54 protein-coding genes, 20 tRNA genes, 1 rRNA gene, 1 pseudogene and 1 riboswitch are annotated in these 52,941 nt (G+C 40.3%); of the genes and pseudogenes, 16 read left to right on the top strand and 60 right to left on the bottom strand.

Features of this window, described 5'->3' with window-relative positions:
• Window positions 1-249: 249 nt before the first annotated feature.
• The 7 genes from QMF37_RS15115 to QMF37_RS15145 form a co-directional block, all read right to left on the bottom strand.
• Window positions 250-753 carry a redoxin domain-containing protein gene (locus tag QMF37_RS15115; RefSeq protein ID WP_078080273.1) on the bottom strand — a complete coding sequence of 168 codons (504 nt, stop codon included), beginning with the start codon at window positions 751-753 and terminating at the stop codon, window positions 250-252.
• A 42-nt stretch (window positions 754-795) separates the two neighbouring features.
• The gene (locus QMF37_RS15120) at window positions 796-1,461 is read right to left on the bottom strand and encodes a haloacid dehalogenase type II (protein WP_143039562.1); all 666 of its coding nucleotides are present in this window, start codon (window positions 1,459-1,461) and stop codon (window positions 796-798) included.
• A 213-nt stretch (window positions 1,462-1,674) separates the two neighbouring features.
• The gene (locus tag QMF37_RS15125; RefSeq protein ID WP_078080272.1) at window positions 1,675-3,093 is read right to left on the bottom strand and encodes a murein hydrolase activator EnvC family protein; all 1,419 of its coding nucleotides are present in this window, start codon (window positions 3,091-3,093) and stop codon (window positions 1,675-1,677) included.
• A 354-nt stretch (window positions 3,094-3,447) separates the two neighbouring features.
• The gene (locus QMF37_RS15130) at window positions 3,448-3,918 is read right to left on the bottom strand and encodes a peptide-methionine (S)-S-oxide reductase (RefSeq protein WP_071154616.1); all 471 of its coding nucleotides are present in this window, start codon (window positions 3,916-3,918) and stop codon (window positions 3,448-3,450) included.
• Window positions 3,919-4,026: 108 nt separating this feature from the next.
• Window positions 4,027-4,590, bottom strand: a complete 564-nt coding sequence (locus QMF37_RS15135; RefSeq protein ID WP_071154617.1) for a GNAT family N-acetyltransferase — start codon at window positions 4,588-4,590, stop codon at window positions 4,027-4,029.
• Between the two features lie 107 nt (window positions 4,591-4,697).
• Window positions 4,698-4,967 carry a hypothetical protein gene (locus QMF37_RS15140; RefSeq protein ID WP_071154618.1) on the bottom strand — a complete coding sequence of 90 codons (270 nt, stop codon included), beginning with the start codon at window positions 4,965-4,967 and terminating at the stop codon, window positions 4,698-4,700.
• Between the two features lie 84 nt (window positions 4,968-5,051).
• A complete protein-coding gene (locus QMF37_RS15145) occupies window positions 5,052-5,813 on the bottom strand; it encodes a kanamycin nucleotidyltransferase C-terminal domain-containing protein (RefSeq protein WP_283478778.1) in 762 nt (253 codons plus the stop codon).
• 297 nt (window positions 5,814-6,110) lie between these two features.
• Here QMF37_RS15145 and QMF37_RS15150 point away from each other — a divergent pair, with 297 nt between their 5' ends.
• Entirely contained in the window at window positions 6,111-7,310 is a 1,200-nt protein-coding gene (locus tag QMF37_RS15150; RefSeq protein WP_071154620.1) for an MFS transporter, read from the top strand.
• 157 nt (window positions 7,311-7,467) lie between these two features.
• Window positions 7,468-7,752, top strand: coding sequence for an addiction module toxin RelE (locus QMF37_RS15155; protein WP_078080271.1), 285 nt, complete (start codon window positions 7,468-7,470; stop codon window positions 7,750-7,752).
• Window positions 7,753-7,988: 236 nt separating this feature from the next.
• Here the strand turns inward: QMF37_RS15155 and QMF37_RS15160 are convergent, their stop codons facing one another.
• Both QMF37_RS15160 and QMF37_RS15165 read right to left on the bottom strand, forming a co-directional pair.
• Window positions 7,989-8,759, bottom strand: a complete 771-nt coding sequence (locus tag QMF37_RS15160) for an ABC transporter permease (RefSeq protein WP_071154622.1) — start codon at window positions 8,757-8,759, stop codon at window positions 7,989-7,991.
• A gap of 12 nt (window positions 8,760-8,771) precedes the next feature.
• The gene (locus tag QMF37_RS15165; RefSeq protein WP_058385804.1) at window positions 8,772-9,686 is read right to left on the bottom strand and encodes an ABC transporter ATP-binding protein; all 915 of its coding nucleotides are present in this window, start codon (window positions 9,684-9,686) and stop codon (window positions 8,772-8,774) included.
• A 213-nt stretch (window positions 9,687-9,899) separates the two neighbouring features.
• Here QMF37_RS15165 and QMF37_RS15170 point away from each other — a divergent pair.
• Window positions 9,900-10,785, top strand: a pseudogene (locus tag QMF37_RS15170) (IS30 family transposase).
• Between the two features lie 705 nt (window positions 10,786-11,490).
• Here QMF37_RS15170 and QMF37_RS15175 read toward each other — a convergent pair.
• Entirely contained in the window at window positions 11,491-11,985 is a 495-nt protein-coding gene (locus QMF37_RS15175) for an immunoglobulin-like domain-containing protein (protein ID WP_071154623.1), read from the bottom strand.
• A gap of 447 nt (window positions 11,986-12,432) precedes the next feature.
• Between QMF37_RS15175 and QMF37_RS15180 the strand changes: the two genes are divergently transcribed.
• Entirely contained in the window at window positions 12,433-12,750 is a 318-nt protein-coding gene (locus QMF37_RS15180) for an AbrB/MazE/SpoVT family DNA-binding domain-containing protein (RefSeq protein ID WP_071154624.1), read from the top strand.
• A 13-nt stretch (window positions 12,751-12,763) separates the two neighbouring features.
• Entirely contained in the window at window positions 12,764-13,039 is a 276-nt protein-coding gene (locus QMF37_RS15185) for a type II toxin-antitoxin system RelE/ParE family toxin (RefSeq protein WP_071154625.1), read from the top strand.
• 81 nt (window positions 13,040-13,120) lie between these two features.
• Here the strand turns inward: QMF37_RS15185 and QMF37_RS15190 are convergent, their stop codons facing one another.
• The 4 genes from QMF37_RS15190 to QMF37_RS15205 all read right to left on the bottom strand — a co-directional run bounded on the left by QMF37_RS15190 (window position 13,121) and on the right by QMF37_RS15205 (window position 17,182).
• Window positions 13,121-13,585, bottom strand: coding sequence for a hypothetical protein (locus tag QMF37_RS15190; protein ID WP_071154626.1), 465 nt, complete (start codon window positions 13,583-13,585; stop codon window positions 13,121-13,123).
• 108 nt (window positions 13,586-13,693) lie between these two features.
• A complete protein-coding gene (locus QMF37_RS15195; protein ID WP_071154627.1) occupies window positions 13,694-14,188 on the bottom strand; it encodes a WapI family immunity protein in 495 nt (164 codons plus the stop codon).
• A 277-nt stretch (window positions 14,189-14,465) separates the two neighbouring features.
• Window positions 14,466-15,017: a hypothetical protein gene (locus QMF37_RS15200; RefSeq protein ID WP_078080270.1), complete on the bottom strand. Its 552-nt coding sequence runs from the start codon at window positions 15,015-15,017 to the stop codon at window positions 14,466-14,468.
• Between the two features lie 893 nt (window positions 15,018-15,910).
• Window positions 15,911-17,182, bottom strand: coding sequence for a S1 family peptidase (locus QMF37_RS15205; protein ID WP_071154628.1), 1,272 nt, complete (start codon window positions 17,180-17,182; stop codon window positions 15,911-15,913).
• A 163-nt stretch (window positions 17,183-17,345) separates the two neighbouring features.
• Between QMF37_RS15205 and QMF37_RS15210 the strand changes: the two genes are divergently transcribed.
• The 3 genes from QMF37_RS15210 to QMF37_RS15220 all read left to right on the top strand — a co-directional run bounded on the left by QMF37_RS15210 (window position 17,346) and on the right by QMF37_RS15220 (window position 19,006).
• Window positions 17,346-17,819 carry a hypothetical protein gene (locus QMF37_RS15210; RefSeq protein ID WP_071154629.1) on the top strand — a complete coding sequence of 158 codons (474 nt, stop codon included), beginning with the start codon at window positions 17,346-17,348 and terminating at the stop codon, window positions 17,817-17,819.
• Between the two features lie 572 nt (window positions 17,820-18,391).
• Window positions 18,392-18,712, top strand: a complete 321-nt coding sequence (locus QMF37_RS15215; protein ID WP_078080269.1) for a hypothetical protein — start codon at window positions 18,392-18,394, stop codon at window positions 18,710-18,712.
• A gap of 3 nt (window positions 18,713-18,715) precedes the next feature.
• On the top strand, window positions 18,716-19,006 hold the full coding sequence (locus QMF37_RS15220; RefSeq protein ID WP_078080268.1) for a type II toxin-antitoxin system RelE family toxin: 291 nt from the start codon (window positions 18,716-18,718) through the stop codon (window positions 19,004-19,006).
• 165 nt (window positions 19,007-19,171) lie between these two features.
• Here the strand turns inward: QMF37_RS15220 and QMF37_RS15225 are convergent, their stop codons facing one another.
• The 4 genes from QMF37_RS15225 to QMF37_RS15240 all read right to left on the bottom strand — a co-directional run bounded on the left by QMF37_RS15225 (window position 19,172) and on the right by QMF37_RS15240 (window position 23,153).
• Entirely contained in the window at window positions 19,172-19,639 is a 468-nt protein-coding gene (locus QMF37_RS15225) for a GNAT family N-acetyltransferase (protein WP_283478780.1), read from the bottom strand.
• Window positions 19,640-19,951: 312 nt separating this feature from the next.
• The gene (locus QMF37_RS15230) at window positions 19,952-21,511 is read right to left on the bottom strand and encodes an AMP-binding protein (protein WP_283478782.1); all 1,560 of its coding nucleotides are present in this window, start codon (window positions 21,509-21,511) and stop codon (window positions 19,952-19,954) included.
• Complete coding sequence (locus tag QMF37_RS15235; protein WP_283478783.1) at window positions 21,492-22,352, bottom strand: SDR family NAD(P)-dependent oxidoreductase; 861 nt, start codon at window positions 22,350-22,352, stop codon at window positions 21,492-21,494. The genes QMF37_RS15230 and QMF37_RS15235 overlap by 20 nt, the downstream gene beginning before the upstream one ends.
• 267 nt (window positions 22,353-22,619) lie before the next feature.
• Window positions 22,620-23,153, bottom strand: a complete 534-nt coding sequence (locus tag QMF37_RS15240) for a shikimate kinase (protein WP_283478784.1) — start codon at window positions 23,151-23,153, stop codon at window positions 22,620-22,622.
• A gap of 326 nt (window positions 23,154-23,479) precedes the next feature.
• Between QMF37_RS15240 and QMF37_RS15245 the strand changes: the two genes are divergently transcribed.
• The gene (locus tag QMF37_RS15245; RefSeq protein WP_283478785.1) at window positions 23,480-24,340 is read left to right on the top strand and encodes an Hsp33 family molecular chaperone HslO; all 861 of its coding nucleotides are present in this window, start codon (window positions 23,480-23,482) and stop codon (window positions 24,338-24,340) included.
• Window positions 24,341-24,399: 59 nt separating this feature from the next.
• Window positions 24,400-25,128, top strand: a complete 729-nt coding sequence (locus QMF37_RS15250; protein WP_283478787.1) for a MerR family transcriptional regulator — start codon at window positions 24,400-24,402, stop codon at window positions 25,126-25,128.
• Between the two features lie 161 nt (window positions 25,129-25,289).
• On the opposite strand, the gene QMF37_RS15255 is transcribed toward QMF37_RS15250, so the two are convergent.
• The 9 genes from QMF37_RS15255 to QMF37_RS15295 all read right to left on the bottom strand — a co-directional run bounded on the left by QMF37_RS15255 (window position 25,290) and on the right by QMF37_RS15295 (window position 32,602).
• The gene (locus QMF37_RS15255) at window positions 25,290-25,883 is read right to left on the bottom strand and encodes a GNAT family N-acetyltransferase (protein WP_283478788.1); all 594 of its coding nucleotides are present in this window, start codon (window positions 25,881-25,883) and stop codon (window positions 25,290-25,292) included.
• 458 nt (window positions 25,884-26,341) lie between these two features.
• Window positions 26,342-26,794 (bottom strand): hypothetical protein, encoded by a 453-nt coding sequence (locus QMF37_RS15260; protein WP_283478790.1) that lies wholly within the window; start codon window positions 26,792-26,794, stop codon window positions 26,342-26,344.
• A gap of 107 nt (window positions 26,795-26,901) precedes the next feature.
• Window positions 26,902-27,297 carry an NUDIX hydrolase gene (locus QMF37_RS15265; RefSeq protein ID WP_283478791.1) on the bottom strand — a complete coding sequence of 132 codons (396 nt, stop codon included), beginning with the start codon at window positions 27,295-27,297 and terminating at the stop codon, window positions 26,902-26,904.
• 126 nt (window positions 27,298-27,423) lie between these two features.
• The gene (locus QMF37_RS15270) at window positions 27,424-27,639 is read right to left on the bottom strand and encodes a DUF6366 family protein (RefSeq protein WP_283478792.1); all 216 of its coding nucleotides are present in this window, start codon (window positions 27,637-27,639) and stop codon (window positions 27,424-27,426) included.
• A gap of 335 nt (window positions 27,640-27,974) precedes the next feature.
• On the bottom strand, window positions 27,975-29,057 hold the full coding sequence (locus QMF37_RS15275; protein ID WP_283478793.1) for a M14 family zinc carboxypeptidase: 1,083 nt from the start codon (window positions 29,055-29,057) through the stop codon (window positions 27,975-27,977).
• A gap of 379 nt (window positions 29,058-29,436) precedes the next feature.
• Window positions 29,437-30,330 (bottom strand): IS3 family transposase, encoded by an 894-nt coding sequence (locus QMF37_RS15280; RefSeq protein WP_143039505.1) that lies wholly within the window; start codon window positions 30,328-30,330, stop codon window positions 29,437-29,439.
• Window positions 30,330-30,629: a transposase gene (locus QMF37_RS15285; protein ID WP_071153373.1), complete on the bottom strand. Its 300-nt coding sequence runs from the start codon at window positions 30,627-30,629 to the stop codon at window positions 30,330-30,332. Before QMF37_RS15285 ends, QMF37_RS15280 begins: the two co-directional genes overlap by 1 nt.
• Before the next feature lie 99 nt (window positions 30,630-30,728).
• On the bottom strand, window positions 30,729-31,766 hold the full coding sequence (locus tag QMF37_RS15290) for an LLM class flavin-dependent oxidoreductase (protein ID WP_071153372.1): 1,038 nt from the start codon (window positions 31,764-31,766) through the stop codon (window positions 30,729-30,731).
• A 29-nt stretch (window positions 31,767-31,795) separates the two neighbouring features.
• A complete protein-coding gene (locus QMF37_RS15295) occupies window positions 31,796-32,602 on the bottom strand; it encodes an alpha/beta hydrolase (RefSeq protein ID WP_071153371.1) in 807 nt (268 codons plus the stop codon).
• A 112-nt stretch (window positions 32,603-32,714) separates the two neighbouring features.
• On the opposite strand from QMF37_RS15295, the gene QMF37_RS15300 reads away from it, so the two are divergent.
• The gene (locus tag QMF37_RS15300) at window positions 32,715-33,230 is read left to right on the top strand and encodes a gamma carbonic anhydrase (protein WP_071153370.1); all 516 of its coding nucleotides are present in this window, start codon (window positions 32,715-32,717) and stop codon (window positions 33,228-33,230) included.
• Window positions 33,231-33,287: 57 nt separating this feature from the next.
• Here the strand turns inward: QMF37_RS15300 and metK are convergent, their stop codons facing one another.
• Complete coding sequence (gene metK / locus QMF37_RS15305; protein ID WP_071153369.1) at window positions 33,288-34,484, bottom strand: methionine adenosyltransferase; 1,197 nt, start codon at window positions 34,482-34,484, stop codon at window positions 33,288-33,290.
• Between the two features lie 201 nt (window positions 34,485-34,685).
• Window positions 34,686-34,798, bottom strand: a riboswitch (SAM riboswitch).
• Window positions 34,799-35,182: 384 nt separating this feature from the next.
• Between metK and pckA the strand changes: the two genes are divergently transcribed.
• A complete protein-coding gene (pckA, locus tag QMF37_RS15310; protein WP_071153368.1) occupies window positions 35,183-36,772 on the top strand; it encodes a phosphoenolpyruvate carboxykinase (ATP) in 1,590 nt (529 codons plus the stop codon).
• Between the two features lie 42 nt (window positions 36,773-36,814).
• Here pckA and QMF37_RS15315 read toward each other — a convergent pair whose 3' ends face one another.
• From QMF37_RS15315 to QMF37_RS15325, 3 genes are all read right to left on the bottom strand, one after another.
• Window positions 36,815-37,594: an alpha/beta hydrolase family protein gene (locus QMF37_RS15315; protein ID WP_071153367.1), complete on the bottom strand. Its 780-nt coding sequence runs from the start codon at window positions 37,592-37,594 to the stop codon at window positions 36,815-36,817.
• Window positions 37,575-38,033, bottom strand: coding sequence for an RNA deprotection pyrophosphohydrolase (gene ytkD / locus QMF37_RS15320; RefSeq protein WP_071153366.1), 459 nt, complete (start codon window positions 38,031-38,033; stop codon window positions 37,575-37,577). Before ytkD ends, QMF37_RS15315 begins: the two co-directional genes overlap by 20 nt.
• A 66-nt stretch (window positions 38,034-38,099) precedes the next feature.
• Window positions 38,100-38,546 (bottom strand): Dps family protein, encoded by a 447-nt coding sequence (locus tag QMF37_RS15325; RefSeq protein WP_058385823.1) that lies wholly within the window; start codon window positions 38,544-38,546, stop codon window positions 38,100-38,102.
• Between the two features lie 106 nt (window positions 38,547-38,652).
• On the opposite strand from QMF37_RS15325, the gene yidD reads away from it, so the two are divergent.
• Together yidD and QMF37_RS15335 are read left to right on the top strand one after the other, a co-directional pair.
• Window positions 38,653-38,883, top strand: a complete 231-nt coding sequence (yidD, locus tag QMF37_RS15330; RefSeq protein WP_058385824.1) for a membrane protein insertion efficiency factor YidD — start codon at window positions 38,653-38,655, stop codon at window positions 38,881-38,883.
• 86 nt (window positions 38,884-38,969) lie between these two features.
• On the top strand, window positions 38,970-39,956 hold the full coding sequence (locus QMF37_RS15335; protein WP_071153365.1) for a metal ABC transporter solute-binding protein, Zn/Mn family: 987 nt from the start codon (window positions 38,970-38,972) through the stop codon (window positions 39,954-39,956).
• A 50-nt stretch (window positions 39,957-40,006) separates the two neighbouring features.
• Here the strand turns inward: QMF37_RS15335 and QMF37_RS15340 are convergent, their stop codons facing one another.
• From QMF37_RS15340 to QMF37_RS15375, 8 genes are all read right to left on the bottom strand, one after another.
• Window positions 40,007-40,675 (bottom strand): MOSC domain-containing protein, encoded by a 669-nt coding sequence (locus tag QMF37_RS15340; RefSeq protein WP_078080258.1) that lies wholly within the window; start codon window positions 40,673-40,675, stop codon window positions 40,007-40,009.
• 69 nt (window positions 40,676-40,744) lie between these two features.
• Window positions 40,745-41,464 (bottom strand): AAA family ATPase, encoded by a 720-nt coding sequence (locus QMF37_RS15345; RefSeq protein WP_283478794.1) that lies wholly within the window; start codon window positions 41,462-41,464, stop codon window positions 40,745-40,747.
• Complete coding sequence (gene menC, locus QMF37_RS15350; RefSeq protein WP_283478796.1) at window positions 41,455-42,558, bottom strand: o-succinylbenzoate synthase; 1,104 nt, start codon at window positions 42,556-42,558, stop codon at window positions 41,455-41,457. Before menC ends, QMF37_RS15345 begins: the two co-directional genes overlap by 10 nt.
• Complete coding sequence (locus tag QMF37_RS15355; RefSeq protein WP_078080255.1) at window positions 42,549-43,973, bottom strand: o-succinylbenzoate--CoA ligase; 1,425 nt, start codon at window positions 43,971-43,973, stop codon at window positions 42,549-42,551. Before QMF37_RS15355 ends, menC begins: the two co-directional genes overlap by 10 nt.
• Window positions 43,974-44,036: 63 nt before the next feature.
• Complete coding sequence (gene menB, locus QMF37_RS15360) at window positions 44,037-44,855, bottom strand: 1,4-dihydroxy-2-naphthoyl-CoA synthase (RefSeq protein WP_071153364.1); 819 nt, start codon at window positions 44,853-44,855, stop codon at window positions 44,037-44,039.
• On the bottom strand, window positions 44,852-45,679 hold the full coding sequence (gene menH / locus QMF37_RS15365; RefSeq protein ID WP_071153363.1) for a 2-succinyl-6-hydroxy-2,4-cyclohexadiene-1-carboxylate synthase: 828 nt from the start codon (window positions 45,677-45,679) through the stop codon (window positions 44,852-44,854). The genes menB and menH overlap by 4 nt, the downstream gene beginning before the upstream one ends.
• Window positions 45,676-47,376, bottom strand: coding sequence for a 2-succinyl-5-enolpyruvyl-6-hydroxy-3-cyclohexene-1-carboxylic-acid synthase (gene menD / locus QMF37_RS15370; protein ID WP_078080254.1), 1,701 nt, complete (start codon window positions 47,374-47,376; stop codon window positions 45,676-45,678). Before menD ends, menH begins: the two co-directional genes overlap by 4 nt.
• Complete coding sequence (locus QMF37_RS15375; RefSeq protein ID WP_078080253.1) at window positions 47,363-48,754, bottom strand: isochorismate synthase; 1,392 nt, start codon at window positions 48,752-48,754, stop codon at window positions 47,363-47,365. The genes menD and QMF37_RS15375 overlap by 14 nt, the downstream gene beginning before the upstream one ends.
• Before the next feature lie 170 nt (window positions 48,755-48,924).
• Here QMF37_RS15375 and QMF37_RS15380 point away from each other — a divergent pair, with 170 nt between their 5' ends.
• Together QMF37_RS15380 and QMF37_RS15385 are read left to right on the top strand one after the other, a co-directional pair.
• Complete coding sequence (locus QMF37_RS15380; RefSeq protein WP_283478799.1) at window positions 48,925-49,836, top strand: 1,4-dihydroxy-2-naphthoate polyprenyltransferase; 912 nt, start codon at window positions 48,925-48,927, stop codon at window positions 49,834-49,836.
• 130 nt (window positions 49,837-49,966) lie between these two features.
• Complete coding sequence (locus QMF37_RS15385) at window positions 49,967-50,932, top strand: DMT family transporter (RefSeq protein ID WP_078080251.1); 966 nt, start codon at window positions 49,967-49,969, stop codon at window positions 50,930-50,932.
• A gap of 13 nt (window positions 50,933-50,945) precedes the next feature.
• Here the strand turns inward: QMF37_RS15385 and QMF37_RS15390 are convergent.
• The 21 genes from QMF37_RS15390 to rrf form a co-directional block, all read right to left on the bottom strand.
• A tRNA-Glu gene (locus QMF37_RS15390) sits at window positions 50,946-51,017 on the bottom strand.
• 6 nt (window positions 51,018-51,023) lie between these two features.
• Window positions 51,024-51,114: transfer RNA gene (locus QMF37_RS15395), tRNA-Ser, on the bottom strand.
• Window positions 51,115-51,118: 4 nt separating this feature from the next.
• Window positions 51,119-51,193 (bottom strand) — tRNA-Asn (locus QMF37_RS15400).
• A 1-nt stretch (window position 51,194) separates the two neighbouring features.
• Window positions 51,195-51,271, bottom strand: a tRNA-Ile gene (locus QMF37_RS15405).
• 13 nt (window positions 51,272-51,284) lie between these two features.
• Window positions 51,285-51,358 (bottom strand) — tRNA-Gly (locus tag QMF37_RS15410).
• Window positions 51,359-51,364: 6 nt separating this feature from the next.
• A tRNA-Phe gene (locus tag QMF37_RS15415) sits at window positions 51,365-51,440 on the bottom strand.
• 17 nt (window positions 51,441-51,457) lie between these two features.
• Window positions 51,458-51,533: transfer RNA gene (locus QMF37_RS15420), tRNA-Asp, on the bottom strand.
• 3 nt (window positions 51,534-51,536) lie between these two features.
• A tRNA-Met gene (locus tag QMF37_RS15425) sits at window positions 51,537-51,613 on the bottom strand.
• 46 nt (window positions 51,614-51,659) lie between these two features.
• Window positions 51,660-51,752 (bottom strand) — tRNA-Ser (locus QMF37_RS15430).
• Window positions 51,753-51,767: 15 nt separating this feature from the next.
• Window positions 51,768-51,844: transfer RNA gene (locus tag QMF37_RS15435), tRNA-Ile, on the bottom strand.
• Window positions 51,845-51,852: 8 nt separating this feature from the next.
• A tRNA-Met gene (locus QMF37_RS15440) sits at window positions 51,853-51,926 on the bottom strand.
• Window positions 51,927-51,947: 21 nt separating this feature from the next.
• A tRNA-Ala gene (locus tag QMF37_RS15445) sits at window positions 51,948-52,023 on the bottom strand.
• A 6-nt stretch (window positions 52,024-52,029) separates the two neighbouring features.
• A tRNA-Pro gene (locus tag QMF37_RS15450) sits at window positions 52,030-52,106 on the bottom strand.
• Window positions 52,107-52,132: 26 nt separating this feature from the next.
• Window positions 52,133-52,209, bottom strand: a tRNA-Arg gene (locus QMF37_RS15455).
• A gap of 31 nt (window positions 52,210-52,240) precedes the next feature.
• Window positions 52,241-52,329, bottom strand: a tRNA-Leu gene (locus QMF37_RS15460).
• 29 nt (window positions 52,330-52,358) lie between these two features.
• Window positions 52,359-52,433: transfer RNA gene (locus QMF37_RS15465), tRNA-Gly, on the bottom strand.
• Window positions 52,434-52,438: 5 nt separating this feature from the next.
• Window positions 52,439-52,523 (bottom strand) — tRNA-Leu (locus QMF37_RS15470).
• A gap of 20 nt (window positions 52,524-52,543) precedes the next feature.
• Window positions 52,544-52,619 (bottom strand) — tRNA-Lys (locus tag QMF37_RS15475).
• Between the two features lie 7 nt (window positions 52,620-52,626).
• Window positions 52,627-52,702, bottom strand: a tRNA-Thr gene (locus QMF37_RS15480).
• A 12-nt stretch (window positions 52,703-52,714) separates the two neighbouring features.
• Window positions 52,715-52,790 (bottom strand) — tRNA-Val (locus QMF37_RS15485).
• 10 nt (window positions 52,791-52,800) lie between these two features.
• Window positions 52,801-52,916: ribosomal RNA gene (gene rrf / locus QMF37_RS15490) — 5S ribosomal RNA — on the bottom strand.
• Between the last annotated feature and the right edge of the window lie 25 nt (window positions 52,917-52,941).

A 52,941-nucleotide genomic window follows, 5' to 3' on the forward strand; every position in this document is an offset into this window, starting at 1 on the left:
CGGGAACATGGTATTCTGTTTCATAAGGGACACCTCTTCCTGTAGTTGTTGGTTCGCACTTACAGTCTACAAGAAAGGTGTCTCTTTTTGTATTCATTTGGATGATTCTGGCTAATCAACACGCGTGTTCTATTATTTTACAATTAACACTGGGCAATTTGCACGTTTTACCACTTTATGGCTAACACACAAAAGAGACCTTGCCCCATTAACAGGCAAGGTCTTTTTAAGTGATTTAAAGCTAAACTATTATTTTAAATTCTTTTTAATATACTGCACAACTTTGCGAAGTTCTGTTGCGCTCGGACGTCCATAAGGGCTTGTTTGCTGCTGTTGATAAAGAATATTCCCTTTTTCATCAAGCAAATAATGAGCAGCTTCCCCGTGAATTCCATGATCTTCATATGGTGCATCTTCTCCGTGGTAATAAGCTCCGTACTGCTCTAATAAATCTGTTGTAAGGTCAGACAGGAGTGGAAAACTTAAGCTATGCTCATTTTTCATCCCTAACGAATTTTCTTGGCTATCTGTTGATAGAGCCGTAAAATAAACGCCTTTTCCTTCAAAATAAGAAAGGCTTTCTTCAATTTCTTTTAAATCTTGGTTACATACTGGGCACCACGATCCTCTGAAAAAGACCAAAAATCTCCAACCTGGACGATCCGTCAAATCTTGTTCCAAAGAATAAGTACCGCCTTCTGCTAATGGTAATTCAAATTGTGGTGCTTTATCACCGAGGTGTAATGTTGTCATAGGTAGTTTCCTCCTTATTTTTAAAACGCAATCAAGTGAACGTTATTTCCACTTTAACAATCCAGTTAAATCATCAAATACATAATCCGGCTCTAGATCGAGTTCTTCAACTGGCATCCCTTTTCGGTTGATCCAAGCTGTTTGGAATCCAAAACTTTTCGCACCTGATACATCCCAGCCATTAGACGACATGAAAAGAACTTCATGACTTTCGATTCCAAGTTGTTCTAATGCATATTGATAAGATGCCGGTGTTGGTTTAAATTCTTTCACGTCATCAATACTCAATACTTGATCAAACAACTCTTCTAAACCTGCATTTTTAACTAATGGATCCAGCATATCGTGAGAGCCATTTGAAAAAACCACTAAGTTTTTATCTTTTAACTGCGTAAGAACTTCTTTCGATTCTGAGTAAAGCGGTAAATGCAGATATGAAGCTAATAATTTTTGCTCGTTTTCTTTACTTGGCTGCAAGTCATTTTCGTTCAGTGCATATTTTAATGCATCATGTGTAATGGCATAGAGCGTGGCATAATTGCCCATCAGCTGGCGCAACATAAAATATTCCACTTGCTTGGATCTCCATGTTTGACTGATTTTCTCGCCGTAACCTGGATATAATTCCTCGCATTCTCTTTTTATTGCCGTAACATCGAACAAGGTTCCGTATACATCGAACACGAAGGCTTTGATTGAACTGTTCACTCTACATCCTCCTTTTGATGATTCTGCAAACATCGACTATACATGTATGTACAATTGGCTGACCTACAATACTGTCTCTTCTCTTTATACCCAAAGCCAGTCGGATTAATCGGAAATCAGCAAGTTAATCTAAATGTAAAATAAAAAACCCGATCGTTGGCACTTTTAAAAGTGCCAACGATCGGGTTTAATCTCTCATTTATTAAAATTAGTTTAGAAATAATTCATCGGATCCACTGCATTTGAGCGAGCCCCATTCCAAGAGCCAATATGGACTTCAAAATGAAGGTGAGGTCCGGTAGAACGTCCTGTGCTACCGACTAATCCTACATTTTGGCCTTGTGAGACTGCTTGACCAGCTGAAACGTTAATAGCGCTCATATGACCGTATACAGTTGCATACGATTGACCATTGATTGAATGGGTCAAAATTACAACGTTACCGTAGCCGCCCATATTACCTGCAAAGGAAACATAACCAGATGCCGCGGCAGAAATTGGTGTACCCGTTACATTGGCTATGTCTTGTCCGAGATGCGATTCAGCACCGTCGCCAATATCCCGTCCACCAAAGCCAGACGAGTATCGTCCAGAAACGGGTCTAATAAATATCGCGCTAGATGAAGGTGCAGGTGCAGTTTCCACTTTTTCAGGCGCGCTCACAACCGGGCTTGATGTTTCGGGCTTACTCGCTGTTTCAGCTTTGGCGCTAGTTTTAGCTTGTGCTTCACGCGCTGCTTGTGCACGGGCTTCTTCTTTTGCAGTAGCATCTGCTTGTGCTTGTGCTCTTGCTTCTGCTGCAGCTTTCTCAGCAGCTATTTTTCGTTGACGTTCTTCTTCTGCTTTTCTGGCAATTTCAGCTAAACGTGCTTGTTCGTTCATGATTTGCTTTTCTAAATCAGCGCTAATTTCGATAGCTTCTGTGCGTTTATTTTCTAAACCGCCTTTTTCTGTTGCTAATCGTTGCTGTTCAGTTTCTAAGTTCCGAACAAAACCTGCTTGCTCTGTTTTTTTACTACCTAAAGATGCTTTTAACCCAACTAATTCCGAACGGCGTAATTCTTGTTCAGCTAGCTTGGATTCTACTTGTTCTTTTTGTTCCGCTAGCAGTTCTTTATCTGCTGCTTGTTCGCGCATGATTTCTCGGTCTGCTTCGATCAATGTATTGACTGCAGAAAATCGATCAATAAAATCTACGAAACTGTTTGCGCCAAGTAGAACGTCAATGTAATCTACAGAGCCGCCACTCAATTGAATTGCACGCGCTCGTTCTTTCAATAACTGTGTGCGTTCCTCAATTTTTCGTTCCAGCTCTACAATTGATTTTTTTAGCTCATCAATTTCTATTTTCGTTTGATCAATTTCTGCTTGGACATTGTTAATGTTTGCTTCTGTATCATTGATTTGCGTATTCAAATCTGCAATTTTTGATGCAAGCTGCTCTAGCTTTGATACATTTTGAGTGATTTGCCCTACTTTTTCATTAATACCTGCATTCAATTCACTTTGCTGTTGTTGTGTTTCTTGCTGTTTTTGCTCTAATTCACTTAGTGTATCCGCGTTAGCTGTTGGTATCAATATTGATAAGGCTAATACAGAGGATAAACTAGTTACCATCCATTTTGAAATCACGTGTTTAATCCCCTCTCGAATCTTTCTAATGTTTTAATCTCTGTATGTCTTATGTATATAAGTGTAAATCGTATAGGTTTCTTCGAAAATTGCGACTCGCTCAGTATACCAGCTAGGAACCTCTATACTGTTACAGCAATATTTCTTTTTCTTCTAATAATGAAATATTTTTGTAATATATTAGAAATTATAATAATCAGAATTTTACACCTACTTAAAACTACTTATTGTTTTACATTAGTTGTTCGAGAAAAAAAGAATTTTAAAATTTCTTTACCTTATTATCAACATGAACTAATAAGAAAAGAAGCTCTCATTAGAGCTCCTTTTTGTTCCGTAATAAGCGATAGTTTTTTACTTATATTTGCTTAAAAGTTCTTCAGGAATATGACAGTAATCATCTGGGCATCTAGTCAACCGATCTTGATGTTCTTCTGCACTTTTTACGTAATTTGTAAGCGCCCGTACCTCAACTACGATAAGGTCGTAATCGCTTCTCTCGCGAAGAAATGCCTCTGCTTCTTCTAAGTGCTGAGGCTTTTCACTGTATACACCCGTTCTGTATTTCTCACCAATGTCCTGCCCTTGTTTGTTTAAACTGTATGGATCGATAATTTCAAATAAATAGCTCATTAATTCTTGGCATGTCACAATGGCTGGATCAAATGCTGTCTTCACACATTCGGCGTAGCCATCGTAATCTCCTTCACGTATAGGACTTGTTCCGTTAGCCCTTCCCGCTTCTGTAAATATGACACCAGGCAAAGTTTTAATAAAAGCTTCTACTCCCCATAAACATCCACCCGCAATATATAACACTTCCATGTTGTACCTCCTAGTAGTTTTTAATATAACTTCGATTGTTCCAATAACATAAGCGAAAAAAATGATTCTGTTAATGGATCATATGTAAACTCAATGAAACAGGTTAAATTATATAATAGCGCTTAGTTTCTCCCATTCTTCTCTCAATATACCCATTTTGATGGCCTCAAAATACTGTCCTTCTACTGTTCGGGCATTTCTAATACGCGCTTCTATAATCATCCCCATTCGTTCGGCCACTATTATCATTCGTTCGTTTCGGGACCAGGTTGACATTCCCAATCTATGTAATTCTGTTGATTCAAAAAGAAAATCAATCCAGAGTTTGTAAGCTTCCGAACCATATCCACCATTCCAATAGTCTTTATCGTAAATCACAATTCCGGTCTCGAGCCAGTTTGTATTCTTATCTATCCAGTAGGCACCCACATAGCCAATCACTTTTCCCTCAGCTCTTATCACAAGAGAAGCTGGAACTCCTGTTGCAATCTCTTTTTCATTTAGCCAGTGTTTGCGATGTTCTTCCTTTGTTATTCGCTTTTCGGGTATGTAAGGTCCATTCCATTTTTTCGCTTCTTGTTCCTTTTCTTCAAATCTCCAAAAATACAAATCATCCAAGTTTGCTTCCCTATTTCCTAGTAATTCAACTTTTCTTCCAATTATCTTTATCATAGTTATGGTTCAGCCTCTCTTCCTGTAATCATATGTTCATTTTGTTAGCCCTTTCAAATAGAATTGAACTGTTTACTTTCTATCTAAGAAGTTATATTTAACTCCCTTTATTGCATTAATTTCAGACAAATACTCATAAGCAAGAAGAAGCAATAATGGCTTTTTGGTTTTAGAATCTCTACTATTCTTCCTTCGTCCTCGATTCTAGACATTAGTCTATCTGACTTGGGGAACTTAAAGACGATTTCTTCATTTACTATTAAAATATCATTATCCCAACCAGTGCTATTCGTTTGCACTTTATTTAGTGGTAAATCCGGAAACCTATTTTCTACAAAACTAACATGTCTTCCTTGGTCATAAGTGTCTTCCTCCATATTTAATCCCCTTCTGATAATCCACAATTTGTAAACCACTTAACCGACTTCTGCTGTCATTTCCGGCTTCTTATTGCTGAAAAATCAAATAGGAAGCTCCTTTAACCGATAGTCCAGTCCCATATTGATATACCACTCATTTAGGCCGGTCCATAGATCTTCACAAAGGAAATAAAATTTTTCTTTGTCTTGCAGCTGCCCTTCCGTGATGAAATTCAAGAGTTTTTTGTATCCTGAAGGAATGGATGCCAGTTCCACAGATTCTTTAAATGTTCTGGCTCTTGCAGTGTAAAATGTCTTATTTGCAAGCCCAATCAGTTTCGCACTTTGCCAGAGCAAATCTCTTGCACCTATATCTAGATAATTTAAGTTGCCACTGCTGTAATTATTTCTTATTTTCGCAATGGTTTCATAAGGCTCCCAGACCATGAACTCTTTCATAATATCTCGCCTATTAGCATCCAATGCTTCAAAAGGAAGGTCTTTAACTTGCTCGAATAAATGGGTGGGATCATGAATCGGAAGGATATGAATAAACACACCAGCCTTAATCGCCCATGAATCGTCCACTTCTTTTGCTTGTTTGATAAATGTACGATGGTCTTTTGTACTGAGTTCGATTTTGAATTTGTCGTAGATAAATTCAAAGCTCTCTAACTGATTGGCAACTTTTGTAATGACATGCAATTCGATGTCTGAAAACGGTCCATCCGTTTTTAAAGCGATAGATCCATAAGCACCGATGGCCAATATGGCATCCCCGTGTGCAACGAGCAGCCTCTCTTTTATCGTGTGTATCATTTCTAACTTTTCTTTTCTCGTCGTTGAAACCGGATAGGCTAGCATGTTGTTGCCTCCATTCTAAATTCTTTCATACACCTTACCCGCAACGAAAAGAACATGCTAAGTCCTCTCGAAAAAAATGGCGTAGTTTCTATAATACTATATCCAAAATTTTCTTTTAACGCTATTTATTTTCCATTAATTTCACGTATAATAAGAATAATCAAATTTCTCGATAAATCGAAGTCCCCCAAGATTTATCTTCCATCGGAAAGGAACTGCTGACATGATAACTAGTCCAATTTGATCACCCCTTCAATAGAAATCATTTAAGAAATGAACTCTTGGGGGAACTTATTTATGAAACTGAATCGAAATTTTAACTTATTGCTGACCGGGCAATCGCTTGCCAACATCGGCGATGTCTTGTACATTGTCAGCATCATTTACATGATTTTCGAATTGACCGGATCAGCCACTGCGGCTGCTTTCGTACCGTTTACCATCACCAGTTCGATGTTCATCTCGAACACCTTAACACCTTTGTTGATGCAACGCTTCAACCTGAAATGGCTGTTGGCAGGTTCGCAGATGGGCAAAACGGTGTTGCTAATCGGACTGGCATTCTTTCTGCCACAACTCTCGCTGGCCAATTTTTACGGACTGTTTCTGGTTATCAGCTTAGTCGCCTTACTGGACGGCTGTGCTAATCCCGTAACCCAATCGCTCATTCCAAATTATGTGAAAAGCGAACAGTTGCTAAAAACAAATGGCCTTACGGAAACTGTTACCCAACTGATCCAGACTGCCATGTGGTTTGTTGGTAGTTCCTTGCTGATTTGGCTCTCTGCAAATGAATTGGTCTGGTTAACAGCCGGCTTGTTTTTGGTCTCGAGTCTGCTATTGAGCTTTTTGGAGAGGGTCGACTTTACGCCATCGAAGGCGCAAGGAAAGTGGAAACAAATTACAGAAGGCTGGCAAACGGTCTCCACTTCGCCTGTACTCAAGCGAATTGTCTGGATAGATGTTCTGGAGACGATAGCTGGGACGGTGTGGATTGCGGCGATTCTCTATGTTTTTGTCAGTGATGCCTTATTGGCAGATGAAAAATGGTGGGGGTTCATCAACGGTGCCTTTTTCTTGGGATTGATCGCTGGCAGCTTGTTCTGTCTGCGGTTTTCAGATTGGATCGAACAAAAGATCAGCCAGTTTATTTTCCTTGGTGCAATCTCCAGCAGCTTGGTCACCATCTTCTTTGGCTTGACGAACCTTCCGATGCTTGCGCTACTTTTTTCCTTTTTGGTTGGAGTTTTTGGTCAGATTAAAAATATTCCGCAACAGACGGTAGTTCAGACAAGTGTTCCCAAAGCACAATTGCCAACCGTATTTACTACACTCGGCGCAATTGGTACCGGAACCTTTGGCATTGCTTCCCTTTTGATGGGTGTTCTGGCAGACGCATTTGGCATTCGCGGGGTATTCATTTTGTCTGGAATTTTATTGAGCATTGTCAGCTTGATTGCTTATAAAGGCAGAGTCTTACTATGGCGAACAGTGTAAGCTTTTAATAGAAGAACTTTACGATCAGCTGGCTGATTTAATGGCTGAAAAACGGCCGCTGACGGAAAATGTCTCTACTTTTTCAGTCGTGGAAGTTCGCGGTGCGAGTGCTACTGAATCCCCTGTTATTGATGAAGAAGACAGGTGGGAATAACCGTTGTATCAGCTTGAATGGACACAGTATTCAATGGAAGATTATGAACAGCTTGATGGCAGCCAAAAATTTTTCGTCCATAAAGCGCTGGACCGAATCAAATTGAGAGGCGTGGAAGCGGGCCAATCCCTTCACGGCAACTTGGCGCAATGCAACAAGCTGAAAAACAAGAAGATGGGCCTGCGGATTATTTTCAGAGAAGCCGAGGCGACCATCCAAATAATTCAGATTGTAGCTATTGGAAAACGCGATAAAGAAAAAATTATAAAATGGCTGAAGAGTGATTAAGCTAATTGAAATGAAGAACAGGTTTTCCCGACTAAAAAGAGTCCGACAAAGCGAACACTTTAGAAGTGCTCGCTTTGCCGGACTCTTATTTTGTTGAACCAGATTATTTTCTATTTTGATGGCTACAACTTCTGATAATCTGATGATACGTAAACTAGACTATCTTTATAAAGTTGGTTTTCTTCTTGTAAAACTGATTCTGATCTACATACATATATGAACCAAGCCTATAGATATTAACTTCTCAGCCCACGGCCTTTTTCGATCAGATACCAATTGAGTCCATAAAGTAAAACCACAAAAATAATCGAAATGAGAACAGAGAATAGGATCGGTACATCGATTACACCAAGGATCCCGAATCGAAATCCAGAAATCATATAAACAATCGGGTTAAACTGTGATACAATCTGCCAAAATGGAGGCAACATCGAGATGGCAAAAAATACACCACCTAAGTAAGTTAATGGCTGAAGAATAAAAGTAGGAACAATAGACACATCGTCAAACGATTTTGCAAAAATGCCGTTTAACAGACCAGCCAAAGAGAACAAAATAGACGTCATTAAAAACGTTAATATGACAATACTCCAAGAATGGACTTGCAACGGAACAAAAAGTAGCGAGATAATCGTGACCAGTACCCCTACCAGAGTACTTCTTCCTAGTCCTCCCATCACAAATCCCCAAATAATAATATGGGTCGGGACGGGAGCGACCAATAGTTCTTCAATATTCTTTTGAAACTTTTGTGAGAAAAATGATGACGATACATTCGAGTAGGAACTGGTAATGACTGACATCATAATCAATCCAGGAACAATAAACTCCATGTACGAAAATCCTTCCATTTCGCCAATCCTTTTGCCAATCAAATTCCCAAAGATGATAAAGTATAAGGAAGTCGTAATAACAGGCGGAACCAATGTTTGGATCCAAATTCTAAGATAACGGTTCGTTTCTTTGACCGCCAAACCTTTTAATGCTACTAAATATAGTTTTAACATGTGAATCCTCCACTACGCAGTTTCTTTTGTAAGTTTTAAAAATAACTCTTCTAATCGATTAGACTTATTACGCATCGACAACACTTTAATCCCTTGTTCGGTCAATTGGTTAAACAGTTCGTTGATTCCTTGATCACGTCCTACTTCCACAGAAAGGGATCCTTCATCCATAAGTTCACTCTTATAGCCTTTAATTACCGGAATTTGTCCTGAAGATTCAATATCTAAAATAATTGTTTCAAACTGAAGCTTAGCAAGCAATGATTTCATACTCGTATCTTCAATCAGCTGCCCCTTTTGAATGATACCAATATTGCGGCATAACATCTCCGCTTCTTCCAAATAATGTGTTGTCAAAATTATCGTCGTACCATTATCATTCAACTCTTTCAGAAACGTCCACATTTCTCGTCTCAATTCAATGTCCACACCCGCCGTCGGCTCATCAAGAATAAGTAGACGCGGTTCATGCATCAAGGCACGTGAGATCATCAGTCGACGTTTCATCCCTCCGGAAAGCATCCGTGCCTGAACATTTTTTTTCTCCCATAAATCAGACTGCTTCAAGTATTTTTCGCTGCGCTCTAATGCTTCCTTCCTTGATACGCCGTAATAACCTGCCTGGTTCACGACAATCTGTTGGACCGTTTCAAAAGGACTGAAGTTAAACTCCTGGGGGACCAGACCAATCTGCAGCTTCGCCTGCATTAACTGTGTGTCCATATCATAGCCGAAGACTTTGACATTTCCTGATGTCTTATTGACAAGGGATGTCACAATCCCGATGGTCGTAGATTTCCCTGCACCGTTAGGACCTAAAAGAGCGTAGAAGTCTCCTTCTTCTACTTTCAAATCGATGCCACGCAAAGCCTCAACGCCGCCAGTATAGACCTTTTTCAAGTCGTTTATTTCTAATGCATATGTCATTCACTTTATCTCCTAACTATCTTTTTATTAGTTGTATTTAACTACCTAATTGCCAGTATGCCACTCCCTCATATTCGTAAAGCTTTGTGTATACATTTTTTAAATGCGCCGGTTGTGAAATTAAGCTAGACAACCGAAAAAGTCATTCGTGGTACCTCACTATGTGTTTTCCGATCAAAGAAAAACTTCAGAGTGATCACGAATGAACCGGTGATGATAGAATCCTACTACCAAATATGCACGTTTCAATCATTGCTGAGTGCCTGAATCGTTCCAGACAGCCAATTTATAATATCATAAAATTCCTGGAATCGGGGCATAAAGCCCTCGACTTTCACAAGTAGTACGAAAGAAACAAGAAACCTTGCGTTTGCTGAAAAATGGTCTTACCGAAGAAAAAATCGCTTATATTCAAGACAAGATGACGCAAGTCTAGACAACAGATTTCATTATCGGTCGTGAAAAAAGCAATCGACTGGTTCATGCGCACGCTCTATCACATGTTCAAAAATCGGATTTTTAATGTAGCGACTCTGCCGATAAAAGGAAAACGGAAATCCCATGGCCACCAGGAACGCCGCGGAAAGCAGGCGTTCAAAAGGAACATTTTCGAAAAAGAATTCGGGCACATTGAAGCGATACCATTGTGTGCGCTCGCTACAAAAGTGCGGTAATCACGCTCGTTGAAAAGCTAAAAAAAGTCATCATCGCCGTGAAACCTGCAGGATAAGGCGTGCCATAGTGAGACCACATTACATCAGTTGTTTCAAGGGATTCCCAGAAATCTGTTCAAGTCCATCACGTTTGATTATAAAAGGAATTCTTCAACTGAAAACCGCTGTGGAACCAACATGACGTCTCAATTTATTTTGCGGATCCCGGCACGCCTTCTAAGCGCGCCTTGAATGAACATTCCAACGGGCTGCTTCGAAAAGACGGCTTGCTAAAGGAAATGGACTTCAACCAGGTGGATCAACTGTTCATTTCATCAATGGCTGACAAGCGGAATCACATCCCACGGAAGTCGCTGAATTACCGCACACCTTTGGAGGCATTTTTGAGTCACTTGAATGGAGTGGACTTGTCTAGCTTATATTGACAAACGGAAAATCAATAAAAATAGTATGAAACTGCATGATTTTAGAAGAAAAATGAAACTTTAATGACAATAAATCAGTATAGTACTTGATCAAAAATTTTGCTGAGGAGGAAATAAAAGGTTAAGTAATAGAGCTTCAGATGCCTCCTACGTTACTCCTTGGGGCGAAGTTGCGAATAAATATGGTTTGCAATTGTACAGATCTAGCACACCAACTCCAATGAATTAATATAAATTATATGAATTTAAACACTCTATTTTGACTAATTTGTGCCCCATTTAATAGACAGTTCATAAAAAAGCAACCTGCAGCTAGGCTGCTATCAGATGATCTCGGTATTGTGCCGAAGTCATCTTTTTTAAATTCCATTGCTTGCGAGTCTGGTTATACTACTCCACGTCATCATCCACGAGCCCTTTTCATTCGGAAAAGCTGGGTGCTTGTTGAAAGTCTACACTATCTTTAGAGTGATCAAAAATTGTTCCATGGGGCCATTGTTGATACAACTGCATTGGCTGGTCATTGATTAGGTCAACCGCATTGCCTCTACCCCAAGATTCGTTTTTGGTGTTCATTGAAAATGATTATACTCATCTAATGTTCTCTCCTATCTAAACTCGCTAAATTTAGTATATGAGGTTTGAAAACAGAAAAAAACCCAAATGAGTCACTTTTTTAAAAGTGTCTACAATTTGGGATTCAGTTCAACATGAGCTATTTTTTTTGTAATCTATTATTGTAAATGGGGCACCTAATCCATTGAGAGTGGCTCGATATTCTCCAGGAGTCAGGTCATAACTTAAATCTTCAATATTAAATACCATTTCAGTTGTATCGCCAGGAGCGTGAGATGTTGCTAGTTCCGTAAAGAATTCTTCTTTCATAGGAACACGAAACCATTTGTCTTCCACTTCTTTTTCAAGAAATACATCAAGACCCGTGGAGTATTCTTCCGTACCTTCATTTGTAAGTACAATCGTTATATTTTCAACTGTCGTTGGGTATTCGCTTTTTTCTGTTTTAATCATTACATCTTTCTCCGATACTGGACGTTCTAAAGGCGCTTCCTCGGTAAGAAGTGATTGATCTTCGGTGACAGAAGACTCTTCAGAAGCCGTTTGCAATTCAGCTTGCTGACAACCTGCTAGAAATAAAAGGAGCATTAGAATACCTAAAGAACCATGTACATACTTTTTCATGATTTTCCTCCTTAAATACTTAAGATTCTGAGTGAAGTATCCTTATTGGAGCAGACGGTTAGAATAAAAAAGTTTCATTTTCTCTATTCTTAAAAACACGCTTATGCGAATAAATAGAAGTGAAAAGCTTATTAGCTCCTTCTCTTCCGATACTTTGCAATATGTAAACTCTTTTTCACTTAAAAACATGACCTTAAAGCTTTAGAATATAGCCTTTTAAATGTATCATTTTTTCTAACAAATTCACATTCCCTTGTAGTATTGCTAACTTCTTTAAAATAGCGTTTCTGAATGTAACTTACTTACTATTATGTTACATTCAAGATGGATATAATCCCTTTCTATTTCAGCTATTTTAATTGATTTAAGAGGAAAGAAAGTATATATTTAAGAAAGTAGGAAAGTTAGATTTTATTAAACTATACGAGATTGGAAGAGGTGTATCGAATGCCAAAACTTCAAGAACGTCCACAAGACAACGGCGTGGCCAAGCATGTCCGTTTGCGGAACAAAGGGCAGATTACGATTCCCAACGAAATACTGGAACAGCTGGAGTTAACCGCGAATACCAATTTGAAAGTGACCGTGGTAGACGGACGGATCGTCCTCATTCCCATGATTGAAATCGCCAAAGACCAGGCTTGGTATTGGACCGAAACGTGGCAGCAAGATGAAAAAGAAGCCCAACAGGAGATCGACAAAGGGCAAACCAGTGGACCATTGGCCGTAGAAGATGCGCTTGCCTGGTTGGACGAAGAGGAATGAAGGTGACCGTTGCTTGTTTGAACTAGAGATCACGAATAAATTCAAGAAATCCTATAAAAAGTTTCACAAGAATGAGCAAAAGGCCGTCAGTGAGGCTCTTAAGCTCTTGGCAGCTGCACCACCCTTTCAATCTTCTTTGAGAACCAAGCGCATTGAAGGGACGAAATCCATTTTTGAAGCCAGTGCCAATATGGATATTCGGATTTCGTGGGAATACGGCCAGGCAGATGAACAAACGCTGATTTTGCGGAACTGCGGTCACCACAACGACTTACTAAGAAACCCTTAAAAGTAATAACTTATGAAGAAAGCCCTCCAGCAATGGAGGGCTTTTGAACGTAACTTAATTGCTAATAAGTTACATTCGTTTTCATATTCCCAGATGGTAAAGATAGAGGTTCTCTTCTTCCAATCTTTCAATCATTGACAGCAGCCTTTTCAATAATTCCAGCACATCATTTCTACAAAATACTAGACGTTCACGCCCGCCTAACACTTTTTTGTTGGAAGAATGGACGAATTCCCCAGTCAGTTCCAGCTTTTCAAGTGAATTCGTAAATAAAGAGAGCCATGCCGTAAAGATACTTTTCATAGTTGCTGCTGACGTTTGATCAAAAAGGGTCACCCCATAATAATTTATTCCTATGTTTTCTTTCGTCATCGATATTGCTGGATTTTTACATGGAATCCAGTTCAAAGAATCGGCTATGTATTGAATCAAATCGTCTGGTATATCTATAGAGTCAATAATGTCTATATTTTGTTCATTGCACTTCATCAATTCTGGATAGGCCACTGTATTGGGCACTAAGAAAAATTCATGTTCTAGGCTCATCTTTAGTCCCTCCTTAAGCTTTCAGTTTCTGGGGTTTTGAATGTAACTTAATTCACAATAAGTTACATTCAAAATCAAGTAATCTTAGTGTTCTTTGTAGAATGTGCTTTACTTGTTTTCCGAACTGCGCATTTTTCTATAAAAACTAGTTATAGAACCCTTTATGTCATTGTGGTGTTCTAGCACTGGGAATTCTTTCAAGACTTCGTCCAGTTCCTTAACTAGTTGATTTAAATAGCTCTGATCTGAATCAAACTCAAAAGTGAGAACGGCACCAGTACCGATTGGATAACAAGTGCGCACTTCCCAATAAATTCCTCCTAGAGAATCTATGACTGCTTTCGCTTCGATAGCATTCTCTATTGAAATCAAGGAGGCCGTTCCCTCTAACTCTTGATTCATGGCAGCTAATTGATCACGAAATTCTTTAAATTCTTCAGTTCTTAAATCCGCAAGAAAATTAACAGAATATCCTGGGATTTCAACCCTTAAGGCCGCCTTAACCCAGTCCCCTTCCCATGAACCGATTGATTCAGGATAAAGTCTTTCCAATATCATAATCTCAACTTTGGTTTCCGAACCTAAAATATCCAGCTTTTTCATAAGGCACCCCCTTTTTTAAAAGCATTGTTTTATTTTTCAGTCCAATAATCTTTTAACTGAATGTAACTTAACTGCACATAAGTTACATTCAAACCCAAGCCTCTAAGCCAACAATTCTACTTGGATTTTTCCGGGAATTCTTTATTATTTCATAGTAGATTTATATCCACTCGATGCCAATCTCAGAAAATAAAATCTTACTTTCGTTAATTCCCTCTTCACTTTCTGATCCAATGGCCTCTATATCATTTTGTTCTAAAGTGATTGTTTCGTTCGGCTATGCAATTTTCAAATGATAGAGTTTCTTCAACAACATCAGTTGCTCTTGCGTAAATTCAAATTCCTCTTCACACGCCTCCAGAGCTTCAGTGACATTCATGGACTGAATATCTAAAATTTCTCCTCCGTTTTTAAGCATTTCATCAAATCGATGGCTGGAGAAAGTTTGTTCTTTCTCTCCCCAAATTGCTGTAGTAATTGAGGGCAGAGTCTTTCCCTTTACATCATCCAGCAAATACTGAAGGGCTTCCTCTTCAGCAAGTTGAAGGACTTTTTTAGGCGCTTGATGAAAATAATCTTCAAAATTCAAACTGTCAGCTAAAACTTCATCATTTCTAAATGCCGCTATAAAGAAGTCAGGATGAAAGGTAATAGTTCCTCTGATTCCTTGACTGTTATTCAAATTATAATTAAAGCCATCCCAAGAATTTTCATGAGCAAGTTCTGGAGCATCAGCGACAAAAATAGCATGAGCGATAGATATGAGAATGGCACCTTCCCATAATTCCTTATACGACCATCCCTGTTCCGCAATTAGATGTGCAGACATTTTGTTTCCCACTTGATTTAATTTTCGAAATTCGATATTCATTTTAACTATACTTAGGAAAAGTATGGAAAACTAGTGTCTTTTTGAAAATATAACCGTTCGTAAAAGTACAGTTTCGCAAACAAAAAGGAGAAAAGATGCGCTACGTACAGCCCCTTCTTTCCTTTTCACTATAAGTAGCTTCCGATAATAAATGATATATAAAATAGTCAGTTAATTTGATTGAACTAAATAAGACTTGATTTTCTAAAGGTAACCGATCGAAATAGTGTTTATCTAAGATTATTCTTTATATGAGTTACTCAACCAGTACAGAATCTTTTTTGGATAAGTTCTTTTGTTGCTTCATATAATCTGCTTTCATCACTCATTTTCCCTTTCAAGAAAGTAAATCTAATAGCTGTCGTTTCTTTTTACTTTATCGCTTCATTTAATGCAATGAAATCTATTCCCTCACTCTATTGTCTTTTACTTTCAGTGCCTTTTCACGCGTTACCAGCTTAATATTTTCATGATGAATTTTTTCATAAACATTGAAAATCCACACTCATCTACAAAAGATTCCAGTAAATGATACTTACTGTCTTCTTCAGCCGTTCTCAGAAGCTGTTCAATATACCAGAGCGAGTCATCAAGTCTGTCTTTAATTTCTGTTGGACTTGAAGTAACAGACCCATGACCTGGAATAAGAACATTAATTCTCTGCTGTTCATGAAGGCTCTTTATTTTTTGAAGAGACTCCTCATAGAACTCGATGTTCTGATGAATGTATGGAATTTCTACATCACTTGAATAATCTCCAATGTCAAAATAAATTATAATTGAATATAACTTTTCAGTCGTGAGTAGAGTTGTTCACTTTACTTAATATATTAATTTAAACACTGTAACTTTTAGTTTAATGGCACCACCGTCGAGCTAGTATACAATTCCAAACCATAATTATTTCTATATTCAACCCAAGGGGTAAAATAAGAAACATCATCTTTTTCAGTATTGCCACCGTGGTGAATACCTACTAAGCTTTGTCCAGAATTAGTCATGTAGTGCCAGGGACCACCACTATCTCCGCCTTGTGAAAGAGAAGTTCCATCGTAACTTGTTACTTCAGTTCCGACAAATTTTTTGGGGGCATAATTTTTTGGTTCAAGAACCATTCTTACATCTGTAATTCTGCCGCAACTATGCCAAGTTTTAAGACCCTCTAAACAAACTGTATCTCCTGCTCTTTGATACATAGAACTCATCAGCTTTTTATCATAATTGTAATTCACTATTCCTTCAGACAACAAACCATTTGTAACGTACCGCTGAAGAGAGCTACTAATTATTCTAATAAGTCCAACATCATATCCACCCTCCATTGAATTTAAATGTACCCTGCCCACAGAGTGAGAGGTATATTGAAAAAAAGTTGCTGTATTAAGACAATGGGCTGCTGTTACAATAAAGTAATCTCCAGCTTGGTTTTGAGCAATTGCACCTAGTGTACACAAGCCACCATCTGAGGTAGTAATTCCAATTCCTGCTCCTAATTTGTTATATGTCTTTACTTTATCAGTGGCCAGACTTTCTGGCACTATAGTAAGTTCATATTCCGGATCTATAATAACATTGATTATATTGCCAAACTTCTTGATGATTTTAGCTTTATCACTCTCACTTATGTCAGAGACTGTTAAATCAATCCTATTATCAATTGAATTGAGTGATGTTTTATATTCACCTGCAAGAATGATTTCACTTTTCATTATATGATTGACTAAATCATCTTGTGCTTTTGTTAAATCGTTATACGAGTATTCTACGATTTTAGTTTTAACTGATTTATTTAGCTTTTTTTCAATTTTCTCTTGCATTTTAATAATTTTACGTTCAGCTTTTGGAGTGGATTCTTTTAAAGTTCCCGATGTACCTACAACATCTTTTTTAATATGAAAAATGGGATTTTTCTGTTCATTAAGGTAGTAATTTCCTTCATTATTAAAATCCTCTTCAGTAATATTTAGTTCTAAAAGAGCTTCTTGAAATGCACTCTTAACAACTGATTGTTTAGTGTACATTTCTTCTACTGACATTTCGTTTAGATTACTAGCCTCAGTATTAGTTGCCATTACTATCGATAAAATAAAAGCAAAAATTAAAGGTACCTTGATTCTTCTCACTTTAATCACTCCTTTTCAATATATTTAAATTATAAACATTTTTTTACAAATATTATATAATTAAAATGTAATTCAATTGCGAATTTTCAAATATTTTTTATGAGTTACACTAAAGATTTGGTAAAAGGATTATAATAATTAATGAGAGAGGAGGAGGCATATTATGAGAACTAAAAGTTTAAAGGCATTTTCTATTTTAGTATTCTTACTACTGACATTATGGGGCTGTACTGATAAATCTTCCTCAACAAACTATAATGACCTAAATTCTAGTGATCAAAAGGGAGATTTCAAAGTAGAAGTTTTTTCCAAAGACAATGATAAGAAAAGTATATATGCGACCTTAACGTATATTGGCGAAGAAGAAGAGGTTTCAATTCTTCACGGGGGGAATGAAGCACTTTACTTTTTAATATTCAAAAATGAGGAGTTACTTAATCCTGGTTCTCGAACCGATCAGGGGACTAAAGCAATACTCAAACAAAATGAACCACTAATTATTAACCTAGATAAAAGTTATCAAGATTTGTTGAAATCTGGTGATTACCAAATAGTTGCTATCGCAGATATGAGCTATGATACGCCTGAAAGCACACAATATAGAATCCCCGTATCTACCAACTTTTCAATCAATTGAAAATCGATTACTAATTTTCTGTTTTAATTATCCTAAAAGCAAACAAAAAACATTCATATCTAGACTGACATAGCGATTTGAGACAACTATAAAAAACCTTCAGTAGGCTGCTTGCGCCCATATTCGTTGAGGGCCAAGAAGATCTATTTATTTCATAGCTCTGTATCTTCATATCTTTCATACGGGTGTGCTAATAAACTTGGAATTTCCTCTACAGCAAAACAATCTTCAGCTTCTTTGAAGGCTGAGAGGGCTTTTTGGAAAGCATTTTCTCCTTTATCAAACTTGGATGTCGCTACTCCTAATTCCCCATCCCTCTATACGCACAGCCTTGGGCTACCAAACTTTTCGATAAGACCGCATATTCCAGTGATTGGTCCAATAGGATGTTACCTTCCGCGTATTTCTTCTCTTTTATAGCAATGGAACCCCGTTCGTAAAAGTACACTTTTCCGAACGAATATCAAAAGTCTTATGATTTAATACTTCTAGTTTTTTTAGATGAAGTAAAAAGACTTTTAAAAGTCTTTTAAAAAGTATATAATGAAACTAACTTAAAGGAGTGGATAGAAATGGCGATGAGAATACTCGATATCCCTACAACTTCGATTTCGAATGTCAAACGGTCACCCATGGAAGCTTTTCAGAAGGCCGATCAAGAAGCTGCTGGCGTGTATGTCTTCAACCGTGAAAAAGTTGCCGGTGTGATGCTTACCCAAAAACAATACGAGTCCTTGAACAGAGAAATAGAAGAACTTTACGATCAACTGGCTGATTTGATGGCTGAAAAACGGCTGCTGACAGAAAATGTCTCTACTTTTACAGACGTAGAAGTCCGCGGAGCCATCGCAACTGCCCCCCCTGTCATTGATGAAGAAGACGGGTGGGAATAACCGTTGTATCAGCTTGAATGGACACAGTATTCAATGGAAGATTATGAACAGCTGGATGGCAGCCAAAAGATTTTCGTCCATAAAGCGCTGGACCGAATCAAATTGAGAGGCATGGAAGCCGGCCAATCCCTTCATGGCGATTTGGCGCAATGCAACAAGCTGAAAAACAAGAAGATGGGCCTGCGGATTATTTTCAGAGAAGCCGAGGGAACCATCCAAGTGATTCAGATTGTAGCCATTGGGAAACGCGATAAAGAGAAGATTTATAAGATGGCTGAAGAGCGATTAAGCTAACTTAAATGAAGAACAGGTTTCTCCTACTAAAAAGAGTCCGGCATGTCGGCACTTCTAAAGTGCTCGCTTTGCCGGACTCTTATTTTGTTGAACCAGGTTATTCTCTAATTTGATGAAAACAACTTCCGATAATCCGGTATATGTAAACTTCTTCACTTTTTTATTTTAGATTCTTTTCCCCATTGCTGTTGATTGCGTTTGATAGCCCAGTTTTTTATAAAGTTTATAAGCATTAGGATTTTTGCCAAAAACATTTAATCCCATAGAGGTAATCCCATCACTTTTCATGTTTTCTTCTAATTCTTTCAATACCAAGGTAGCGAATCCTTTCTTTCTAAACTCTTCATGGATTAAAATATGATAGATATAAACTTTGTTACTTTCGGATTGGATATTGTACCAAATCACCCCGATTTTTTTATCTTCTTCGGTTGAATAAATAGTGTAAACTAACTGGCCTTCTGTGTCTTGTTTGTTTGGAAGTAGTTGTTTCATTAAATCTTTTGATTCTTCCATCGCCTTTTCTAATGGAATTATATAGTTTTCAGATAAGTCTTTGGCGTAGTCAGGTATAAAATATGCCAAGTAACGATCAAATTCTTCCTCTGTCATTTGTCGTAGTTTTGTTTTCATAATAGTCACTCCTCACATTTTTTAAAAATTCTAGAACATTCCATACTTCATTTCATCCCAATTAATTATACCATTATTTCCCTATCGTTTGTTTTGTCATTCCTCTAGCTCATTCTCAAAGAAAAACAGCTTATAGAAATAAAGCGCTCGTGAAAGTTCAATTTTCAAAGTAAAAAGAGACTCAGATTTGAGCCTCTTCTTCCGATAAGATGTCATATGTAAACTCATCAATTGAAATTCCAAGTCTGTAGTTTTATGAAACAGTATTTCGTAGGTGATATTTAATTTTTATAAATCCTACTCTTAAACTCCCTAGCCATCGTTACTAGTACTTGTTTGAACTTGTTTTCTGTCCAACTTTCCAACGGGTGAATAAGGCAGCTCCTCAACAAAAGCGATTTCACGTGGGATTTGAAATTCTGCCACACGTGTGCGTAACCAGCTCAAAAGTGCTTCTTCAGTCATTTTTTCACCTTGATACAACTGGACGAATGCTTTCAGAATTTGACCAGCGTAGACATCCTCGACTCCGATTACAGCAACATCTTCTACACTCGGATGGTTGGTCAAAGCAACTTCAATTTCTAGCGGATAGATATTGTTACCGGCTGAAATGATCAAGTCGTCTGTTCGCCCACACAGGAAATAATAGCCGTTCTCGTCTCGGTATCCGATATCGCCTGTTTGAATCCAGCGGCTTGGGCTGTTCTTCATCGACCACTTGTTCCGAATACAAAATTGACCGATGCTGCCTGGTCCAACTTCTTTTCCTTTCTCTACCACCTGCAATTGGCCTCCGGCGATCACTTTTCCGAGGGTGTTAGCATGATAGTTTAAATCTTCAGGTGCAGCAATGATATTCAAACCTGCTTCCGAAGTTCCGTACAAGTTGTATAAGACATCCCCCAGAAGCTGGTTCACTTCCTTCACCAATACCGGATTGAGTTTCGCACCTCCAGATGCAATGCATGCTAAGGAACCGAGGGCTTCTTTATCATGCTTCAACATTTTGTGAATCATCAGCGGTACCACCGTTACCACTTCTACTTGATGCTGCCAAATGAGGGCGCAGGCTCCTTTCGCATCAAAGCTCTCCTGAATGACAACTTTCTTTCCCAAAGCAAGAAATGATAACAGCACAGCGATGCCGTAGCCATGGTAGATTGGCGTCGCAATATAGGCGGTGCTGTATTTTTGTAGCTTCAGGCGGTTTAGTAAAGCGGCAAAAGGATCAAGGAAATTAAAGAGAGATGGCCTGTGAATCACTTGTTTTGGCTTTCCAGTGGTCCCCCCTGTCAACAACACGATCTTTCCGCTGGAAGAGGGCGTCAGTTTTTGTTTTCTATGCAGGGACAAATCTGGCAGCGTGCTAATTGCTTCATTTTTTTCATGATAACTTCCGATTTTCGGATTCCGATAAGGAGACCTTTCAATAAACCCGCTGAACTCATTGTCATAAACCAAAAAGTCGAAGTTATGCTCTTTCACAAGCCGATTAAACTGCAATTGACTCATAGAACTATTTAGCAGGTATAAATCTGCTCCCAGGCGTGAAGCAGCAAAAATGCCCTGCACTAATGACGCGTGGTTTTTACACAAAAATGCCACTTTCTGCCCTTTCCCAATCCCATACCGGTCTTTCAGAAAATGAGCGAGATTTTCACAGCGTTTCTGCAGTTCCTGATAACTAAGTGTTTCACGGCTATCCACCAAAGCGGTTTTCTCATCTCCCGTTTTTTCCGTTAACGTAAATAAAAGCATCAAATTGATACCGTTTTGATGAATTGCGAATCCCAAACGGCATAACTTTGACAGTGAAAGAAAATCGAGCAGCGACAATATTTTCAGCAAATTAAACACTGTCTCTTTCACGCTCCTTTTTCTTTATTAATTTGGGGATGATAAACGACAATGGTGCTCTGAAAATGACCGAAGCCCCTTGTCCGAAAATCAGCCACCAGGGTTTATAAACTTTTCTTTTCGTATACAAAGCGCGTCCTATAATTTCAGCGACGTGGACAGGCGACATGGCCGATGAAGTCTGATAAGCAATAGTCGGTTCGATCATCGGTGTTTTCACCAGTGGCAGATAAATTGAGGTCGTGGAAATGTTTTTGATTTTCAGTTCTGGCTCTGCCGAGCGCAGCCACGTATCAAAAGCGGTTTTCGACGCCTGGTAGGCAGCCCAGTAAGGGATAGGAAGCAGCAAAGCATTGATGGTGGAGACATTAATGATATGCCCGTTCTTTTTCTCAAGCACTGGAATGAGCGACAGCAATAACTGTACCGGGGCAAAATAATTAAGCGCCATGGTACGCGTAAAGTCGTGGTACCGGTCCAACGACTGGGCAAGTGGACGATTAATGGAAATCCCGGCATTGCTCACGACGACATCCAATCCATCCGACAATTGATGAAGAAATGCCAGCAATCTCTTTAATTCCTCTTCATTTCGCAAATCTACAGGGAATACCGTTACACTGGCTGAAGCCTTTTCGATTTCCACTTTCATGACGTTCATACTTTCTTCTCTGCGGGCCACCAGAATCAGATGTGCAGTAGTGTCCGCCAATAGATAGGCGAGCTCTTTTCCGATTCCTGAACTCGCTCCGGTTATCAAGACGGTCTTTCCATTCACTTCATCCCTCAATTTCTCGAAATTGAAGGATGAAGTGAAAAATAAGGCTCTCTCCAATAAAGTATAGTTATGCATTTAGCCAGCCCCTTTTTATAAAATGGCGTATGATTATCAAGAACTTTCCGACTCTTCTTTTTATAAATTTTACCATTTAAATTCATTATTGGAATAGGTTAAAGATCTAAAGTAGAATTAATTTTAAGGGCTGGATTGCCGTTTAAACAGTTTTTAAAAAGTATAAGTTTACAGATAGAAAGGGAGAAAAGTTAAGCTTCGATTAGCCTCTTCTCTCCCTTCGTATTCCTGCAACTTCCGATAACTCATGATATGTAAACTTCCAAACTATTTCTCTTTGTAGAAGTTCAATATTTCAGCATACAGTTCTTCTAGAGAAAGTGAGCCATCAAGCTTTAGAATAGGGCTCTTTGATACTTCCATTTGATAGGCATAGTCCGCATATGTAAATAGCATATTGCTATCCTTTGCTGTTAAATAGGTTTTACACCACTCCAAAAAGTCATTTGTATCTTCACCTTTTTCATTTTGCCAGAATCGACTATTTCGATCAGTTTCCCTTCTATGTAATCTATTCATTCGATCTTTCTCATCAAGAAAAAGGAATACTAATAAATCTCTGTTGCTAAAACCAGCTGGACACCATGAAAAAATAGAACCCGAAACAACATATTCTTTATGAGTTCCTATATCTTTTTCGTACATTTTCTTCCGTTCCTCTATTGAAAAAGTTTCTGTAAAAGAGTGATCTTTCCAAAGATAATTATCTGTGTCAATCCACTTTACTTTTTCTTTTTCACTGATAAATTTCCCCAACGTACTCTTGCCAGTACCAGAACCCCCGATAATCTGAACTTTCATGGTCGCAGTCCTCCTAATTTTATGTGGCTTCTCTCGACATACTATTAAAACAATAAACTAAACATCAGAAATTTCGTATTTTTTAATCTTACCTTATGTCGTTCCGAAACGTAGAAAGAAAATCTTATTATTTTCAAACCGTTCTTGAAAGTATACTTATCCAGTCAAAAAAGAAGAAACTCCTGCTAGAGCTTCTTCCCTTCCGATAAGGTGTCATATGTTAACTAAAAAATAAATACCGTGAAAATTGCACTTTTTCCTTGAACCTTACGTAGGGTAATGTTTTATAGTAAAACTAGCTTACTTTTGTAAAGGGGGAAATCGTTGTGCAAAATGCCATTGTTAAGGCATTAATTAATGAAGAACAGATTCGTCTATATTTTATTGATAATACCCAGCTACTTCGCGATATCTTTGCCTTAAACCAAGAACTGCCTGAATCTCTTAAACTGATGTTGGGCGAAACGGTATCAGCGATGAGCATACTCTCTGGTACACTCAAAGGGAATCAGCGAATAAGCCTGCAGGTAACGTTGAGTAACCCTCGTTATAAAATTTTTGCGGAAGCCGAAGCGAATGGAAATGTCAGAGGTTACCTGAACGAGGAACTTTTGAGATCTTCTGAAATAGAAGAAAAGTCGATGCAAGAGTTGATTGGACCTTCTGGGATGATCCGTGTCATAAAAGGTTCTGAGATGAATCAATTCACCAGCATTACCGATATGCCAAATCAACATATCACAAAGGATATCGCCAACTATTTTTTGCAGAGTGATCAGACGCCAACCTATCTTTATTCCGATATTCAGTTGGATAATGGAGCTTTCCTTCTTTCCAGCCATACACTATATGCACAACTACTTCCCGGTGCACCACCACAACTGCTTTCAGAAGTGAAAATGATTGTAAAAGCCAATCCGGATATTTTCAGTAAACTAAACGCTGAAGAAGCGAGTGACAGCGAAGAAGTGTTAACCGAGTTATTTGGGGATGCAAAAATTATCGGCCATAGCTCCAGTCAATTTTTCTGCGGGTGCAGTAAAGAAATGTTCTATGGCATGCTTTATTCATTGAGTGAAGAGGAAATCAAACGGTGCATTGAACAAAATAAAGACATTGAAGCTTTTTGCCATATTTGCGGGAAAACCTACACATTTGGGCAAAAGGAGATGCAGCAACTCTTCTAACTTCCAATTTCTTGTTTTTAGTTGGTGAATAGAAATGTTGTTAAATGGAGGCTAAGCGAATGAAGGAACATTGGAAAGTCGGAGAAGTTGCAGAATTGGCGAGTTTAACGATTCGAACTTTACGCTATTACGATCAAATCTGTTTATTTTCACCTTCTCAGTATACGGAGTCAGGGCATCGGCTTTACACGAAAGCAGATTTGGTACGTCTTCAGCCAATTTTGTCCTTAAAGCAAATGGGAATGTCGTTAGAAGAAATACAACTTCTGTTGTCTAATCCGGAGGAACAAACCGTTGCGGAGATTTTGCAAACTCAAATTTCTCGAGTCAAAAAAGAGATAGAGGTTCAGCAAAAACTAGTAGCCGAGTTGGAAAATGCGTTATCGGCTGCACACAGCAATCGGACCCTCTCGATTTCAGAACTTACTAAATTAATGGAGGCGCTGAAAATGAATAAGGAAAAATACTTTTCGAAGCAGCAATTGGATACCATGGAAAGCCGATATGAAAATGCCGACAAACAACTTTTAAAGCAGGCAGAGCAAGAATTTAACGGTCTTATCAAGGAAATTCGTTTGGAAAAAGAAAAAGGCACTTCTCCTTCCGACGAAAAAGTACAAGATTTAGCGAAAAAATGGAATGACATCGTGAATGCCTTTTCCGAAGACGATAGGACTTTCCGTAAGCAAGCCGAACATTTCCACGCCGAAAACCCGGGGAACGAACTGCAATATGAAATAGATGGCGATCTATACCAATTTATCAATCAAGCATTGAATCATAAGTGATTTTATATAAAAGGAAGAGGAAAAGCTGATAAGTTGGATTTCCTCTTCCTTTCTTGTATTTGTTTTTAGAGACTACCGATAAGTTTTGATATGTAAACTCACTATGTTCTCGACTAATTAATTATATAGCTGTGGAACTAGTTCAAGTTACTTACCGTCTCTCAATTTCCATTAAAAGAAGGCGGTATATCAGTTAGATTAATAGAATAAATTAAATTATCGGTCCACTCACCAAATTCAAAAATAAATCCTTCTCTTTTACATTCAAACTTCATCCCAGCACTCTCTGCTAATTTCATGGAAGCCGTATTATCAACGTTAATATGCGCTTCAATCCGATGAAATCCTAAATCTTTCTGCGCGATACGAAGAGCTGCTTTGACAGCTTCCTTGCCATAACCCATTCTCCAGTGCTGATTATGGATCGTATAGCCAATCCGGCCCCATTGGAAATCCATTCTTTCCAGTGTAGAAAAATCGATCATCCCGATGTGTCTATTGTCGGATTTACGGAATACCCCAAAAATATAAGCAATATCGTTTACAGCCTGCTCACGATGTTTCACAATCAGCTTCACAAACCATTCTTCTGTACATTCGCTCATGTCCATTTTTCCATCATCGTGTCTGTGTTGAGACGGATTTCGACATTCAAACTCCGTCAACCAATTTTGATAATCTTCTTTTTTAAGCATTCGTACTATTAATCTCTCTGTTTCTAATTGAATCTCAAAGTTGGCTTCTTTTGATATCAAGATTTCATCCCCTTATTTCATTTTAAAAATCGTGATTTGTAAATTAATTTGGGTTTACATTTCTCTTGTGAAAAAGGAATATTGATTCTTTTTACATCGAAGTGATTATACCACTTGCTCTCTTGATGCCTCAGTTAGTGGTCGAGCTGACTTTGAAAAAATCATTGAAAAGTAAAATCTTCTCAAAAGTACTATTTCACGAACAAGAAAGAAAAGATGTGCTAGTTACAGGCTATTTCTCCTTTGCAATACCAGTAGCTTCCGATAAGCTACGATATGTAAACCTAGATCTTTTGAGATTCAAGTTTTAAAACATTGTAAAACAGCATTCTAAATGTATCATTTTTTCTAATAAAATTAGTTCGGAATGATTTTCTGGTGAAGCCAGTAGAATCAAGTTTTTGAATGTAATTTAATTACCATTAAGTTACATTCAGAATTCACATTACTTACAGATTTTATTCATTGCTAATTACGCCATATCGTTGCTCTTTGCCCATCCATTGGCTAACATCACGCCAGTGGAGCTCTTTAGCGCAGATCCAGCTTATAGGATGAAGAAACGGGTGATTAATTTGCCATTCTTCATCCTCTGCCCAATAGAATTGTCCTTTTTCTAGTACTAGTTTTGCTCCATAGATGATTGAATCCTGGTCTTCTAAACGTGGTTGTATATGAAAGTGAGTGACCCCTTTAAAGAGCAATTCGATGGCCGAGGGATATCGGTCTTGTCTTTGGAATAAAATACGGACGCATGTATCTAGATTGACCGACATACTCATGGAGAGGCCTTCATCAACGAAAGTCTCCGTCGACATATAAAGTTCTTTCAAGCAGCTGTCGTGAAATCCTCCGAAGAGATCCATGAAAATTTCAATGTCTGTAGAGCTATTAATCTTATTCCAATTCACTACATCCCATCCTTTTTAGCAGCATGATTAATTACCGTGTGAATACTCATTTTCTAATGTTTTGAATGTAACTTAATTCACATTATGTTACATTCGAAAATTAATAGTTAGTTAAACAAGCTCTGTATTTTTATAACAACTTCCTTTGGTCTAACATCAATAGAGCCCAGTTCATCTATGTCAATCCATACGGGCAAATATATTCCTCTGTTCCTATTTTCATCGATGTATTCTTCACCTTGCCCAGTCCCAAATGTTCCTCCTGTTATTTCCGAAAGAAAGAAATATTGAATTCCATTGAAATTTACTTTGGCAATACATTCTTGAATAGTAACTTCAATGCCAACTTCCTCCAAAGCTTCTCTTTTTGCTCCGATCTCGGGTGTTTCGCCTTCTTCAATTCCACCGCCAGGAAAAACATAATAAATTGAATCCTCTCTAACTCTTTTAATAAGGCCGACTTTATTATTTTGAATAAGCACTACTGATCCTCTGTCTCTCATAATTCCTCCCTTTATTCTCTTTTATTATTTTATTGCGATTAAATTCACTTTAATTAAATCTGAATGTAACTTAACTGCACATAAGTTACATTCAGATCCTAGTATGTTTAAGAAAAACGCATCCGATTAGCTAAAAAAGAATTGGTATATAACATATCCGAGAAAAAGCATTAAAATTAACAATCCCATTCCTTTCCATCCCATGTCTCCAGCAACATCATTAATATTACCAACGCCCATTCCTCTATCGAGTCCATCGCGCAAAGAACCTGTAGGATTATTCTTCAATTCATTTTGTCTTAGGCGTTCTCTTTTTTCTTGTGATGTTTCTTTTGAATCCATTATTAAGTCCACTCCTCAATTAATTAATAATTCTTTTAATTAGCATTATTATGTCACACTTTTTTCTTTTATCATAATAACAAGGGAATAATTGGAATTACATTTCAAGCTTATTTAATCCGCAAAACCGTTCGTAAAAGTACACTTTTACGAACACTCTAAAAACAGCATAAAAACTAAAAAAAGAACGTTCGTAAACGTATCTAGACACTTTACGAACGTTCATATTTTACATATACGTTTACGAACGCTTTTCTTAGTCCCATTCCTATTAGCGTCTATATTCCGTTAACACTAAAGTTAAAATAGTAATTCGTTCCTTACATATTCACATCTCACTCAGATGTACGGTTTTCTTGATAAGAAAGTGTATCCCAGAATGAGATGTCCGCATCTGCAATAGAATCATCCGCAATTGCACGAACTGTTGCATCGAGTGTCGTGATGGTTTGTTTAATTAGATAGCCATTGCTCTTTTGTCCCAGAACATACGACTCGTAAGAATGATCCGACATGCCGCGCATCTCGAATAACAGGGTAGAAATTCCATACTCGACTGCAATGCCATTTCGACTAATGGTTTCTGCATTTCCGCCTCTGTACTTGCCTAAATGGCCCCATCCTTTTGAATCGATAGCATCGAATACTACAGCTCCCAGCTGCTTGGATTTAAGAAGTACATCCGGGTCAACGTTCGGTGTTGTCGGGTACAAAATAGAACCGGATACCAGTTCTTTATCTCGCTCACTTTGAGTACCTTGATGATGCAAATCAATCATGTAATCAATATCATATTTTCTCATCACATTTTCGTGGAAGGCTTTTGTTTCAGGTTGAATTTTGGTAATGTGATCACGGTTCAAATCAATGCCGTCCGCGTTATAGCGTGTGAGATTCCGCTCTCCTTTCGCTATGTAATCATCTAATGAAAAGTTCACATCTCCCATGGCACCATCTGGATTGAGCATTGGCACGATTAACATATTGACGCCATCTGTTACCCCTTTCATCTTGCCTGTTCCAAGGTGTTTGATAAATTCAAGCGCGCCTTCTGTTGTCAATTGTTCGTTGCCATGTTGTTGAGTGAGAAAAAGAATGGTTGGATTTTCAGGATTTGTCACATACTTAACTAAGTACAAATCACGCCTTTTAATACTTTGTCCAATTACTTCAAGTTCCATATTTTTTTGTTTGGCTTCTTGTGTTTTTAAAAAATCCGCCATTTCATCATATGTTGTTAGTATGGATGTGTTGATGGTTTCGTTGCCACCATAAGCTGGTCCATTCCCCACTGCTCCGACAACGGGCGACATAAAAGGAGAAGCGCTCAAAACCATCGCTCCGGCAATTGTTAATGTCATCATTTTTTTGCGAATCATCTTCTTGTTAGCTGTTTTCGTCACATTCATTTTCTTCATCCATTTTCCACCCCTATGATTTTTTTAGAAACGGTCTTAAGAAAAACAATTCAGCTCCATCTGTAGCCTCCGCTCCAAAGTATTTCGTCACACTAAGTTCTTCCTTCTTTATTGATTGAAATCCTTTAATTGATTTTAAAATGAACAAATGGAATCAGTATATTTTAAATTAACAGTCTATTAGTCGTGCTGAACACTATAACTTTCTTCTTAGCATCAAAAAACCACTTCCTTTATTGGAAGTGGTTATGGTCTTCTGTCAAGAAAGTGGACACGGAAATACTGTTCTTTTTCTTCCAGAACCCGATCGCACTCTGTTTGATCGGACGGTCATGAGAAGCAGTTCAAAAGCGAACTGCTTCTCATGACCGGCAAACTGTTACGAAACTAATCGTTCTGAGGTTAGAGCCTCGTGCTTTTTTTCATAGTTTTCAGGTGACAAGTAGCCAAGTGTGGCGTGCCGTCTCCGCAAGTTATAAAAGTCATCGATGTAATGACTGATGGCCTCTCGGGCGTCTCCCCGTGTTCGGAACCGGTGGCGGTAAATCAGCTCTTTCTTAATGGTGGCGTGAAACGATTCAATGCAGGCATTGTCATAGGGATCTCCCTTACGGCTCATACTGATTTGAAATTCCCCTTTTTTCAAGCACTTGATGTATTCATCGGAACAGTACTGGGAGCCGCGGTCGGAGTGGTGGATCGGTTCACCAACGGGATTCCGCAAAAGCAGCGCGTCCTGTAGCGCCCCAAGTGGCAGTTCGGTCTTCATTGTGACGTCCAGATTCCAGCCAACAATCTTACGCGAGAACAGATCCATCACACTCGCCAGATACAACCATCCTTCTAGCGTCCAGATATACGTGATATCGGTAACCCAGACCGTATTGGGTTTGTCGACATCGAACTTGCGCTCGAGCAGATTCGGGTAGATAAACTGGCTATGATTAGAATCGGTCGTTGTCATGAACTGTTTTGTCGGCAGTGCAGAGAGTCCCAACTCGTTCATGTAACGCCCCACGGTTCGTTCGCATATGGAATATCCCTGCGCCTTGAGATCCTCAAGGATGCGCGGGCTCCCGTAAGTGCCATAGCTCTCATGATACGATTGAGCAATTTTTTGGAGAAGCTCTTCCCGCAGCATCTGCCGTTCAGTTCGATTCGCTGCGATCAGCTGAGTCCGCCATTTATAGAAACCACCTCTGGATACGCCAAGTAGCCTGCACATCTTCAACACGTCGTATTCGTTCCGGTGCTCTTCGATGAACGAATAAATTACGTGCGGCTTTTCATGAAGACATGCATGGCCTTTTTTAAAATCTCTACTTCGTCATCTCGTTCTTTCAGCTGATTTTCCGTCTCACGCAACTTCTTCTCCATTTCTGAGAAAGTGACGCGCGGCTCACCCGTTGGATTCGCCAAACGGTCCTGCTTTTCCCGGTATTCTCTCGCCCATTGCCGCACCGTTGTCGCACTCACACCAACTTCATAAGCCAGGTCGGTGGCTTTCCGCCCTTCCTCAATATGGAGCTTGGCAACATATTCCTTGTATTCGGTCGTTTTGTGTTTGCCCATGTTTGACACGTCCTTTTCTTGGTACTTTCAGTATGTCGAAAACCGAGTAGTCGTGTCCACTTTTAAGTCTAAACCCAGTTAGAATATAAAATGTATTTATTATTGATCTGTTACTATAGAAAAGTCAGTTTGTCTACGTCTTTTCATTTCTTCAGCAATCAATTCAAAGGTTTTGAGTTTGTCCTTAAAATCGTACGTTGCTGAAACTAGCATGACTTCGTCTGCTTCGTATTCTGAAGCTACTGTTTCGAGTTGGTCTACAACGTGCTGCGACGTGCCCACTACCATGCGACGACGATTTTCAGCGACTAATTGCTTTTCGAATTTCGAGTATGGATAAGCACTTGCTTTTTCAGGTGGCGGTGTGCCGTTTGAGGGCATCCCTTGCGCACTCATGGATAATGATAAATCTAAAGAAGAGGCGATCCACTCTGTTAGTTCAGGTGTTTCTTGGCAGACTACAAAAATGGCAATACCGACATAAGGATTACTGCCATCAATTGACTTAAACTGTTTTCGGTATTCTTTCGTGAAGGTTTGGCCGCCTTCTCCATTGATAAAGTGAGCAAACATATAAGGCAATCCTTTTTCAGCTGCTAGCCGTGCTGAATTTTCACTAGATCCTAAAATCCAGATGGGTGGCGCATTTACCGTAACCGGCGTTGCTTTCATGCCAAAGTATGGATGGTCTTCTGGAATAGCATCGTTTAAGTACATACACAGCTCGTCTATTTGTTTAGGAAATAGACTACTGTCTCGCTTTTTTCCTTCATCTAATGCATAAGAAGCACGTGGCATACCACCAGGTGCTCGTCCCATTCCTGCATCGATTCTTCCAGGATATAAGGCTTCCAGCAATTTGAAGTTTTCCGCAATTTTAAAAGCAGCATAATGTGGCAGCATGACGCCACCAGAACCTAGCCGTATTGTTTGAGTCACAGCTCCTAGATGCGCAATCAGCACTTCTGGAGAAGATCCGGCTAGCGTTGTTGCATCATGATGCTCAGACACCCAAAAGCGTGTATAACCCCACTTTTCAGCTTGTTGTGCAAGAATGGCGGTATGCTTTAATGCCTCCTGCGGTGTGCTACCTTCTGAAATTGGTGATTGGTCTAATAGGCTATACTTTAATGCCATAAAAATTCTCTCCTTTACAAAAAAACAGCTTATTCTTCAACCAAGTAACCGACAGAGCGCAAAACTGTATGAATAAACGCCTGCGCTGCTAGAAAGACTTCTTCTTTTTCAGGTTCTTGGAAAATATCGTGATAGCAAAATTTCCATTCTTTGTAGCTGAATTCGTTTAGTTGTTGCTTTAGTAACCATTGACGAGCTACTTCTTTCTCAACAATTAAATCTCGCTCTGCTGTATACAAACAAGTCGGAATCTGCGGATACCTGTCAATACTTGCAGCCGTTTCTTTCATATAACTCTGCAATTCTTTATACCAACTTGCAGTAATAACCGTTTGATACCGCTTGCTTTCGGTTTCTTGACTATAAGAAAAACGATCGCGTGTCAGGTGGCGTAATTCGATGCCATGATCCACCTTTCTGCGGCCAGTCAATTGCGCAACTCCTGGAAATGCGTTTGGCACTTTCGGTGGCAATTTTTTTAACTGCAACCAAGGCGACGTAAAAATAACTCCGGCTACATTGAATTTCCGGTTCCCTAAGACATTCATCGCAATAGTTGCGCCCAGTCCATGGGCAATGACAAATACTGGCAACTCATTTTCTGACGACAGTCTCAGCAACTCATTTACTGCCTGTTCGTAGTCATCAAACGATTCTCGGTGAACTTTGTCCGCTCCCGCATTTTTGCCATGGCCCGGTAAATCTCCTGTATATACGTCAAATCCTGCCGATCGCCATTTTTCAATTTGCCATGCATAGCGCAGGTGTTGTTCATACGCACTATGTATAAACACAACTACTGCCTTTGCTGATCCTTCAGCCTGCCATTTCCACATAATCCAACTTCCTTTCCCTGCTGATTAATTCTCGATGTTGTCTGTTAATTTGACGTTTTGATTTGATTTGTTACGATTAAGAATATCTTATCTTGTTTAAAGGAGCTTTGCTATGATTTATCCATTTAAAGACAAATTCCCTAAAATCGATCCATCTGTTTTCATTGCAGACTACGTCACAATTTCTGGTGATGTGACAATTGGCACAGACTCTTCTGTGTGGTTTAATACGGTGATTCGCGGGGATGTCTCTCCGACGATTATTGGCGATAAAGTCAACATTCAAGACCTCTGCATGCTTCATCAAAGCCCGGGTAAAACCTTGCTTCTTGAAGATGACGTGACTATTGGCCATCAAGTTACACTTCACAGTTGCATTGTTCGTAAAGGTGCTCTCGTCGGCATGGGTTCGATTATTCTCGACGGCGCGGAAATTGGAGAAGGCGCATTTATTGGTGCGGGTAGTCTCGTACCGCCTGGAAAAGTTATCCCTCCTGGCATGCTAGCACTCGGACGCCCCGCGAAAGTCGTCCGCGAACTTCGTGAAGACGATAAAGAAGATATGGAACGTATTGTTCGAGAGTATGCAGAAAAAGCAGCTTATTATAAATCACTCCAAAAAAAGTAACAAAACGAAAAGGACGACCGGGCATCACTGCCTAGTCGTCCTTTTCGTTTTGTTAACTTATACGCCAGCTTGTTCTTTTAAGATCGCTGCTTTGTCTGTACGTTCCCATGGCAAATCAACATCGGTACGGCCAAAATGTCCGTAAGCTGCCGTTTGCTTGTAGATTGGGCGACGTAGATCCAACATTTTAATGATGCCAGCAGGACGCAAGTCAAAGTTTGCACGTACCAAATCATCTAATGTGTCTTCATCAACGATGCCTGTTCCAAACATATCAAATGCGATCGATACAGGATGTGCTACACCAATTGCATAAGCTAACTGAACTTCGCATTTATCTGCAAGGCCAGCTGCGACAATATTTTTTGCAACATAACGCGCCGCATAAGCCGCTGAACGGTCTACTTTTGTTGCGTCTTTTCCTGAGAATGCGCCGCCACCGTGACGCGCATAGCCACCGTATGTATCTACGATGATTTTACGTCCAGTTAAACCTGCATCTCCTTGAGGTCCACCGATAACAAAACGGCCAGTTGGGTTGATAAAATATTTTGTTTCTTCATCGATCCACTTTGCTGGTACAACTTCGTTAATGACGTATTCCTTAATATTACGTTGAATTTGTTCTAACGTTACTTCTGGATGATGTTGAGTTGAGATAACAATTGTATCCACGCGAAGCGGTTTGTTGTTTTCATCATATTCAACCGTCACTTGTGTTTTACCATCTGGACGCAAGTATGGAAGAATTTCTTCTTTGCGTACTTCAGCCAAACGACGTGCCAATTTATGTGCCAATGAAATCGGCAATGGCATTAACTCTTCTGTTTCGTTGTTCGCGTATCCAAACATTAATCCTTGGTCACCTGCACCGATATCGTCTAACTCTTTATCTGTCATTTGGCCTTCGCGTGATTCAAGCGCTACGTTTACTCCAGCAGCGATGTCCGGTGATTGCTCATCGATTGCGGTAAGAACTGCACTTGTTTCTGAGTCGAAACCATATTTAGCTCGCGTATAGCCAATTTCTCTTACCGTTTGTCGAACGACTTTCGGAATATCTACATACGTAGAAGTGGTAATTTCTCCGGCTACTAGAACGAGTCCTGTCGTAACAGTCGTTTCACACGCAACGCGTGCATTTGGATCCTCGGTTAAAATGGCATCCAAAATAGCATCTGAGATTTGATCACAAATTTTATCTGGATGTCCTTCTGTTACTGATTCTGATGTAAATAATCGACGGTTTTTCAAAAAATGTTCCTCCTTATATCCTGCGAGATTGCTCTCGAAATTGATACGGTACTCGTTTCCCATGTCAAGTCCGTTCCAGACAATCTGGATTGAACTTCAAGCCGTTTGTGGCCTTTCACACGAGGATTAAGGGCATTTCACAAAAAAATCCCTTCACTCATTCGTCATGAGGAAAGGAAGAATCATCATTAGCACCTTTCACTCTTATCATCCAAGGTCTGTGCACCTTGTGTCAGGTTGGGCACCATCACTGCAAAAGCAGCAGGTTGCCGGGTTTCATAGGGCCTGCCCCCTCCACCAGCTCGGAATAAGAGTATCCGTTCAATTTTTCATCATACGGAATTAGCAAAGTGATGTCAACAATTTTCGAAAATAAAATTACATTCTTCAAATAAAAACAATGATTTTTTGATTATGCTATTCTACCAAACTTTAGATTCCCGCAAGTAAAAAACCAAACTATTCAGTAGTATTTCTGTTCACACAAAGCCATTGTACACTGTAGAAAACCGCTTTAAAAGGCACCAGGACTATTTGGAAATTATAGAAATAATTCTACGTATTGTCGGGGCTATCCTCTAATATTTTTTAATTTCCCCAGTGGATTAGTGTAGACTAATAAAGCTAATGTGTTATACTAATGAACGAATATACATCCTCCCCATTATGGGAATAACAGAAAAGGAAGGTACATATATATGACTTCAGTGAACTTTGCAAACGATTTAAAAGATCTTTTGACTGGCCAAAATGTGCATGTTCAATTATCAGTGCCACAATTAGTGGAAGCGGCAACATCCCGCAAAGAAGCAGTATTAACTCGGGAAGGCGCTGTAACAGCGGAAACAGGAAAATATACTGGCCGCTCACCGAAAGACAAATACATGGTGGAAGAAGAAAGCTCTAAAAACAAAGTCGACTGGGGCAATGTGAACCGTCCGATTTCAAGCGAAATATTTGAAAAGCTTTACGCTAAAGTGATTAAGCACCTTAAAGACAAAGATGCGCTTTATGTATTCAAAGGATTTGCCGGAGCCGACCATGAATCACGTGTGCCCATCCAAACAATCAATGAATACGCATGGCATAATCTATTTGCTCACCAATTGTTCATCCGGCCTACAGCTGAAGAATTGCAAACACACAAAGCTGAATTCACAGTTGTGTACGCTCCGACTTTTCAAGCAGACCCTGCAGTTGATGGTACAGCTTCTGAAACATTTATCATCGTATCGATGGAGCAAGGCATTATTTTGATTGGCGGCACTGAGTACGCTGGCGAAATGAAAAAATCAATTTTCTCTATCATGAACTACTTACTTCCTGAAAAAGGAATTTTACCTATGCATTGTTCAGCAAACGTTGGTCCAGAAGGCGACGTAACTTTATTTTTCGGTTTATCCGGAACAGGTAAAACAACTTTATCAGCTGACGGTGATCGCAAACTAATCGGTGATGATGAGCACGGCTGGTCAGATAACGGCGTATTTAACATTGAAGGTGGTTGCTACGCTAAAACGATTAATTTGTCGCGTGAAAATGAACCACAAATTTACGACGCAATCCGTTTTGGTTCAGTACTTGAGAACGTCGTAGTGGACCCTGAAACACGCATTCCAGATTATAATGACGGTTCATTAACTGAAAATACACGTGCAGCATACCCAATGCAAGCAATCGACAATATTGTAGATCCTTCAGTTGCAGGACATCCGAAAACAATTGTCTTTTTGACTGCTGACGCATTTGGCGTATTGCCTCCAATCAGTAAATTAACAAAAGAACAGGCGATGTACCACTTTTTAAGCGGCTATACATCGAAACTTGCTGGAACAGAGCGCGGAATCACTTCACCTGAAGCAACATTCTCTACATGCTTCGGTTCACCTTTCTTGCCGTTGCACGCAACAGTTTACGCTGAAATGCTTGGTAAGAAAATCGACGAGCACGGCGCTCAAGTTTTCCTCGTTAACACTGGATGGACTGGTGGCGTATACGGAGTCGGTAGCCGTATGAAACTTTCTTACACACGCACAATGGTTCGCGCTGCGATCAAAGGCGAATTAAACACTGTGCCAACTGAAAAAGAAGCAGTCTTCGGTTTTGAAATTCCAACTGAAGTACCTGGAGTTCCAAGTGAAGTATTAAACCCACGCCATGCATGGTCAGACAAAGCAGCTTATGACCAAAAAGCAAATGAATTGGCGCAAGAATTCCAAGAAAACTTTAAAAAGTTCGGCACTGTCGCACCTGAAATCAGCGTGCTAGGCGGACCAACTCAAAAATAATCTTGCAAAAACCCGTTCGGAATAAAATCCGAACGGGTTTTTTTACTTTTCTTTTTCTCTCATCCACAGACAAACTGCTTTGACTGTTTTCCAATTCGCTACAGGTGGAAAAAAGTGCGTGTAATCTGGAAAATACCATGTCTCATGCGGCTGATCCTTTAACTTTAATGCCTCTTCTAACAAATGTGCTTGTCCGGGTGAGACATTGTCATCTAGTAAACCGTGAATGATCAAAACGGGCGCAGTATTTTCTTCAATCCGCAATAATGGGTTGCGCTCTTCAAATTGAGTTAAAGCGGTGTTCGGCGTTCCCCCATAAAGTCGCTTCATCATGCGACGCATATCCGGACGTTCTTTATACGTTAATACCGTATCTGTAACACCTGCCCATGTAACAACCGACGTAATATCTTGACGCAAAATAGCTGTCCATAATGCCATAATCCCGCCTCGTGAAAATGCCAGTAAGTGGACATTTCCATTACTGAATTTTTTTAAAACATCGACAGCATGAACGGCATCCCACCTGTCTTCTCCTGCAAATTCATCACGGCCTTCACCGCCTCGATTGCCTCGATAATACGGAGCAAACACTACAAAGCCTTGTGCGGCAAATTGAGCGATTCGTGCAGGACGTACCATCCCAATCGACTGAATGCCTCCTCTTAAATACAAGATGCCACTATTGCTTCCTTTTTTTTTCGGTTCAGCTAGCATTCCTTTTACGCGTAATCCTTCTGACCAGTAAACAATTTCTGATAACCGAACGTGTGGATTCGGCGATGGATAAGGTCTCTTCGATCTAATCGTTCCATTTTTCAAGCTGCTTCACCTTCTCTATTATTTTACTCATTCCTTCATCTTTCATTAAAAAACTAAAGTGGCTAGTTGTCTTTAACTCTTTTAACAAGATGATTCCCTCTGTTTCAAGAAGGGAAATTCGGTCTATTCCTTCTACCTCTGCGACAAAAACCGTTTTACAAAATGGTTTCTCTGAATACACCACGTATTCAGCAAACCAGTCTAGGTTTTTTATATGCGCCCCAGTTTCTTCGTAAACTTCCCTCTTGGCAGCCTCCTGTAAACTTTCCCCCACTTCTACTTTGCCGCCTGGAAATTCTAACCCTCGCTCATTATGCTTGGTCAGTACCCACTTTCCGTTATCGCTACAGATTACCAATACATGTCTACTTTCAATAGAAAAGCTATTTTTTTCAAATGATAGTTCACATAAGTAGCCGTTCAAGTCTTGATAATGCATTTTTTCACCTCAATGCCATAAGAAAAGCGTACACTAAATTTCAGTGTACGCTTGTATAATTCTATCTTACTTCTTTTCGCCCAAGAATGCTGATAACATCCAAGAATGTTTTTCAAGATTTTGATGAATGGCATTCAACATGTCTTCTGTCATGTCGTCACCATCTTCAGCTGCCAAATGCATTCCTTTTTTCAGTGATTTCATAATTTTATCGTAATCACTCACAACAGTATCTACCATTTCCTCAGCCGACTCCTTGCTGTTCGCTTCTTCGATCACAGAAAGCGCTAGCTGTTCTTTCATTGTAGCGACCGGCTTTCCACCAAGTGCTAATAACCGTTCTGCAATCTCATCCATGTGCAATGTCGCTTCATTGTATAATTCCTCAAATTTTACGTGCAATGTAAAAAACGAAGGGCCTTTTACATACCAATGGAAATTATGTAATTTTGTATAAGCAACAGACCATGTTGCCACCTGTACGTTTAGTTCTTGGTTTAATTCGTTTGACATTTCCGATCACACTCCATTTTTTTGATAAGTTCATATACTTTATTTATACCACTGATGCCCCTACAATAAACATATGAAGTAATTCTGCGAAAAGAGTTGAAATTTTATGAAGACGACTTTACTACGGATGTTCCGTTTTTATCAACGATTCATCTCTCCTTTATCACCCCCAAGCTGTCGATTTTATCCAACATGTTCGCATTACGGCATTGAAGCTGTCGAAAAGCATGGCGCGTTAAAAGGCGGATATCTAGCCGCGAAACGCATTTTAAGCTGCCATCCTTTCCATAAAGGGGGAATCGATTTCGTCCCTGAAGAATGGCCACCAAAAAAATAATTGGTGGTTTTTCTTGTGTTTTTATTGCGTATACTGTAATATTCAACTAGTCATTAAAACGTAATCATTACATTTTGGAGGAAAATATGAAAAAAATACTATTACTAATCTCTATTGTTTTATTATTAGCAGCTTGTGGAAAAACAAGTGATGAAGCGCAAAGTATCGATACTGATGCTTCGAAGCTACAAATTTATACAACGGTTTATCCACTAACTTATTTTACAGAGCGCATCGGTGGTGATTTGATTGATGTTCAGTCAATTTATCCTGCCGGCTCCAATGAACACACCTTTGAACCCACACAACAAGAAATGATTCAACTCGCAGATGCAGATTTGATGTTCTCGATTGGTCTGGGTCTTGAAGGGTTTATCGACAAAGCTCAAAAAACATTGAAAAATGAAAATGTTGAATTTGTAGCGACTGCTGATACTCTAACAGATGAAGATTTAGAAGCCGCACTTGGGTATAATGAACAATCTCATGAAGAGCATGAAGAAGATTCTCACGAGGCAGAAGCTGAAAGCCATGATGGTCATGATCACGGTTCAACTGACCCGCACGTCTGGATGTCTCCTGTACTAAGCAAAAAATTAGCAGAATCGATTAAAGATTCCTTGATAACAGCCGACCCAGAAAACGCAGAAACTTACGAAAGCAATTATACAGAATTAGTTGTTGAGCTCGAAACCTTAGACCGTTCGTTCGCTACGCTATCTGAGCGCGTCACGAAAGACACCTTTTTCGTTTCCCATGAGGCTTTTGGCTACTTGTCAGAGCCTTACGGTTTTGAACAAATGGCAATCGCTGGACTAAATAGCCAGGATGAGCCTTCGCAAAAAGAGTTAACAGAGATTGTTGATTTAGCAAAAGAAAAAAACATAGAGTATATCGTCTTTGAACAAAATGTTTCGTCTAACTTGACAGAGGTTATTCGAAAAGAAGTAGGTGCTGAAGCAATCCAAATGCACAATCTTGGCGTTTTAACACAAGAAAACATCGACAATGAAGAAACGTATTTTACCTTGATGGAAAAAAATCTACAAGTACTTGAGACCATTCTAAAATAGTGAAAAAGCACAGCCGAGAACTTCTCTCTGCTGTGCTTTTCTTTTTCATGTTAGCTACCCGATGTTAATTTAGTTAGTCGTTTGGTCAAAAATTGCCGCCATTCAGCTGCGAGTTCTTCTACTTCCAATACTTTGACAATCCCATCGATGTCTCTTGTTCTCTGGAAATTGATTTCATTGGCATATAGAACCGATACTTGTTGTGGACTTTTTGCTACTAGACGAATCGATGAATCGGCTCTCACAATGCCTTCTTCTAGTACACGGCAAAGATAACCAGTAAAGCCCGTTTTCACCATTTCTTTTAGTAAAGGCTTCATGTCCAGTCGCCTGTCAATGGTATTACAAGGAACTCTTCCTTGCGTCACTTGAATAATAGCCTCTCCTACTTGAAAAATGTCCCCAATGCAGACGTCTCGCTCTAGCATATTTGTCACCGTTAAATTTTCGCCAAAAGCAGCAGGGGGTAACTGAACTTTAAATTGGTCCTTCCAATAAGCATAATGTTCATACGAATAAATGCACACGGCACGTTCTGGACCTCCGTGATGCTTAAGATCTGCGACACCATCTCCTTGAAAACCGTCCTTAGTTAACAATACCGTTTGCGCTTGTTGTTTACGAATAGCGGTTTCCATTTCCTTGCCGTTTTCATAGGTCATTTTCTCAGGTAACCCGATCGCAAAATTTTTGATGACCGCTTTTTCTGAATTCCTCATACATCCCCCACCTTTTGATCCGTCAGCTAATCGACTCTGATTTACTTTTCTGTATTATACATCAGACCATCAATCTTCCAAAATTTCATTTAAAAACTTTTCGCGATGATCTAAAAAATACTTGGTGATTCGGTAATGGTCGGTCATTTCATAATCGATTTCTTCAATCGCTCCTCCGTCAAAACTTAAAATTTGTGCATCTGGATATCCAAGAAGAATAGGTGAATGTGTCGCAATGATAAATTGACAATTCTCTTGTGTAGTTAAGTCTTTTAAAATTTTCAAAAATGTCAATTGTCGTTGGGGGGACAATGCGGCTTCTGGCTCATCAAGCAAATACAGTGCTCGCCCATTAAAACGATTCAAAAATAAAGACAAGAACGATTCCCCGTGAGATTGCTTGTGCAACGAACGACCTCCATATGACTGAAATCCATCTTCATCCACATCTTCTAGATGTGTCGCAAAATAATAAAATGATTCAGCGCGCATGAAAAATCCATTGGTCACTTTTGGCATCCAGGATAATCGAATGTACTCACCCAACACCGATTCAGAAGCGTGTACGTCATAGTTATTGTTGCGTCCACCTCCTGCTGTATTAAATTCGCATTTATCTGCGATGGCTTCGAGTAATGTTGACTTGCCCGACCCATTTTCTCCAACAAAAAAGGTAATGGGGTTGCTCAGCTTGACTTGTTTCATACTGTTTACCATAGGTACTGTAAAAGGGTATTGTTCAAAATCCTTTACTTGGTCTCTCAACAAACGGATGCCAGTCAAAAACATTCCTTTGCCTCCTCGCTAGGGCTTAAATGAGCAGTATCTACTTTATAACCGATTCCTGTAAGCTGACTTAACTGTATCTCACCATTGTCGACAAAAATTTCCGGCTCGATTATATCTTTTTCCCAAAAATGAGTAGAAGCAGAAAAATCACCTGGATATTCTATACCTGGTAACGACGCCAGCGCTAAATTATGAGCCTTTGATACGCCAAATTCAATCATGCCACCCACCCACATGCCTATAGAATGCTCACGACACAATTCCACCACTTTCAAGGTTTCTGTCCAGCCTCCAAGACGACTCATTTTTAACACGACAATGTCTCCTGCTTTCATATCGATCATTTGCTGAACATCATCTACACTAGAAATACTCTCGTCCAAACAAATTTTAGTGTTGAGTTGCGCTTTTGCTCGCGCATGTAACGCCCACTCACGCTCTCCAAACGGCTGTTCAATAAGCGTGAACCCAACATCATCAAATTCTTTTAACCGTTCAAAATTGGCTTTGTTGAAACTACCATTGGCATCCGCGAAAAATAATAGCTCGGGATAGTTAGTAACAACAGATTTCAACACAAACGGATCTGTATCTGGATGAATTTTGATTTTGATACGCTTGTACCCCGCATTGTTCGCTTGCGCTACTCGGTCTCCTATTTGAGAAGGATCTGCAGCTATAACGATGCCAGCAGGAACTGCTTTCAAAATGCCACCAACAAATTTCCAAAGCGGCTGCTGTTGCTGTTTTGCAAACAAATCCCACACAGCCATTTCTACGGCTGCTTTTGCCATCCGATTGCCTTTCACAGCTTTGAACAGTCCCCAAACTTCTTTTGGATGTTGAAATTTTTGACCTCTGAGTAGTGGCAGTAACACGTGCTCAAGTACAAAACGACAGCTGGTGATGGTTTCTTCTGTATACCAAGGAGTTTCAAATGCTACACATTCTCCGTAGCCAATGTCTCCTGACTCGTCTTGTACACTTACAACAATTACTTCTCGCTCATCTACTTGCTGTAAAACAGATTTAAAAGGGGTTTTGAGCGGTCTTCGTACTGTCTTAAAGCCAATCTCTTTAATGGTTATACCCATGCTCTCAGCTCTCTTCTCAGCAGCTTGTTGGAAGCATTGCGCGGCAACGACTCAATAACCGTCAATTGTTTTGGCACTTTGTAAGACGCCAACTGCTCGCGGCAATAAGCCAGCAATTCTTCTGCAGTCACGTCTTGTTGCAATACCACAAATGCCACGGGAACTTCTCCCCACCTCTCACTCGGTGCCCCGCAAACACCGACTTCTTGAACGGCAGGATGACCCAATATTACTTTTTCAATTTCAGCCGGATATACATTTTCTCCACCAGAAACGATTAAATCCGAACGGCGATCCACCACAAACAAAAATCCTTCATCATCTAAATAACCCATGTCTCCCGTGTGAAGCCAGCCATCTTGTTGCACATTCCGCTCCGCAAATTTCCCTATATAGCCAGGTGTCACTTGTGGACCGCGAATCAGGATTTCTCCCACCTCACCCAATTTTTCCGTCTTGACTTCATATAAAAATAATGGCTTACCCGCTGATCCAATTTTTCGCTCTGCATCCGCCACTTGTAAAGTTGTTGTTTGTGATGATGTTTCTGTCATGCCATATGTTTGCAACACCGGTATCCCACAGTTTTCAGCACGTTTCATATAGGCAACAGGAATCGGTCCACCTCCAGCAAGAACCGCTTTAAAACGATCAGAAGCTTGCGTGGAACCTCTTTCGACACTCGTTAATATGCGTTCTAACGTCACACCCACAACCGACATATGCGTCACGCTGCCGTTGCAAATTTCTTCTGCGCTACGATCTGCGTCAAACTTCTCATATAACCGAACCCCCATGCCGTATATTAACGATCTCATTAAGATCGAAAATCCACTAATATGAAACAAAGGCACTGCACATAACCAAACATCTTCCGGTGCAACGCCAATATTAAGTGCAGAAGATACAGCACTTGAAAAATGATTTTCCGCTGTTTGGCGAACGCCTTTTGGATGTCCGGTAGTACCTGACGTATACATAATCGAAAGAGTCCGGTCTTTTGCCCATTGTTGTTGCGGTTCGAATTGATCGGCGTTGGCTTTTTCGATTTCACTAAATAAAACCATGCGTGAATCGTCCACTTTTTCTTTTAGCACATCAGCTACGAAAATAAACGCGACTTCCGCATCGTTTATTTGGTATGTTAATTCATTGCTTGATAAACGCTCATTGAGCATGACCATTTCACAGCCTAGATGCATACAACCATACAAGACAAAAACAAATTCTGGAGTAGATTTTGCTAATACTGCAACACGTGAATGTTCTTTCACGCCAAGTGCGCTAAGTTTACTGGCATAATCGAGTGCAATCTTATTGATTTCAGAAAAAGTCCACTGTTGCTGCTCAAACGACAAGGCCATACGGTCCCCGCTCAAATAACTTCGCTGACTCAACCAATTCGGATAGGTCATGTTGAAAATCCTTTCTTCAAAAAAAGCTGTCCCTCAAGAGGACAGCTTTCAATTATTCTATAATCATGGGAAACGTGGGAATTGACCAAAGTCCGGTTTGCGTTTTTCTTTAAACGCATCGCGTCCTTCTTTCGCTTCGTCTGTTGTGTAATACAAGAGCGTTGCGTCTCCAGCCATTTGCTGCAATCCAGCAAGACCGTCTGTATCAGCATTCATCGCCGCTTTTACAAAACGAAGTGCAGTTGGGCTCATTTCAAGCATTTCCTGACACCATTGAACCGTTTCGTCTTCTAACTGTTCAAGAGGTACAACTGTGTTCACTAAGCCCATGTCCAGTGCTTCTTGTGCGTCGTATTGGCGGCATAAGTACCAAATTTCACGTGCTTTCTTGTGACCAATAATACGTGCCAAGTAACCAGAGCCGTAGCCAGCGTCAAACGAACCAACGCGCGGTCCTGTTTGGCCAAATCGTGCGTTGTCTGCTGCAATCGTCAAGTCACACACAACGTGCAAGACGTGTCCGCCGCCAATTGCATAGCCTGCAACCATTGCGACAACTGGTTTTGGAATAACACGGATTAAACGTTGTAGATCCAATACGTTCAAACGTGGAATTTCATCTTCCCCAACGTAACCACCGTGTCCGCGTACAGATTGGTCGCCACCTGAACAGAAAGCTTTTTCACCTTCGCCAGTTAAAACAATAACGCCTACATCTGCGTTATCGCGCGCACGTGAAAACGCATCAATCAATTCATGAACTGTTTTCGGACGGAATGCGTTGCGCACTTCCGGGCGGTTAATCGTAATTTTGGCAATGCCTTTAAAAATTTCATACTTAATGTCTTCGTATGTACGTTCTGTAATCCACTCGCGTGTCATGATTTTCCTCCTTGATAGTTCAAACTTAAATACTCTCTTACTATTGTAGCAAATTCAGCAGGTTTTTCCACATGTATTGCATGTCCTGCGTCGATAGTTTTATGAATGGCCTTTGGCATCAGACTAGCCATCTCTTTAGCAATCAACTCAAACTTCAAGTCCAACTGCCCTGTTACCAATAAAACCGGCATATTTAAACACATTAACTCTGCCCAATAAGTAGCTTGAGAACCGGTTCCCATACCGAGTAAACTATTCGCAAGCCCTACTGGATTTTGCTCCAAGCGTTCTTGGCGAATTGTGTCCTTGACCTTTTCTGGCAAAGATTTCTGACTATCGAACAATGCAATGTTTTCCCAGGAATCGATAAAACGCTCAAGACCTTGCGTAACAATTCGCTCTGCAAGATGTGCGTCATTGGCTCGGCGTTTTCTTCTGGCCTCTCCACTTCGGAGTCCAGGAGAAGCACTTTCTAGAATCAATCCACTAACTCGCACTGGAAATTCACAAGCATAAGCAAGCGCTGTACGCCCGCCCATTGAATAGCCGATAAGGGAAAAGTGATCAAGCTCTAACTGGTCAAACAAAGCATCTAAATTGGCGAGTTGCCGTTCCATTGTATAAAATTCGACTGATTTTGGACTCTCCGTCTTTCCGTGACCAATCAAATCAATGAAAACAAGTTTGTGGTCCGTCCAACCTGTTGCAACTGAGTGCCAGCTTTTTGTAGTGCCCGTAAAGCCATGCAGAAATACTACGGTTTCTTGTTTTTCTCGATTCCTTACTTCTATATGGTAGTGAGTTCCATTAACTGTTAGTTTCATTGCTTAGCCAGCTCCTCATCAAAGCGGCTCCATAATTTACGATGTGTCATCACATTATTTTCACGATTGGTGAACACTTCAATAATCTTCACTGATTTTGTTTTCGGCTCATCTAAAGCGGCAGCAAATTGGGCAATCGTTTCAGCAGATACATATTGCGCATCGTACATGTTCGCTGCATCGCTAAACGTTAATCCAGTCGGCGTACCGAACAGTTCTTCAAAATGACGTTCTTCTTGAGACTGAGGCAAATAAGAGAAAATGCCGCCACCATCGTTATTCATCACAACAATCGTCAAATCGGTTTCCTGCATTTTAGACGCAATCAAGCCGTTCATGTCATGCAAAAAGGATAAGTCGCCAATATATAAATACGCAGGTCGCTGTTTTGCCGCTTGTACGCCAAATGCCGTTGACACTACGCCATCAATGCCATTCGTCCCTCGGTTCGCATACATCATGACATCCCGCTCTGTTGATTGGAAGAAGGTATCCACGTCGCGAATTGGCATACTGCTACCAATGATCAAATCGCAGTTTTCCAATGTATCAAAAAACACTTTTGCTAACACGCCTTCATCCAACTCTTCTTGACTATGAAGAGCTACAACTTTCCAATATAAAGAGGATGCCTTGGTCCATTTTTCACGGTACGAATTCGTTTTTTTCATTTCTAAAGACAATTGCCACAAACCATTTATAGAAGCCTGAATGTGATGCGTTGCTACCGATTGCGCATCTCGCAACATCGGACTTTCATCAAACACCACATAAGTTTCAGGTCTAGCTGCTGCCAAAAACAAACTCAGTGGTTTTGAAACCGGTTGTGGCCCAATCCGAAACACGACTTGTGGGGTTACTTGTTCTTTAAACTCTTTATTTTTTAACAACGCATCGTATGAATCAACAATCAGATGTCTTGTAGTTGATGGACAATTGCCTCGTAAATTCGATAGTGGATCGGCAAGTACTGGCCAGTTGAGCTTTTGAACAAACTCCCAAAATTCAGGTGGCATCGGTTTGGTCATTTCCCCAACAATTAATAGTCCCCGGTCCTTTTTTAACACGTTCTGCAAAAACACACGACTTTCGGCAGATAGGGAAAGTTCTCCACCAAAATGGGCAATGTCTCCGCTACTTTCATAAGTTTGTTCGAAATCAATACCAAGTGGTTCACGAAACGGTACATTGATATGCACGGGTCCTCTTGGTTCACTGTTGGCATTTTGAACAGAACGGTGCAAATGACGCGTTAAGAACGCCAATTGATTTTCCGTTTCCGGCATCGGCAAATCAGTTGACCATTTAACGTGTGATCCAAACAAATTGATTTGATTGATTGCTTGCGGTGCCCCGACTTCTCGCAACTCGTGCGGTCGGTCAGCCGTTACGACGATTAACGGTACACGTGCGTAGTAAGCTTCGACGACTGCTGGAAAATAATTAGCGGCTGCAGTTCCAGATGTGCATAACAGCATCACCGGTTTACCAGACGCCTTCGCCATGCCCAGCGCGAAATAAGCTGCGGAACGTTCATCGATTTGACGGTATACCGTCAAGCCTTCTTGTTTCATACAAGCATAAGCTAATGGTGTTGAACGAGATCCTGGACTAATGACTGCAGCTGCCACGCCTAGTTCAACTAGTGAATGGGTGAATGCAGATACATATTCTGTTAACGCTTTACGACTCGTCACTCAATTGACCTCCCAATGCCCGGAGCATCGGCCTAAACTTAACCCATGTCTCGTCATATTCTGACTCTGGCGTGGAATCTGCTACAATTCCACCTCCCGCATATAAATAAGCTTCTTTGCCATCTAGTAAAGCCGACCGAATAGCAACCGCAAATTCGCCGTCTCCTTTGGCATCAATCCACCCAACAGGCGCAGCATAATAACCGCGATTCATTGCTTCGTAGTTCCGAATCATTTCCAACGCTAATAATTTGGGTTCTCCACCGAGTGCTGGCGTAGGATGAAGAACTTGCACCAAATCAAATAGCGTAGCACCTGGATTCAAGTCTCCTTCAACCGGTGTATATAAATGCTGAATATCCCTAATTTTCATCAATTTCGGCAATTTGGGTACGATTGTCCGACTGCAATTCGCTCTAAAAACTTCACTAATCATGTTTACTACATATTGATGTTCAGCACGATTTTTAGAATCTTTCAGTAAAATTTCCCCAAGTTCGGTATCCTTCTCAATGGTTTTTCCACGCGGAGTAGAACCCGCTAAACATGTTGAAAGGGCTTTATGATTTTCCACTTTTACTAATCGTTCAGGAGTCGCACCAAAGAAAAATTGGTCTTCTGCCTCCAAACCAAATAGAAAACTTTCAGGTTGTTCATTAGATACTTGATACAATGCTGAAGTCGGTGTAAACACATCTTCAAATTCCAGTTTCATCGTGCGTGCAATAACAACTTTTTCAACTTCTTTAGCTTTAATAATGTCGGTTACTTGTTTGATGGAATCCAAATAAGCTTGTTTTTTCAGTTCTATACGACCCGTTGTTTGCGGTTTATCGTATTTGTCCACTTCTGATACTTGGGCTGCATGGATCAATTTATCCCGCTCTTTGCGCATCGCCTCAAATTCTGCAAAACTCTCTTGCTTTTGAGTGATTAAATGGATACTAATAAAAGCCTGTTCTCCTTTTAACACTAGTTGAAAAGTCGGCACTGCGAAATAAGCCTGAGGAAATCTCTTCCATTCACTCGCTTTATTGTTTAACGGATCAAACGAAAATCCACCAAATAGAACCGGCTGAACCGAATGCTCTTCATTGACAATTTGGCGACATAAGTTCTGCCACTCTTTTTTTATTTCTTCAAATCTTCCATTTGCCTTGTTTGTAGACAATACATGGGCATGACCAATTCCGACCAACGTAAAGGTCTTTTCCCGATTTTGCCAGTACAGTCGTTTTCCTGAGTGGTCACTTCCGCCGGCTTCAAAAAATGCCAATGCTGACATGCGTGTTACTTCAATTGTTTCCGTATAAAAGCGGTAGCCTTCATATTGGCTATCCGCAGATTGTTGAGTCGATGAAGACGATTCTGAATTCACCTGATTACCTCCGTTTTAAGACAACAGTCTAGTTTATTCCACAAACGTTCTACTTTTTAATCTCTACCTTCTATCATACTCTTTTCTGCTAAAATCAGCACATCATTTGCTGTATTCACTGTTATTTTGAAGTACAATGAGGAGTGGAAAGAATTAAAGGAGAGAGATATATGACACATTCACTACAAGCAGACAGCGGATGGCGCGTATGGTGGCAACTAACTCGGCCGCATACCTTAACCGCTTCTTTCGCTCCCGTATTCCTCGGAACGATGATTGCTTTACAGTATTCCCCTATCGATTGGATTTTATTCCTAGCTATGCTCGTTGCGAGTTTGTTGATTCAAGCAGCTACTAATATGTTCAATGAATATTACGATTTTGCTAGAGGGTTAGACAATGAGAACTCTGTCGGTATTGGGGGTGCAATTGTTCGGAACGGTGTGAAACCGAAAACTGTATTAAATCTAGCTTTATTGTTCTACGGGATTGCTGCAGTTATTGGTCTCTATATTTGTTCACTAACTAGTTGGTGGCTTTTAGTTGTAGGTGCCGTTGCAATGGGGATTGGCTATTTTTATACCGGTGGGCCATATCCTATTGCCTACACACCTTTTGGCGAACTTTTCTCTGGCGTAGTCATGGGCTATTTGATTGTAATCATTGCCTTCTATATTCAAACGGGGATGGTAACCCTAGAAGCATCGTTACTTGCTATTCCGAGCACATTATTAGTAGCAGCTATTATGCTAGCCAATAACATTCGCGATATTGTGGGCGACGAAGAAAGTGGACGCAAAACACTTGCTATTTTGGTTAAAAGACCGGCAGCTGTCAATATTCTTATGTGGTTTTTCATTCTAGCCTACGTATGGATTGTCATTCTTATCCTAGTAGGAATATTGACACCGTGGGCCTTACTAGTCTTCATAAGCGTCATTAAACCTATTAAAGTCGTTCAAATCTTTAAACGTTTTACAGAACCTCTAAAGGTGATGCCGGCGATGAAAGATACTGGAAAAACAAATACATTTGTGGCTTTTTTACTTGGAATTGGGTTACTGATTGATTACCTTCTATAATATAGACAAACAAAAAAGGATTTCTAGAGAAATCCTTTTTTTGTTTGTCTAAAATAATACTTTGAAGAACAGTTAATTATAAGTTATAGTAAATAAATAATTCTAAATTTTCGAATGAGGAGGATATATAGTGAAACCTATCATCATCGGCATTATTGCAGCTTTTTTCTTTGCATTTACTTTCGTACTCAACGCCACGATGGAAGCTGACGGCGGGAATTGGATCTGGAGTGCGTCTCTCCGATACTTTTTCATGATTCCCTTTTTACTTTTGATTGTTGTATTAAGAAAGAACTTAAAACCGCTGTTACAAGAAATGAATAAAAACAAAAGAGCTTGGACCCTATGGAGTTTTGTTGGATTTGGCTTATTCTATGCTCCACTATGTTTCGCTGCAGCCTATTCCCCTGGCTGGCTCATCGCAGGAACATGGCAAATTACCATAGTCGCTGGTACATTACTTGCTCCCTTATTTCTCATTACCATACATAGCAATAAAGAAACTACTCAACTAAGAGGAAAGATTCCTGTTAAAAGCTTGATGATTTCTTTTATCATATTAGCAGGAGTCAGTTTAATGCAACTTGAACATGTAGCAGTTGTTTCTTCTTCAACACTTTGGTTCGGTTTTATCCCTGTTATCCTCGCAGCTTTCGCATACCCATTAGGAAATAGAAAAATGATGGATATATGTGGAGGTAGGTTGGATGCGTATCAGAGGGTTTTGGGCATGACACTAGCTAGTCTACCTTTTTGGTTTATCCTATCATTATATGGGCTTGTTACTGTAGGTGGACCTAGCGCTTCACAAAGCTTACAAACTTTAATTGTAGCAATCAGTTCAGGTGTAATGGCAACAGTACTCTTCTTTAAAGCGACTGATCTAGTTAGAGGCGATATGCAGAAACTAGGAGCAGTAGAAGCGACACAATCAATGGAAGTTTTATTTGCGTTAGCAGGAGAAGCACTTTTCTTGTCAATTATCTTACCTTCAAGCTTAGCAATAATCGGGATTTTCATTGTAATGCTTGGCATGATTCTTCACAGTCTTAATTCTAGTAAAACGAAAAAAAGTGTTATGCAATTAAATGCATAACACTTTTTTATAATGACCCCTACGGGATTCGAACCCGTGTTACCGCCGTGAAAGGGCGGTGTCTTAACCGCTTGACCAAGGGGCCAAATACTGGCGGAGAAGGAGGGATTTGAACCCTCGCGCCGGTTGCCCGACCTACACCCTTAGCAGGGGCGCCTCTTCAGCCACTTGAGTACTTCCCCAGTATGGCTCCGAAGGTAGGACTCGAACCTACGACCATCGCATTAACAGTGCGGTGCTCTACCACTGAGCTACTTCGGAATGGTGGGCCTAAATGGACTCGAACCATCGACCTCACGCTTATCAGGCGTGCGCTCTAACCAGCTGAGCTATAGGCCCATATGTAATATTATGGAGCGGGTGGGGGGAATCGAACCCCCATCATCAGCTTGGAAGGCTGAGGTTTTACCACTAAACTACACCCGCATAAAATGGTGGGTCAGGACGGAATCGAACCGCCGACACTTAGAGCTTCAATCTAATGCTCTACCGACTGAGCTACTGACCCACTTTATTTATTGGAAATGGCGGTCCCGACCGGGATCGAACCGGCGATCTCCTGCGTGACAGGCAGGCATGTTAACCGCTACACCACGGGACCATTTGGTTGCGGGGGCAGGATTTGAACCTGCGACCTTTGGGTTATGAGCCCAACGAGCTACCGAACTGCTCCACCCCGCGACAATAGTATAATTCAAAAGAAATTCGTCCACACATTTTAAAAATATGGAGGAGGAAGAGGGATTCGAACCCCCGCGGGATTTGACTCCCCTGTCGGTTTTCAAGACCGATCCCTTCAGCCAAACTTGGGTATTCCTCCGAGATAAAATACATATGGTGGACCTTGCAGGACTCGAACCTGCGACCGGACGGTTATGAGCCGTCTGCTCTAACCAACTGAGCTAAAGGTCCTAAAAAAGTGGCGGCAGAGGGGATCGAACCCCCGACCTCACGGGTATGAACCGTACGCTCTAGCCAGCTGAGCTACGCCGCCGGGATCTTTACTTTAAAAAGTTGGTGGAGCCTAGCGGGATCGAACCGCTGACCTCCTGCGTGCAAGGCAGGCGCTCTCCCAGCTGAGCTAAGGCCCCATTGTTTGGTCGGGAAGACAGGATTCGAACCTGCGACCCCTTGGTCCCAAACCAAGTGCTCTACCAAGCTGAGCTACTTCCCGAACTTGAGTTGCTGAGTATAAAAATATGGTGCGCCCGAGAGGACTCGAACCTCTAACCGCTTGATTCGTAGTCAAGTACTCTATCCAATTGAGCTACGGGCGCATATGATGCTATTCACTATTTCGTGAAAAGTTGGTGCCGAGGACCGGAATCGAACCGGTACGGTAGTCACCTACCGCAGGATTTTAAGTCCTGTGCGTCTGCCAGTTCCGCCACCCCGGCTAAGGGTCGGTATCACGTGCAAATAAATATGGAGCGGAAGACGAGGTTCGAACTCGCGACCTCCACCTTGGCAAGGTGGCGTTCTACCACTGAACTACTTCCGCAAAAATGGTGCGGGTGAAGGGAGTCGAACCCCCACGCCCGAAGGCGCTAGATCCTAAGTCTAGTGCGTCTGCCAGTTCCGCCACACCCGCGTGGCAATATAAAATTAAAATGGTGAGCCATGAAGGATTCGAACCTTCGACCCTCTGATTAAAAGTCAGATGCTCTACCAGCTGAGCTAATGGCTCGAAAAAGTGGTGCCGGAGAAAGGAGTCGAACCCTCGACCTACTGATTACAAGTCAGTTGCTCTACCAACTGAGCTACTCCGGCAAAAGAAATAAATGGTGGAGGATGACGGGATCGAACCGCCGACCCTCTGCTTGTAAGGCAGATGCTCTCCCAGCTGAGCTAATCCTCCGATATATATTGCCCAGCGACGTCCTACTCTCACAGGGGGAAACCCCCAACTACCATCGGCGCAAAAGAGCTTAACTGCCGTGTTCGGGATGGGAACGGGTGTGGCCTCTTTGCCATCATCACTGGACTATTTGGTTTTGAAAGACAAGATT

The sequence above is a fragment of the Planococcus sp. S3-L1 genome (assembly GCF_030063085.1).
GTDB lineage: Bacteria > Bacillota > Bacilli > Bacillales_A > Planococcaceae > Planococcus > Planococcus kocurii.

Bases quoted from the DNA above. Each gene is read 5' to 3' on its own strand.
- QMF37_RS15115 (WP_078080273.1), bottom strand. From the start codon at position 753: ATGACAACATTACACCTCGGTGATAAAGCACCACAATTTGAATTACCA.
- QMF37_RS15130 (WP_071154616.1), bottom strand. From the start codon at position 3,918: ATGGAAGTGTTATATATTGCGGGTGGATGTTTATGGGGAGTAGAAGCT.
- QMF37_RS15135 (WP_071154617.1), bottom strand. From the start codon at position 4,590: ATGATAAAGATAATTGGAAGAAAAGTTGAATTACTAGGAAATAGGGAA.
- QMF37_RS15140 (WP_071154618.1), bottom strand. From the start codon at position 4,967: ATGGAGGAAGACACTTATGACCAAGGAAGACATGTTAGTTTTGTAGAA.
- QMF37_RS15145 (WP_283478778.1), bottom strand. From the start codon at position 5,813: ATGCTAGCCTATCCGGTTTCAACGACGAGAAAAGAAAAGTTAGAAATG.
- QMF37_RS15150 (WP_071154620.1), top strand. From the start codon at position 6,111: ATGAAACTGAATCGAAATTTTAACTTATTGCTGACCGGGCAATCGCTT.
- QMF37_RS15160 (WP_071154622.1), bottom strand. From the start codon at position 8,759: ATGTTAAAACTATATTTAGTAGCATTAAAAGGTTTGGCGGTCAAAGAA.
- QMF37_RS15165 (WP_058385804.1), bottom strand. From the start codon at position 9,686: ATGACATATGCATTAGAAATAAACGACTTGAAAAAGGTCTATACTGGC.
- QMF37_RS15175 (WP_071154623.1), bottom strand. From the start codon at position 11,985: ATGAAAAAGTATGTACATGGTTCTTTAGGTATTCTAATGCTCCTTTTA.
- QMF37_RS15180 (WP_071154624.1), top strand. From the start codon at position 12,433: ATGCCAAAACTTCAAGAACGTCCACAAGACAACGGCGTGGCCAAGCAT.
- QMF37_RS15190 (WP_071154626.1), bottom strand. From the start codon at position 13,585: ATGAGCCTAGAACATGAATTTTTCTTAGTGCCCAATACAGTGGCCTAT.
- QMF37_RS15195 (WP_071154627.1), bottom strand. From the start codon at position 14,188: ATGAAAAAGCTGGATATTTTAGGTTCGGAAACCAAAGTTGAGATTATG.
- QMF37_RS15200 (WP_078080270.1), bottom strand. From the start codon at position 15,017: ATGTCTGCACATCTAATTGCGGAACAGGGATGGTCGTATAAGGAATTA.
- QMF37_RS15210 (WP_071154629.1), top strand. From the start codon at position 17,346: ATGAGAACTAAAAGTTTAAAGGCATTTTCTATTTTAGTATTCTTACTA.
- QMF37_RS15215 (WP_078080269.1), top strand. From the start codon at position 18,392: ATGGCGATGAGAATACTCGATATCCCTACAACTTCGATTTCGAATGTC.
- QMF37_RS15225 (WP_283478780.1), bottom strand. From the start codon at position 19,639: ATGAAAACAAAACTACGACAAATGACAGAGGAAGAATTTGATCGTTAC.
- QMF37_RS15235 (WP_283478783.1), bottom strand. From the start codon at position 22,352: ATGCATAACTATACTTTATTGGAGAGAGCCTTATTTTTCACTTCATCC.
- QMF37_RS15240 (WP_283478784.1), bottom strand. From the start codon at position 23,153: ATGAAAGTTCAGATTATCGGGGGTTCTGGTACTGGCAAGAGTACGTTG.
- QMF37_RS15250 (WP_283478787.1), top strand. From the start codon at position 24,400: ATGAAGGAACATTGGAAAGTCGGAGAAGTTGCAGAATTGGCGAGTTTA.
- QMF37_RS15265 (WP_283478791.1), bottom strand. From the start codon at position 27,297: ATGAGAGACAGAGGATCAGTAGTGCTTATTCAAAATAATAAAGTCGGC.
- QMF37_RS15270 (WP_283478792.1), bottom strand. From the start codon at position 27,639: ATGGATTCAAAAGAAACATCACAAGAAAAAAGAGAACGCCTAAGACAA.
- QMF37_RS15275 (WP_283478793.1), bottom strand. From the start codon at position 29,057: ATGAAGAAAATGAATGTGACGAAAACAGCTAACAAGAAGATGATTCGC.
- QMF37_RS15285 (WP_071153373.1), bottom strand. From the start codon at position 30,629: ATGGGCAAACACAAAACGACCGAATACAAGGAATATGTTGCCAAGCTC.
- QMF37_RS15290 (WP_071153372.1), bottom strand. From the start codon at position 31,766: ATGGCATTAAAGTATAGCCTATTAGACCAATCACCAATTTCAGAAGGT.
- QMF37_RS15295 (WP_071153371.1), bottom strand. From the start codon at position 32,602: ATGTGGAAATGGCAGGCTGAAGGATCAGCAAAGGCAGTAGTTGTGTTT.
- QMF37_RS15300 (WP_071153370.1), top strand. From the start codon at position 32,715: ATGATTTATCCATTTAAAGACAAATTCCCTAAAATCGATCCATCTGTT.
- pckA (WP_071153368.1), top strand. From the start codon at position 35,183: ATGACTTCAGTGAACTTTGCAAACGATTTAAAAGATCTTTTGACTGGC.
- ytkD (WP_071153366.1), bottom strand. From the start codon at position 38,033: ATGCATTATCAAGACTTGAACGGCTACTTATGTGAACTATCATTTGAA.
- QMF37_RS15325 (WP_058385823.1), bottom strand. From the start codon at position 38,546: ATGTCAAACGAATTAAACCAAGAACTAAACGTACAGGTGGCAACATGG.
- yidD (WP_058385824.1), top strand. From the start codon at position 38,653: ATGAAGACGACTTTACTACGGATGTTCCGTTTTTATCAACGATTCATC.
- QMF37_RS15335 (WP_071153365.1), top strand. From the start codon at position 38,970: ATGAAAAAAATACTATTACTAATCTCTATTGTTTTATTATTAGCAGCT.
- QMF37_RS15340 (WP_078080258.1), bottom strand. From the start codon at position 40,675: ATGAGGAATTCAGAAAAAGCGGTCATCAAAAATTTTGCGATCGGGTTA.
- QMF37_RS15345 (WP_283478794.1), bottom strand. From the start codon at position 41,464: ATGTTTTTGACTGGCATCCGTTTGTTGAGAGACCAAGTAAAGGATTTT.
- menC (WP_283478796.1), bottom strand. From the start codon at position 42,558: ATGGGTATAACCATTAAAGAGATTGGCTTTAAGACAGTACGAAGACCG.
- QMF37_RS15355 (WP_078080255.1), bottom strand. From the start codon at position 43,973: ATGACCTATCCGAATTGGTTGAGTCAGCGAAGTTATTTGAGCGGGGAC.
- menB (WP_071153364.1), bottom strand. From the start codon at position 44,855: ATGACACGCGAGTGGATTACAGAACGTACATACGAAGACATTAAGTAT.
- menH (WP_071153363.1), bottom strand. From the start codon at position 45,679: ATGAAACTAACAGTTAATGGAACTCACTACCATATAGAAGTAAGGAAT.
- QMF37_RS15380 (WP_283478799.1), top strand. From the start codon at position 48,925: ATGACACATTCACTACAAGCAGACAGCGGATGGCGCGTATGGTGGCAA.